42 protein-coding genes and 1 pseudogene (1 of these 43 cut by a window edge) are annotated in these 48,976 nt (G+C 60.6%); 13 read left to right on the plus strand and 30 right to left on the minus strand.

Going from position 1 to position 48,976, the window contains the following annotated elements; translation table 11 throughout:
* The 18 genes from RMO95_RS19750 to RMO95_RS19835 all read right to left on the minus strand — a co-directional run.
* On the minus strand, positions 1-42 hold the beginning of the coding sequence (locus tag RMO95_RS19750; protein WP_310452387.1) for an RNA polymerase sigma factor FliA. It extends 723 nt beyond the left edge of the window; the window shows 42 of its 765 coding nt (coding positions 1-42); it begins with the start codon at positions 40-42; its stop codon lies off the left edge, out of view.
* Positions 43-62: 20 nt separating this feature from the next.
* A complete protein-coding gene (locus tag RMO95_RS19755; protein ID WP_310452388.1) occupies positions 63-428 on the minus strand; it encodes a response regulator in 366 nt (121 codons plus the stop codon).
* Positions 429-674: 246 nt separating this feature from the next.
* Complete coding sequence (locus RMO95_RS19760) at positions 675-1,550, minus strand: hypothetical protein (RefSeq protein WP_310452389.1); 876 nt, start codon at positions 1,548-1,550, stop codon at positions 675-677.
* On the minus strand, positions 1,543-3,015 hold the full coding sequence (gene flhF, locus RMO95_RS19765; RefSeq protein ID WP_310452390.1) for a flagellar biosynthesis protein FlhF: 1,473 nt from the start codon (positions 3,013-3,015) through the stop codon (positions 1,543-1,545). The genes RMO95_RS19760 and flhF overlap by 8 nt, the downstream gene beginning before the upstream one ends.
* Positions 3,012-5,102: a flagellar biosynthesis protein FlhA gene (gene flhA, locus RMO95_RS19770; protein WP_310452391.1), complete on the minus strand. Its 2,091-nt coding sequence runs from the start codon at positions 5,100-5,102 to the stop codon at positions 3,012-3,014. The genes flhF and flhA overlap by 4 nt, the downstream gene beginning before the upstream one ends.
* Positions 5,099-6,244 (minus strand): flagellar biosynthesis protein FlhB, encoded by a 1,146-nt coding sequence (gene flhB / locus RMO95_RS19775; protein WP_310452392.1) that lies wholly within the window; start codon positions 6,242-6,244, stop codon positions 5,099-5,101. The genes flhA and flhB overlap by 4 nt, the downstream gene beginning before the upstream one ends.
* Before the next feature lie 163 nt (positions 6,245-6,407).
* Complete coding sequence (locus tag RMO95_RS19780; protein ID WP_310452393.1) at positions 6,408-7,211, minus strand: flagellar brake protein; 804 nt, start codon at positions 7,209-7,211, stop codon at positions 6,408-6,410.
* 36 nt (positions 7,212-7,247) lie between these two features.
* Positions 7,248-7,562: an EscU/YscU/HrcU family type III secretion system export apparatus switch protein gene (locus tag RMO95_RS19785; protein WP_310452428.1), complete on the minus strand. Its 315-nt coding sequence runs from the start codon at positions 7,560-7,562 to the stop codon at positions 7,248-7,250.
* Positions 7,552-8,712: a flagellar hook-length control protein FliK gene (locus RMO95_RS19790; protein ID WP_310452394.1), complete on the minus strand. Its 1,161-nt coding sequence runs from the start codon at positions 8,710-8,712 to the stop codon at positions 7,552-7,554. The genes RMO95_RS19785 and RMO95_RS19790 overlap by 11 nt, the downstream gene beginning before the upstream one ends.
* A gap of 132 nt (positions 8,713-8,844) precedes the next feature.
* Positions 8,845-9,168 carry a flagellar protein FliT gene (locus RMO95_RS19795; RefSeq protein WP_310452395.1) on the minus strand — a complete coding sequence of 108 codons (324 nt, stop codon included), beginning with the start codon at positions 9,166-9,168 and terminating at the stop codon, positions 8,845-8,847.
* 3 nt (positions 9,169-9,171) lie between these two features.
* Positions 9,172-9,621, minus strand: a complete 450-nt coding sequence (gene fliS, locus RMO95_RS19800; RefSeq protein ID WP_310452396.1) for a flagellar export chaperone FliS — start codon at positions 9,619-9,621, stop codon at positions 9,172-9,174.
* Positions 9,622-9,637: 16 nt separating this feature from the next.
* Complete coding sequence (fliD, locus tag RMO95_RS19805) at positions 9,638-11,017, minus strand: flagellar filament capping protein FliD (protein WP_310452397.1); 1,380 nt, start codon at positions 11,015-11,017, stop codon at positions 9,638-9,640.
* 16 nt (positions 11,018-11,033) lie between these two features.
* Positions 11,034-11,378: a flagellar protein FlaG gene (locus tag RMO95_RS19810; RefSeq protein ID WP_310452398.1), complete on the minus strand. Its 345-nt coding sequence runs from the start codon at positions 11,376-11,378 to the stop codon at positions 11,034-11,036.
* Between the two features lie 61 nt (positions 11,379-11,439).
* Positions 11,440-12,093, minus strand: a complete 654-nt coding sequence (locus RMO95_RS19815; protein ID WP_310452399.1) for a flagellin — start codon at positions 12,091-12,093, stop codon at positions 11,440-11,442.
* 28 nt (positions 12,094-12,121) lie between these two features.
* Entirely contained in the window at positions 12,122-12,775 is a 654-nt protein-coding gene (locus tag RMO95_RS19820; RefSeq protein WP_310452400.1) for a flagellin, read from the minus strand.
* 264 nt (positions 12,776-13,039) lie between these two features.
* The gene (locus tag RMO95_RS19825) at positions 13,040-16,606 is read right to left on the minus strand and encodes a tetratricopeptide repeat protein (RefSeq protein WP_310452401.1); all 3,567 of its coding nucleotides are present in this window, start codon (positions 16,604-16,606) and stop codon (positions 13,040-13,042) included.
* Between the two features lie 158 nt (positions 16,607-16,764).
* Complete coding sequence (locus RMO95_RS19830; RefSeq protein ID WP_310452402.1) at positions 16,765-17,901, minus strand: class I SAM-dependent methyltransferase; 1,137 nt, start codon at positions 17,899-17,901, stop codon at positions 16,765-16,767.
* Between the two features lie 89 nt (positions 17,902-17,990).
* The gene (locus RMO95_RS19835; protein ID WP_310452403.1) at positions 17,991-19,154 is read right to left on the minus strand and encodes a class I SAM-dependent methyltransferase; all 1,164 of its coding nucleotides are present in this window, start codon (positions 19,152-19,154) and stop codon (positions 17,991-17,993) included.
* On the opposite strand from RMO95_RS19835, the gene RMO95_RS19840 reads away from it, so the two are divergent.
* Positions 19,153-19,860, plus strand: a complete 708-nt coding sequence (locus RMO95_RS19840; protein ID WP_310452404.1) for a DapH/DapD/GlmU-related protein — start codon at positions 19,153-19,155, stop codon at positions 19,858-19,860. The genes RMO95_RS19835 and RMO95_RS19840 overlap by 2 nt on opposite strands.
* A 102-nt stretch (positions 19,861-19,962) precedes the next feature.
* Positions 19,963-20,922: a hypothetical protein gene (locus RMO95_RS19845; protein WP_310452405.1), complete on the plus strand. Its 960-nt coding sequence runs from the start codon at positions 19,963-19,965 to the stop codon at positions 20,920-20,922.
* Here RMO95_RS19845 and RMO95_RS19850 read toward each other — a convergent pair.
* The 6 genes from RMO95_RS19850 to RMO95_RS19875 form a co-directional block, all read right to left on the minus strand.
* Positions 20,919-21,611 carry a WbqC family protein gene (locus tag RMO95_RS19850; protein ID WP_310452406.1) on the minus strand — a complete coding sequence of 231 codons (693 nt, stop codon included), beginning with the start codon at positions 21,609-21,611 and terminating at the stop codon, positions 20,919-20,921. The two genes, RMO95_RS19845 and RMO95_RS19850, sit on opposite strands and share 4 nt — an antisense overlap.
* A gap of 52 nt (positions 21,612-21,663) precedes the next feature.
* On the minus strand, positions 21,664-22,626 hold the full coding sequence (locus tag RMO95_RS19855; RefSeq protein ID WP_310452407.1) for a hypothetical protein: 963 nt from the start codon (positions 22,624-22,626) through the stop codon (positions 21,664-21,666).
* A 90-nt stretch (positions 22,627-22,716) separates the two neighbouring features.
* The gene (locus RMO95_RS19860; protein WP_310452408.1) at positions 22,717-23,463 is read right to left on the minus strand and encodes an SDR family oxidoreductase; all 747 of its coding nucleotides are present in this window, start codon (positions 23,461-23,463) and stop codon (positions 22,717-22,719) included.
* Positions 23,460-23,705, minus strand: a complete 246-nt coding sequence (locus tag RMO95_RS19865; protein ID WP_310452409.1) for an acyl carrier protein — start codon at positions 23,703-23,705, stop codon at positions 23,460-23,462. Before RMO95_RS19865 ends, RMO95_RS19860 begins: the two co-directional genes overlap by 4 nt.
* The gene (locus RMO95_RS19870) at positions 23,695-25,254 is read right to left on the minus strand and encodes an amino acid adenylation domain-containing protein (protein WP_310452410.1); all 1,560 of its coding nucleotides are present in this window, start codon (positions 25,252-25,254) and stop codon (positions 23,695-23,697) included. The genes RMO95_RS19865 and RMO95_RS19870 overlap by 11 nt, the downstream gene beginning before the upstream one ends.
* A gap of 1 nt (position 25,255) precedes the next feature.
* The gene (locus tag RMO95_RS19875; protein ID WP_310452411.1) at positions 25,256-26,383 is read right to left on the minus strand and encodes a DegT/DnrJ/EryC1/StrS family aminotransferase; all 1,128 of its coding nucleotides are present in this window, start codon (positions 26,381-26,383) and stop codon (positions 25,256-25,258) included.
* 398 nt (positions 26,384-26,781) lie between these two features.
* Between RMO95_RS19875 and RMO95_RS19880 the strand changes: the two genes are divergently transcribed.
* Positions 26,782-27,666, plus strand: coding sequence for an HDOD domain-containing protein (locus RMO95_RS19880; RefSeq protein WP_310452412.1), 885 nt, complete (start codon positions 26,782-26,784; stop codon positions 27,664-27,666).
* Between the two features lie 87 nt (positions 27,667-27,753).
* Here RMO95_RS19880 and RMO95_RS19885 read toward each other — a convergent pair whose 3' ends face one another.
* The 5 genes from RMO95_RS19885 to motA all read right to left on the minus strand — a co-directional run bounded on the left by RMO95_RS19885 (position 27,754) and on the right by motA (position 31,813).
* Complete coding sequence (locus RMO95_RS19885) at positions 27,754-28,440, minus strand: SPOR domain-containing protein (protein ID WP_310452413.1); 687 nt, start codon at positions 28,438-28,440, stop codon at positions 27,754-27,756.
* A 16-nt stretch (positions 28,441-28,456) separates the two neighbouring features.
* On the minus strand, positions 28,457-29,050 hold the full coding sequence (locus RMO95_RS19890; protein ID WP_310452414.1) for a DUF2802 domain-containing protein: 594 nt from the start codon (positions 29,048-29,050) through the stop codon (positions 28,457-28,459).
* Positions 29,051-29,342: 292 nt separating this feature from the next.
* A complete protein-coding gene (locus RMO95_RS19895) occupies positions 29,343-29,591 on the minus strand; it encodes a hypothetical protein (RefSeq protein ID WP_310452415.1) in 249 nt (82 codons plus the stop codon).
* A 197-nt stretch (positions 29,592-29,788) separates the two neighbouring features.
* Positions 29,789-30,733: a flagellar motor protein MotB gene (gene motB, locus RMO95_RS19900; protein ID WP_310452416.1), complete on the minus strand. Its 945-nt coding sequence runs from the start codon at positions 30,731-30,733 to the stop codon at positions 29,789-29,791.
* Between the two features lie 222 nt (positions 30,734-30,955).
* A complete protein-coding gene (gene motA, locus RMO95_RS19905; protein WP_310452417.1) occupies positions 30,956-31,813 on the minus strand; it encodes a flagellar motor stator protein MotA in 858 nt (285 codons plus the stop codon).
* 322 nt (positions 31,814-32,135) lie between these two features.
* On the opposite strand from motA, the gene RMO95_RS19910 reads away from it, so the two are divergent.
* The 10 genes and pseudogenes from RMO95_RS19910 (at position 32,136) to RMO95_RS19955 (ending at position 47,952) form a co-directional block, all read left to right on the plus strand.
* Complete coding sequence (locus tag RMO95_RS19910; protein WP_310452388.1) at positions 32,136-32,501, plus strand: response regulator; 366 nt, start codon at positions 32,136-32,138, stop codon at positions 32,499-32,501.
* A 623-nt stretch (positions 32,502-33,124) separates the two neighbouring features.
* Positions 33,125-33,769, plus strand: a pseudogene (locus RMO95_RS23140) (methyl-accepting chemotaxis protein); the annotation flags it as partial.
* A 13-nt stretch (positions 33,770-33,782) separates the two neighbouring features.
* Positions 33,783-34,112, plus strand: a complete 330-nt coding sequence (locus tag RMO95_RS19920; protein WP_310452419.1) for an STAS domain-containing protein — start codon at positions 33,783-33,785, stop codon at positions 34,110-34,112.
* Between the two features lie 12 nt (positions 34,113-34,124).
* Positions 34,125-36,329 (plus strand): chemotaxis protein CheA, encoded by a 2,205-nt coding sequence (locus tag RMO95_RS19925; protein WP_310452420.1) that lies wholly within the window; start codon positions 34,125-34,127, stop codon positions 36,327-36,329.
* A 67-nt stretch (positions 36,330-36,396) separates the two neighbouring features.
* The gene (locus RMO95_RS19930) at positions 36,397-38,061 is read left to right on the plus strand and encodes a methyl-accepting chemotaxis protein (RefSeq protein ID WP_310452421.1); all 1,665 of its coding nucleotides are present in this window, start codon (positions 36,397-36,399) and stop codon (positions 38,059-38,061) included.
* A 14-nt stretch (positions 38,062-38,075) separates the two neighbouring features.
* Positions 38,076-38,639 carry a chemotaxis protein CheW gene (locus RMO95_RS19935; protein WP_310452422.1) on the plus strand — a complete coding sequence of 188 codons (564 nt, stop codon included), beginning with the start codon at positions 38,076-38,078 and terminating at the stop codon, positions 38,637-38,639.
* Positions 38,640-38,682: 43 nt separating this feature from the next.
* Positions 38,683-40,548, plus strand: a complete 1,866-nt coding sequence (locus RMO95_RS19940; protein WP_310452423.1) for a methyl-accepting chemotaxis protein — start codon at positions 38,683-38,685, stop codon at positions 40,546-40,548.
* Positions 40,549-40,583: 35 nt separating this feature from the next.
* Entirely contained in the window at positions 40,584-42,152 is a 1,569-nt protein-coding gene (locus RMO95_RS19945) for a methyl-accepting chemotaxis protein (RefSeq protein ID WP_310452424.1), read from the plus strand.
* Positions 42,153-42,166: 14 nt separating this feature from the next.
* A complete protein-coding gene (locus RMO95_RS19950) occupies positions 42,167-43,312 on the plus strand; it encodes a two-component system response regulator (RefSeq protein WP_310452425.1) in 1,146 nt (381 codons plus the stop codon).
* Positions 43,309-47,952 carry a PAS domain S-box protein gene (locus RMO95_RS19955; protein WP_310452426.1) on the plus strand — a complete coding sequence of 1,548 codons (4,644 nt, stop codon included), beginning with the start codon at positions 43,309-43,311 and terminating at the stop codon, positions 47,950-47,952. Before RMO95_RS19950 ends, RMO95_RS19955 begins: the two co-directional genes overlap by 4 nt.
* A gap of 247 nt (positions 47,953-48,199) precedes the next feature.
* On the opposite strand, the gene RMO95_RS19960 is transcribed toward RMO95_RS19955, so the two are convergent.
* Positions 48,200-48,835: a response regulator transcription factor gene (locus RMO95_RS19960; protein ID WP_310452427.1), complete on the minus strand. Its 636-nt coding sequence runs from the start codon at positions 48,833-48,835 to the stop codon at positions 48,200-48,202.
* Positions 48,836-48,976: the final 141 nt, after the last annotated feature.

Here is a 48,976-nt window from a genome sequence, read left to right on the forward strand (position 1 = left end):
GACCGGCTGTTGTTTGGCGATTACGCCCTGGGCGGTATACATGATCCCTTGGTTTGAACCGGCTAGCGGATCACCAGTTTGATGGTGCCGAGCAGTTCGTCGGCGGTAGCCGGCTTGACCAGCCAGCCCGAGGCGCCGGCGGCCTTCGCCTCGAGCCGCTTCGACTGCTGCGATTCGGTGGTGAGGAACAGGATCGGCATGAACTTGTAGCGCGGCAGGGTGCGCACCTGCTTGATGAACTCGATGCCGTTCATGCCCGGCATGTTGAGGTCGGTGATCAGCAGATCGATCTTCAGCCCGCTCTGGAACTTGCTCAGCCCTTCGGCCGCGTTGCTGGCCTTCTCCACCGCATAGCCGGCCTTGGTGAGGATGTTCGAGATCGACAACAGGATCGTCGCCGAGTCGTCCACCAGCATGATTGTGCTCATAATGCCCGTCCCCGTATTAAGCCCGCAAACTCCAGCATGCCACCGGGAAAGGCAGCCGGAGGTTCGCGCCTTAGCGGAGGGAATAATCTCAAACGACCCGTATTTTGTTTATCCGTGAATTACGCGGCAAACTGCGGTATCTACGTAGCGTGAAGGCCCGCGCTTCAAGGCGCTCGCCGGACCCGCCGGAACCGAAGCCGCGGCTGGGTCACCGCGTGGAGAAAACCACGACGAACACAATACCATTCAAAAAGCCCCTGCGTGCCGACCAAGGCGCAATCCCGTGGACGCCACAGCTTCCGCCCGCTTGGACGCCGCCGCCGGCACTCCGCCAGCCAGGGGATGCGGCGCAAAACCGAACCATTCCTCCGCCTCGACGGTTTGCGACAAGTGGGTTTGCAGCGCATCGGCCAGGTGGTCGGCGGACGGCACGCGCGCGCTGCCGAGGTAGTCGAGCCGCACCCCAAGGTGCTCGTGCGCGGTGTGGCGCATGTTGTGGAAGATGTCTTGCGCCTCCTGGTCGCTGCGTGCCCGCGTGATCGCGACCTGGAATCCATCGCGCCCGCGTTCCTGCACCAGGCGCTTGATCAGGGCGTAGGCGCGGGTGATCGCCGAGCTTTGTGCCGCAACCACCACCGCCATGCGCGGGGCCGCCAGGGCCAGCGGCGAGAGTTGCTGGCCGTTGCGCGCGGCACAATCGATCAGCACATAGGAGCTGCCCTCCTGCAGGCGCCGGAAAGCCGTGTTGAGCCGCCCTGCCTCGACGGCTGCGAGCTGGTGTATCTCGTCCGCAAAGCGGGCGGCGCTCATCAGACTGAGCCGCGGCGCCACCGGCTGCACCAGGCGCTCGATGGCACAGTCGCCCCGCACCAGGTCGATCAGGTCGCGCCGCGCCTTGGCGCCAAAGGCCGCATGAACGTTGTCCGGGCCTGCGTTCTCGTCGATCATCACGACGGCCTCGCCCGCCTCGGCGAGTGCGACGGCGGTGCGTACCAGCAAGGTCGTGCGCCCGCAGGCCTCGCGGCCCGAGACGAAGGCTACCGCACGTGCCGGGCGCGCCCGGAACAAACGGCGCAGCCCGGCGGCCTGATCCGCCATGGCGCCGGAATGCTTGTCAAGCAACGACGGCTCCCGCATTGAGGGGCTGCCTGTGAGGAAAAGCCAGAGGAATTTCTTCCTTGCGCAGGGTGTGCGCCGTCTCGCCAGCACCAACTTTGAAGGCCCGATGCAAAAGGTATTTTCGGTTCGGCAAATGCAGATCCTCGGGCACGCGCTGGCCGTTGCCGACATAGCTCAGGGTCAGCCCATGTCTCACGATGCAGTCGAGCGCCGGCGCCAGTGCCGTGGCTTCATCGACCTTGGTCAGGATGCAGCCGGCCAGGTCTTCGCCGCCATAGGCGCGCACCACGTCGTCCAGGGTATCGCCCCGGCTTCCCGCATTCAGCAGCAGCAGGCGATTGACTTCGCCGGAACGGGTCAGCATGGCGGCCTGCTCCGCCACCATGCGGTCGCGCTGGCTCATGCCGACCGTGTCGATCAGCACCATGTGTTTGTCGCGCAGGTCGGCCAGGGTGCGCCGCAAGTCTTCGCCGTCGCGCACCACGTACACCGGCACACCGAGAATGCGGCCATAGATGCGCAACTGCTCGTGCGCGCCGATGCGATAGCCGTCGGTGGTGAGCAAGGCCAGGCGCTCCGCCCCATAGCGCACCACGCAGCGCGCGGCGAGTTTGGCAGTGGTGGTGGTCTTGCCGACCCCGGTCGGACCGACCAGGGCATAGACGCCGCCCCGATCGATGAAATCGGCCTCGGACGAAAGCGTGCGCAAGCGCCGATTGACAGCCGCCGTCAGCCACTTGCGGCCCTCGTCCTGCCCCAGGTCGGCGGCCATTTCCTGTACCAGCCGCCGCGTCAGGCTGCCGGAAAACCCGGCGGCCAGCATCTCGCCCAGCAGCATCGCGCGGGTCGGTGCCTCGCGCGCCATTTCGCCCCAGGCAAATCCCGCAAGCTGGCGCTCGAGCAAGTCCTTGATGATGCGCATCTCGTCCATGAGTTGCACCGTCTGCGACGAAACCTCGGCTGCCGCCTTTGGCGCCGCTTCACCGGGGGCGCGCGGCGCTACAGCATCTTGCGGCTGGGCTCGACCGGCGGCGGGGCGCTGCGCGGCATCCAGCGGGATGCCGCTCGCCGGTGCGCCCGGCGACGGTGGGCGCTGTTGCGCCATCGCCGCCGGCACCGGCACTTTCGCCGCGGTAAAATCGACACTGTCATAGGGCGACCAGGCGCGGACCACCGGCGGGTCGCGCGGCGCGGAGCGCTGGACGGCATTTCGTGCCGCCGACAGCGTCACGGTGTAGTCGTCGTCGGCAGACCCGCGCGGCGCCGCGGCAGCCGGCGCTTGCGCCGCAGAAAGCGCGGGCCGCAGGTTGTGAGAAATGGCGTCGAGACTTTCGGGCGACATCGCGACGATTTCCACGCCGTTTTGCACGGCCTTGTTGGAAATCACCACGGCGTCCGGTCCGAGCTCTTCCTTCGCCCGTCGCAGGCAGTCGCGCGCGGTAGCGCCGACGAAGCGTCTTGCTGTCATTTTCTTGCTCCGATGATAGACGTCACCTTGATGATCTTCGAGTCAGGTACTTCGCCATTGGCAATGACCTTGAGTTGTTGCACCGCACGGCGCAGGAAGCGCGACAGGAGCCAACGCAAATGGCCTGGCACCAGCAATACCGGCGGCAGGCCGAGGTCTTCCTGGTGCCGCGCGGCCGCAGCCGTCTCGCGCAGCAGGGTGTCCGCCAGGCCGGGCTCGATGCCTCCGGCATCGGCGCCGCCCTGCATTGCCTGCGCCAGGATTCTTTCCAGCGACGGGTCGAGCGCCATGACCTGCATTTCGTTGCCGACCGGGAAGAGCTGCTGGACGATCGCACGCCCGAGCGCAATCCGCACCTGCGCGGTCAGCTCGGTCGGGTCCTGCACACGCGGCGCAATTTCCGCAAGGGTTTCGATGATCGTGCGCATGTCGCGGATATTGACCGCCTCGTCGAGCAGGTTCTGCAGCACGCGCTGCAATGTCCCGAGCGCAAGCTGTTTCGGCACAAGATCCTCCACCAGCTTGGGGTATTCACCGGCAAGGTGGTCGAGCAAAGCCTGCGTTTCCTGCCGCCCCAGCAGTTCCGTGGCATGGGACATGATCACATGATTGAGATGGGTGGCAATCACGGTACTGGCATCCACGACCGTATAGCCGAAGGCATGTGCCTGATTGCGCAAACTTGCGTCGATCCATACCGCAGGAAGACCGAAGGCAGGATCCTGGGTCTGGGTTCCGGCCAGCGGCCCGGTAACCCGTCCGGGATTGATCGCCAGGTACTGTCCCGGAAATGCTTCGCCCTCCCCTATGGGCACGCCCTTGAGGGTCAGGCGATAGACGTTGGGCCGCAATTCGAGATTGTCCCGAATGTGCACCTGGGAGGGCAGGAAACCAATTTCCTGGGCGAACTTCTTGCGCAGTCCGCGGATCCGCTTCAGCAACTCGCCCGCCTGCCCACGGTCCACTAGGGGAATCAGGCGATAGCCGACTTCGAGTCCGAGCATGTCCACCGGGACCACGTCGGACCAACTGGCCTCGACGCTTTCCCCGGCTGGCAGGCCGGCAGGCTGCGCCATGGGCGGCGCCTCCTTGCCCGCCGCCGGCAGATGGCGCAGCTGTCTCCAGGCGAGATAGCCGAGGATGGACGCCAGCATCAGGAAGACCAGATTGGGCATGCCCGGAATCAGGCCAAGCACGCCGAGGATCATGGCCGTCAGACCCAATACCATCGGATTGCCGAACAATTGCGTCACCAGCTGCTGCCCGATGTCATGTTCGGTAGCGACGCGTGTCACCACCAGACCGGCCGCCGTGGAAATGATCAGGGCGGGGATCTGCGCCACGAGGCCATCGCCGATGGTCAGCAGGGTGTAGGCCTTGGCCGCGTCGCCAGCGCTCATGTCATGCTGCAGGACGCCGACGATCAGGCCGCCGATGATGTTGATGAACAGGATCAGGATGCCGGCGACGGCATCGCCGCGCACGAATTTGGAGGCGCCGTCCATCGACCCGAAAAAATCCGCTTCCTGGCCGACGTTGGCACGGCGTGCGCGCGCCTCATCTTCGCCGATCAGGCCGGCGTTCAGGTCGGCGTCGATGGCCATCTGCTTGCCGGGCATCGCGTCCAGGGTGAAGCGGGCCGACACCTCGGCAATGCGCCCGGCGCCCTTGGTGATGACTATGAAATTGATCAGGGTGAGGATGATGAAGACGACGATGCCGACTGCGTAGTTGCCGCCGACCAGGAAGTGGCCGAAGGCCTCGATCACCTTGCCCGCCGCATCGGGACCGGTGTGCCCGTGCAGCAGCACCACGCGCGTCGAAGCCACGTTCAGAGACAGGCGCAGCAGCGTCGTGATCAGCAGGACGGTCGGGAAGATCGCGAAATCGAGCGGCTTCATGGTGTACATCGCCACCAGCAGCACCATGATGGATATCGCGATATTGAAGGTGAAGAAAATGTCGAGCAGGAATGGCGGCAGGGGCAGCACCATCATCGACAGGATCAGCACGATGAGCAGCGGCGCCAGCATCTGGCGTATGTTCAAGCGACTGAGGAAGCCCTGCAGGGTCAGGCCGTCATTCATGCCACGGCACCCGGATCAAGCCCCTCGGGCACGGCAATCCGCGTCGGAACCGGCGGCAACAGCGAAGCCCCCGCGTTCGCCACATATTCGTCCATCTGATAGACCCAGGCCATGACTTCGGCTACCGCCGCATACAGGGCAGCCGGAATCGGGTCGCCGACTTCCGCATGACGATACAGCGCGCGCGCCAGCGGTGCCGCTTCGAGCTGCGGTACCTGGTTTTCGCCGGCGATGTCGCGAATGCGCTGGGCGATCAGGTTCATCCCCTTGGCCACCACCACCGGAGCCCGCATCGACGTCCCGTCGTACTTGAGCGCCACGGCGTAGTGCGTCGGGTTGGTCACCACCACGTCGGCCTTGGGTACTTCGGACATCATGCGGCCGCGCGCCATTTCGCGCTGCTGGCTGCGGATGCGCGCCTTGAGCTGGGGATCGCCCTCGCTTTCCCGGTTCTCCCGGCGCAACTCCTCGCGCGTCATCTTCAGGCGGTCATGGTATTGCCAGAGCTGGAACGGCACGTCGATTGCGGCAATCACCGCCAGCCCGGCAATCAGGGCAACAAAACTGAAAAACAGGAGCTGCGAAAACGTTGCCAGACCGATTTCGATCGGCTGAACGATCAGACCGAAAAGGCGATCCTGCTCATTGCGGACGACCCAGAACAGCACGCCTCCGATCAGTATGGCCTTGAGAACGGCCTTGACCAGTTCGCCCAGGCTTTGCCAGGAAAACATGCGTCCCAGACCCTTGATCGGATCCATGCGGGTCAGGTCGAACTGAAATGCCTTCGACGACAAATTCCAGCCCCCCATGATGAAGGGCGTCGTGATGATGGCGATAAAAATAGCGAGGAAGATCGGCCCGACCAGGACGAACGCCTCCACGGTGAGTTCCAGGGCGCTTTCGTTCATGCGCGCAGGCTCGAACGCCGCGTTCCGGCTGAAGCTCAATCCGTGCTGCAGCAGGCTGGCGACGCGATGCGTCATCCAACTGCCGAGAATCCAGAATACCCCGGTGCCGGCGGCCAGCACCATGAAAGCCATGAGTTCGCGCGAATGCGGAATGTTGCCGTCTTCCCGCGCCTGCTCCAGGCGCCGGGCCGATGCCGGTTCGGTGCGTTCGAGGTCGCTTTCTTCAGCCACGGAGTATCTCTCTCATGCCCGGGATTATTGCCGCCGGACAGATTCGAGAGGACGCGAACAGGCGCCAAAACCACTTCTTATTTGGCCCATGTTTGTCCTGCCGGCGTAAGCCGTCAAGGAATTGTCGCTTGTGGCCCGGCCGGTACAGCCGCCGGCGTTCGGCTCAGACTCTCCCTGATTCGCGGGCCTTGCGGTCGCGTTCCGTCTTGATGATGTAGCGCTGAATCAGCGTCGTCTTGGCCTGCGGCAGATTCGCGAATTCGAAACCGGCACGCTTGGCGCGAATGCCGCTGCGGGTAACGGTCTCAACCTGCCAGCGCAGACGCAGGGCGGCGACGATGGTCCCCGCATCAGGCAGCACGATGCTGCAGCCCGGGAGCTCGGAATCTGTGTCGAGTTCCATATCCATGGGCAAGCCGGCCAGACAAACGCCGCCAAGACTAATGTCGACCACGGGCGCTTCGATCGCGGTGCTCGATCCATTCTCGGTGATCAGGGGAATCCTGCATTTCAGCGGCATGGCGATCGGAGTGATCAGCCGAAAATACTCACGCCGCTGCAGCCGCAGTATGCTGTCCGGCAAAGGCGCATGGAAAGCCGGACGTCCGTCGGCTTCGATGGCGTTCAGGCTGCGCAGGATGAACTGGATTTCCACCCTGTCGAGCTGCGCGGTGCAAAACACCTTTTCCGCCTTCAGTGCCTTACGGTTCATTTCGGAACTTGCCCCGAAATCGAACACCAAGCCGCTGTCACCCCAACTGATCAGGCTGGTGAGCACCATGTCGCGGCCTTCGTTGAAGATCATGCTGATTTGCGACACGTGGTCCGCAAGACCGCGACAGACCGCAAACATCTCGGTTTTCGAACCCAGCAGGTACTGACTGTATTGGTCGCTCGGCAGGAACTCCGCAACATTTCGTTGCGCAGGCGTCGGGCTTGCAGGAGATTCCTTGATGGGACTGGTCATCGCTAAAGGCAGGGCAAACTGGGTGCGTGCCGAATTTTAGCCCGGATTGCCGACGCTGGCGGAGGGCGTGAAGACCTGAGTCTCGCCGCGTTCGACCTGGTACAGCCAGGCCAGCAATTCCGCCACGGCGACGTACAACTGCGGCGGGATATGTTGATCGAGATCGACTTTGGCAAGCAGCGCAACCAGCGTCGGCGACTCATGTACGTAGATCCCGTGCTCCTTGGCGCGTGCGATGATCTCCTCGGCAATCAGGCCGCGCCCTTTCGCCACGACTGTCGGTGCGTCGTCACCGGCGGCGTATTTCAGCGCCACCGCCAAAGTCCGCTGGCTAGCGTCGTCAGCCTTCATCATGCCGCGCCTGCGCCGCCGTGAGTGTCAGACCCGCTGCCGCCAGCGCCTGCTGCAAGCCGGGTACTGCAGATTGCAGGTCAGTCGCGCTGGCCGGATCCGCCGCCTGCAGGACAAGCTCCAGGTTTTGCCCGCTGAGCCGTATACGCGCCTCGATCTCGCCGAGACGCGGCAACTGCAGCCGCAGCGTGGTGTGCCAGACTGCTGTCTCCGCCGCTACGCTTTCCGCGTACACGGCGTCGCGCTCGATTTCCCACTCCAGGAACAGCTTCGGCCAAATCTCGCCGTGCCATGCCAATCGTTGCGTCGCTGCGGCCTCCAGTTGCTGCTGCACCAAGGGGCGCAACTCTTCCGGGACCATGCTCGCGGCTGCCTGGTTGGGCGCCGGACTCGCTTCCTCGGCCGACGCGGCAGGAGCAGCGATCTCGCCGCCGAATAGCGCCCGCAGCAGCGATACCGGAGGACGGGACGCCTGCGTTTCCTCGCCGCTCGCCAACTGCGCCAGGATGGCGGTGCGAAGCGCCCCGTTGTCCTGGCCCCAGGTGGCAAGAACCTCGGCTCGCGAATGTTGCCCCTGAGGCTCCGCCAGCAGACTCATCATGGTTCGCTGACCCAGCGCCCACTCCACCTGATGCGCCTCATAGAACAAGCCGCTCGTGGTCACCGCCTGCGCCAGTTGCGAAGGCAGGCGCTGAGCCAATTCCGCCGAACTGGCAGGCGCCAGGGGCAACAATGGTCGGCCACGCGTAAGTGATGTCCTGAAGGCGGTTTCGCCCTCGCGTGCAAGCAGCGAAGCGATCAGCTGTCCGGTACGCGAAAGCGTTGCTTGCTGATAGGGTTCGCCGGCAGCCTCAGCCCCCTGCCCGGCAAGCCGCGCCACGATGGCCCGTGGCGTGCGGTCAACCACGACCAGTTCCAGTGTGTCGCCTGCCTTCGCTCCTTCCTGCAGGGAAAGGGTCAGCGACTTTCCAGCAACCAGAGCCTTATAGGTGTTCTCGGGCAGGACGTCCTGAATGCGGGCGCGAAACACCTGCCCCGGTCCGAGTTCGGGGAAATCAGCCGAAATATCAACAACGGGCTTGATCGGCCCCAGCCCCGGTTCACTCTGGTTGCGAACCTGGATGCCGACATCGGTGGGGATCATCACCATGATGCGCCCTCCACTTCAGATGCCGCCGTGCCGGCCATCGACCCCGGGTCGCCCAATCGGCTTGCCGATCGGCTCATGATCTGCCCCCTTGGCGCCTGCTTGAATTCCGTGTTTGCTCGTCGCAGGGTACGGTCAAGCCCCATAGGCCTTGAGCACGAGTTGTTCCTGGCGATTGCTTTGCATGTTGTGCTGCAGCTGTCCCATCCAGACCTGGACGTGCTTGCGAATCTCGGCGTCATCCGCCAGGATGTCAGCAATCAGCTGATCCTTGCGATGACGCGCAGCTTCATCAAGCGTTGCGGCGGCATCAACCGCCTTCATGGTGACGACCAGCTCGCTGCATTGATGCTCGATACTGATCAACTTGTCCCATTCACCCTGCTCCGCAGCCTCGCGCATCTGCCGAGTCAGGGCAGATAATTGTTCGTAGTTCGCGATAGCCTGGAATGAACCCATTGCCTATGCTGATCTATAGGCCCGTTGTGCCTGTGCCGAGGCATTCGTCTGTAGCGAAGTCTGCACGACTTGGGGACGTATGTCGTTCCAGGCACCTGCCAATTCGGTCAGCAGTCGCGTCACTTCGTCCAGGACGGCAATGTCGTTGTTCAGGTTGGCAGCCACCAGGCGGCTCACCATGTAGCTATATAAGGCCGACAGATTCTGCGCCAGGTCGCCCCCGACACGAAGATCCAGGCTGGCATTCAGCCCTTCGCCGATGATGGCAATGGCTTTGGAAATGGACTTGCCCTTGGCGGCCGTCTCTTTGCGCGCAATTTCATCTTTCGCATCGGCAATCGCGAGCAGCGCGCCCTGAAACAGCATTGCGATAAGCTCGTGCGGATCGGCGCCATTCACTGCGGATTCCTTGCCCACCTTGTTGTATGAATCGATAGCGGCAGTTGCGTTCATGATGATCCATCCTTAATTAAGACGATTTGGAAGAGAACTGCTGCGTCAGGTAAGCACCGGTACTGTTCATGCTGCTTAGCAAGGCATTGAGAGTGCTATAGGTGGTGGTGTACTGTTTCTGCAGAAACACCATCCGGTTTTCCAGTTTTTCAATCTGGTCGTTGTAGTCTTCGACGGAGGTGTTCAGGCTATCGGTGCGGGCATCGATCAGACCACCGGCTTGAACCACGGAAGTTGACCATGCGTCCAGCCTGGTGACATAGCCCGTTGCCGACGAGAACAAATTGACGACATCGTTGAAATCGTTCGTCATGGCAGTGTTCAGTTTGCTGCTGTCGAGTTTCAGCGTGCCGTCCGCCTGGAAGGCAATACCGACCTGGGCAAGCGACGTCAGGGTGCCGCCACTGGCGGCGGTCATGAAAATGCCGCGCAATTGATCCAGCATCAGGCGTACCGTGCCGTCACCCGACAAGACAGGGGCCGCCGTACTGGCGTTGCCGTAGGCCGAGCGCGACTTGAGCTGGCTGTTCAAAGCGTTGAACGCATCGACAAATCCCGAAGCCGCCGTGCTCACTGCACTGGCGTCGCGCTTGACAGTCAAGGTGGCGGAGCCATTTTCCTTGCTCAAAGTGAGCGAGACGCCCTCGATGACATCGGTGATCGCATTGGACGATCTTAAAATCCGGATGCCGTTTACCTTGAAATCGGCATCGGCGGCCGCGACGGTCTGCGTCATCGGGACGACGGGAGTCGGAACATTCTCGGTGGGGTTGTAGGCCAGCAAATCATTGATGGCCGCATCCCCACCCGTCTGAACCGTGATGCTGGTGATGGTATTGCTCAGGCCCGAATTGTCTGCGGACAAGGCGAGGCGATAAGGTGTGGCGCTGCCGTCGTTGATGATGGTCGCCGTGACACCGATATTGGCGGCGTTGATCGCGGTGCGGATGTCCTGCAGCGTGGCACCCGCGGTGATCGCGATGTTCGTGCTGGTGGTGCCGACGGTGAAAATTGCCGTCGAATCGACCGTGGCTATAGCGGCCGTGTCGGAAAGTTGTCCGGCGGCAGCCAGCTTGTGCGCCTGCGCCAGCGTGGTCACGTCAAGTGAGTAAACCCCTGCGGCCGCCGTGCTGCTGGCAGATGCAGAAAAAACGCTGGTGTCGGACGGGGTCGCGCTGAATCCCTGCAAACTGGTGCTCAAACCCTGCGCCGCGGTCTGGAAGCCCGAAACCAATCCCTTGAGCGTACCGAAGGAGGAAATCTTGGTCTGATAACTGGCGACCTTGGCGGTCAGCTTGTCGAGAGGGCGACGCTCGAGCGTCATCAACTGCGAAACGAGGGCGGGCACGTCCAGGGTGCCGGCGCTTGACGATGCCAGGGATGAGGTGCTTGCCACGATGTCGACTCCTGAACTAGGCTTTCTGCCTCAGCAATGCTCCCCGCTGCAGGAATTGGTCTATCGAGACTGAAATCGCCAGCGCCTCCTTTGAGGGAATTTGACGAATCAAGTCACCTGTTTCCGTGTCCACCACCTGGACTACGGGCTCCTTGGTTTCGGAATCCACCCTGAATTCCAGGCTGTGATTCGACAGTTGCATTGCCCGGTTGATGGCACCCAGCGCGCTCTGCAATTGTTGGGAAGAAGGTTCCGGGGTCGAAACAGGCTTGGCGGTTTCAGCAACGACTTTAGGCGCGTCATCGCTGACGCGCCTGGCAGGCACTGCTCCCTGATTCAAACTTGCATTTTGGATGATCATCACCGATCTCCTTCACGCTAATAGCCTGACCGGTTGCCCGGTCAGGCACCTAGCTAGCGGCTTAACGCAACAGGGATAGTACTGTGTTCGGCGTTTGGTTCGCTTGCGCCAGCACCGCCGTTCCAGCTTGTTGCAGAATGTTGTTGCGGGTCATCGCGGTCGTTTCCGCCGCGTAGTCGGTATCCATGATACGACTGTACGCAGCAGACAAGTTCACCGCAGCGATCTGCAGGGTGGCCACTTCGGACGATTTTGCCGCCATCGTGGCGCCGAAAGCCGCACGTGCCGTCCCCACCGCAGTGAGGTCCGCAGCGACCGTCGCAATCGTGGTCCCGATAGTCGGCGCACCGGCAAGCACCAGCGCGTTAATGCGGGTATTTTCCGCAGCCAGTGCGGTGGTCTCTGCATTGCCGGCGGGAACTCCGGCAAGAATTTCCGACATGCGCTGCAGGTTCTCGGTGATTTGCCCGAGGTATCCGTCATAGGTCTGCGCCGTCGAAATGGCGTCGCTGGCGTTGCGGATTTGTACGTTCGTGGTGCGAATCTGCGTATCGTAACTGGTGGCAGCTGCCAGGCCGGAAGCGTCGTCTTTGGCGGAGTTGATGCGCAGGCCGGAGGCCAGGCGCGACTGGGCAGTCTGCAGAGCATTGGCCGACTTGTTCAGCGCGGCTCCAGCGAACAGCGCTGATACGTTGGTGTTGATGACTTGTGCCATGATTTTTCTCCGTTATTGGATCAGTGGCTTAACGCAGCAAGGAAAGCACGGTGTTCGGCGTTTGGTTCGCTTGCGCCAGCACTGCCGTTCCTGCCTGTTGCAGAATGTTGTTGCGGGTCATCGCGGTGGTTTCGGCAGCGTAGTCGGTATCCATGATGCGGCTGTAAGCGGCGGACAGGTTCACCGCAGCGATCTGCAGGGTGGCAACTTCGGACGACTTCGAAGCCATCGTGGCGCCGAAGGCAGCGCGTGCCGTTCCTACCGCAGTGAGGTCGGTGGCAACGGATCCGATGGTGCCGGTCAGGGTCGGGGCGCCAGCGGTCACAAGCAGATTGATACGGGTGTTTTCAGCAATAAGTGCAGTAGTTTCGGCGTTGCCGGCGGGAACTCCGGCAAGAATTTCCGACATGCGCTGCAGATTCTCGGTGATCTGACCGAGGTATCCGTCGAAGGTCTGTGCCGTCGAAATGGCGTCGCTGGCGTTGCGGATTTGTACGTTCGTGGTGCGAATCTGCGTATCGTAAGCGGTGGCAGCCGCCAGGCCGGACGCGTCGTCTTTGGCGGAGTTGATGCGCAGGCCCGAGGCCAGGCGCGACTGGGCGGTTTGCAGGGCATTGGCCGACTTGTTCAGCGCGGCTCCAGCGAACAGGGCTGCAACGTTGGTGTTGATGACTTGTGCCATGATGATTCTCCTTTATTACAGATTAAGTTAATGATGCCGTCTGTGACACTTCGGTTCGCCTTGGGTTTTCAGCGAAGCCTGCAAACCGCTGTTGCTATCTTTAACGGTTGATCGGCTGAAAACTTTAGGGTGAAAATCAAGCTTCTGATCTTGCATCCGGCCTACAGATGTTTTATCGGTTGCGATCGCCAAAGCTTGAGGCAACAATTAGCTTATTAAATGATGTTGTTATTTATCAATATATTAGCCAATTTCACTGAAGCATCACTTGCCTGATTCCGGCGACAGGTCGGCAGTTGCCGACCCGGACGCTTCGAAGGATTCCGGCGGCGCCCCCCTGCACCAGCGTTCCCACATGATGCGAAACGCCTGATTCAGTCCGGCGGCAATCAGTGCCGGCTGACCGATTGCGGATTTCGCAAGGCGCTCCCGCAAGCCGGTCCTGATATCGTGCAATGCAACAAGATCACCCGTCAGCGACAAGCCTTTCTGCACGAAGTCCTCTGCATCATGGGCAACAAACGCCTCCAGACCGACATGGCCGAGAACCGATGCGCCTGACCTGCTGGCCGGTGTGTCGCCAGCCAAGGTGAGTGTCGGCACCCCCATCCACAACGCGTGACGAGTCGTCGTTCCGCCGTTATATGGAAATGTGTCCAGACATATATCGACCTGATGATGCAGCCCCATGTAATAGTCCATGTTGCTGCGCACATGGAAGTTCAGGCGACCGCGCTCAATGCCCTCCTGCGCAAACCACTCGGCCAGCGTGTCGTCGCCGCCAACCGCGGGCATGCCTGCCAGCAACATGCGCGAGCCAGGCAACGACCGCAAGAGTCCCGCCCATAGCGCGACGACGGATCGGGTGATTTTGCTCGGACGGTTGAAACTGCCGAACGTGACGTAGCCGCAACTCATGGCAGGCAGTTCATTTACCGCAGGCGCGGCCTCATAAGGCAAGAATGGGGCACTGGCCGGCAAATAAGCGAATGCCTCGGTAAACTGATCATCAAACTGGGCCTGAGGTACAAAAAATCGATCCGTCAAGAAGTAATCCATCGCCTGCAGGCCCGTGGTTCCTGGATAGCCCATCCAGCTAGCTTGTACAGGTGCCGGTTTGCGGGCAAAGGTCAGCAGGCGATTGCCGGCGGTGTGTCCGGAGAGATCAATCAGGATGTCGATCTCAGCGTCACGGATTTTCTCGGCCACCACGTCGTCCGACAGACCGACAATCGGATGCCAGTGCTTCAGACAAGTTCGCAGGCGTTGCGTGACGCCGTCTCCGATTCCATGGTTGTAGAACGCGTGCAGTATCAATTGTGGAAAAGTTGCAAGGTGGGCCAATACCGGCTCGATGAAGTAGGCAACAGCATGGTCGCGCAGGTCGGCGGAGACGAACCCGACCCGCAGACATCGAGCCGGCTTCCGCGTATTGCTGTGTTGCGGCCATTTGGCGCGCAGATTCGTCTCGAACTGTTCGCCAAAGCGGCAATGTTCGGCGAACAGTGTCGCTACGTCCACCGATTCGTCCTGACTAAAGGAAAACAACAGGTTGCTGTGTGCAGCCGCGAATTCGGGCTTTATCGCAAGTGCCCGACGATAGCTCGTCATCGCCGCATCGAACTGCCAGAGTTCCAACTGGATATTGCCGAGGTTAACGTGAGCCCCGGCGCATTCAGGATCGATCGCCAGCGCCCTACGACAGCTTGCCATCGACTCATCGAGTTGCCCGAGGTACTTTTGAACGGCGCCTAGATTGCTGAAGGCCTCGCTGTACTCCGGGTTGGCTTGGATTGCTCGGCGGTAGCTGGCTTCGGCCAGATCTAGCTGGCCCATATTCATGAGCAAGGTCCCCAAGTTGTTATGGGCCTGACTGAAATCCGGATCGCCTTGAATGGCTCGGTGGTAGCAGGTTTCGGCCATATCCAGCCGGCCTTGATTCATGAAAATGGTCCCCAGATTATTGTGTGCGTCAGCACAATCCGGTTTGATTTCCAACGCCCTCCGGTAGCTGGTTTCTGCCTCGCCCTCTCGCCCCTGGTCCATGAGACTGATTCCGAGGTTGTTATGAACCTCGGCGTAATCCGGATTGATCTCCAGTGCTCGCCGGTAGCTGGCTTCAGCCTCCTCAGGCAGGCCTCTCTCTTTAAGGGCAATGCCCAGGTTGTAATGCGCCTCCGCAGAATCCGGGCTGATCCGTATTGCCTGACGATAGATGGCTTCTGCCTCGTCGGGCCGTCCAAGTTGTTTCAGGGTATTTCCCAGATTGATATGAGTCTCGACGAAATCCGGCGCGAGTTCCAGCGCCTTCTGGAAACTGGCGACAGCCTCATCCAGTCGCCCCATAGCTTGCAGGGCAACGCCCAGGTTGCTGTGGCCATGAACAAAGTCCGGACTGGCCTCAAGTGCTCGCCGGTAGCTGGCTTCAGCCTCCTCCGGTCGCGTCAGTGCCATCAAGGTGGCGCCGAGGTTGCAGTGCGCATCGGCATAATCCGGACTGATCGCCAGCGCACTGCGCAATAAGGCTTCGGCTTCGAACAATCGCCCGGCGTCCTTAAGTGCATGTCCCAGATTGTTATATGCCGCGGCGAAATCCGGCTTGACCTTGAACGCCATTCGATAGCTGGCTTCAGCTTCGACAAATCGGCCCAAATCCTCAAGGACGATGCCCAGATTGTTATACGCGTCGGCGAAATCCGGGTTGATGTTTAGCGCCCGTCGATAGCAGGCTTCGGCCTCGTCCGGCCGACCCAGCTCCTTGAGGGTGTTGCCCAGATTGTTGTGCGCGTCTGCTAGGTCCGGCGAAATCTGCAACGCACGACGCAAGCTCGCTACGGCTTCGTCCAGTCGCCCAAGGTGCTGCAGCGTCACGCCCAGATTGCCATGCCCAGAAGCTGAATCGGGCTTGATCTCCAAGGCCCTACGAAGGCTCACCTCGGCATCGTCCAATCGCCCAAGTCCATGGAGGATCACTCCCAGATTGCCGTGTGCATCTCCATATTCCGGATTGAGCCCAAGCACACGCCGGTAGCTGGCTTCAGCAGCGTCCATTTGCCCCAAGCCCTGGAGAATGACCCCCAAGTTGTAGTGCGCCTCGATATCCCCTGGCGACAACCAGACCGCTTTCTGCATAGGTGCCACGGCATCGGCAGTTCGTCCCATTTGCTGAAATATTGCACCCAGCGCCTTCCAGCCAAACTCGTGCCGGGGGTATTTCCGGGTCATCGCTTGCGCGAGCGTTGCCGCTTCTTTGAAGCGCCCCTGCCCAAACGCGCTCAAGACGCCTTCAATTGCCTTGCGCTCGGGGGTTCTTGCACCGGGTGATGCGGCAATTCCGAGTTCCCCTTGCGGTTTGCCCTTCTTTCGAGGCTCAGGAGCGGACTGGGGTGACTGAGGCGCTACGGCCGCTGATGGCTCTGGAGCCTGGGGCCGCAGATGCTGCCAATCATCCGACAAGTGCTGCGCCAAAGTTTCGACCTCCTCCCCCTCGAGGCCCTGTCGCCGGGCCAGGGCCAACACCTCCCGGGCTTCACCTCCCTGGCCGGCGCGGGACAAGGCGTCGATATAGCTCAGCCAATATCGTGCGCAATGCGGATCGGCGTCCAGCGCCGTCACGAAATACGACAACCCTGCGGCCGGCTGGTCAACCTGCACCGCCATCACCCCCATCCCGTGATTGGCTTCGGCATGATTCGGATCTGCCCGAAGAATGGACTGGTAGAGTTCCACTGCCGTGTCCAGTCTGCCAGCCACATGATCCTCAAGTGCCTGCCGCAGACTTTGTTCTATGTCGGAAGTCGCAGAGTGCAGTGTCGACTCGATGTTTGTCATGAAGAACTCCTCCAGCAGTGTCCGGACAGGTGGTGAAAGTCTCGTCGGCAAGCTATCAAGACCATTCGGTCAACGGAACCGCGGTTCGGACGATAGAATCCCATTTCAGTTGAGCGCACCTGAGATACAAAACCAACCACTTGAATATATTATTGTTTTTAATTCGACCGAAGCGTCAATTGGTCTGAAGCAAAAATCGACTCATCGCTCCAGCGAATAAAGAGTGCCTTGCCACATACAAATGCCCGCTCGATGTGCTCGGCTTCGCGCTCAAGCAACTCGTTTCCCGCACGATAGGGGCCATCGCCGTGCGCCCAGACGTAGTCGTCAAGTACCAGCCAGCCACTGGGCACAATACGAGGAACCCACCGACGGCAATCATCCGCAACGGCATCGTAGTCATGATTGCCATCGATATGGATCATTCCAATACGACCTGACCAGGGCGGCGATACGATCGGGAGATTCAGCGATTCATATTTCGCAATCGCCGCACTGGAAGGCAGTCGCAAATGACAATGTCGCCCCTGGTCCATCAGGGCAGTGCTCGCAAGGAACCCCTCGCTCAATACCTCATAATCCCACTCGTCGACAACGGCCTGCAGTTCAGACGGAGAGTCATCCTGCGTACATTCTGCGGACGCCCAGGGATCTATCGTCAAAACCGGGCCCAGCCGGTAGCGCGCCGCCAAAAACAGCATGACAAAAGCCGATCGCCCCATCAGACAACCGATTTCGACGACATCCTGCCGAGGTGCAAGACACGCCATCGCCATCATCGCGCCCAGTTTGTCATCATTCGACTCTCCGTAGATCGTCGCCGAGTATTTCAGGATCGAAGCAATTTCATGCAGTGACAACGTATTTCCATCGGCGCCTATAGCGCACACAAGTGCATGCACTCGACGAGCGCGGGCCATCAATTCCTTGTGCCGCAAAATCTGCTGCGCGACGGGAGATTCGCCGACCATCTTCAGGGGCAATCGGTTCGTAGCGATGAATTTCGTCAAAAACGCATACACCGTCGCAACCGGGCAATAGACTCGCGCAATCGAGTGATCGCGAATCAACGCGAGAAAGCGGGCAGGGAAGGCGTCCTCGTAGATCATCGGTAGCCAAAATTGTTCCTCAGTTGTATCGATAAGGTCGTGCGCTCCCACTGAAGACGCGCAGATCGTCCGTTCACCACGCTGCGACGCAGCAGCCCGATACTCGGCCGCCGCCTGATCTACTGCAGGAAAAATCAGGGTCACGTTCCCTTGGGTGTCAGCTTGACGCACGACAGATTCACTCATTGGACTCTTTTCCTCGGATCCTGAGCTGAAAGAACACGTAGATCACCGCTGCGTCAAGTGCTGCTGGGCCAATCCGATGCCGGATCGAGCTACTCGGTCGATCCAATATCCTTGCGTGCCGCCTGGAGAACGACCTCATCGAGCCAGTGATGCATGCTCTTGCCTGTCTTCGCTCGGGCTGCGAGCGCCAGTTCCTTGGTTTCGAGCGAGACTCCCTCCAGTTGCCCATACAGCCGCGTACGGTGCGTACCGCCACGTACCCCGGGAATCGGAAAGTCAAAATCCGCGCTTGGCTGACCCTCACCAACCACGAAGTCGATCAGGTAGAACACGCCGCCGATGATCCACTCGACCGAAACCTTTCGCGCCTCGACCGGAAGCATCTCCAAGGGTAGAGGATAGGAAAACTCAGGATTCGAGTTGATCAGGATCCTGGCGAACTCTGTTTCACGAAGCCAGATCGGCATATTTTCATCACCGACCACGACCTTTCCACCTGGCTTGGTAACTCGCGCCATCTCGGCAAAAGCACGCCTGATATCGGCAAATCCATTGATTCCCCCGAAGCTAAAACAGGCATCGAACGAGTTGTCGGGAAACGGCAAATAGTATCCGTTGGCAAGTGCCGGTTCCGCGGAAGCGCCAATCTCACGCATGCGTATGACATTGCGGGCGAGAAACGACGGCGAAATGTCCTGAATGTAGAGTCGGCCATTCTTACCAAGGCGTCGGGCTATGACTTCGGAGTCTCGCCCGGTACCTGCGCCCACCTCGAGAACAATGGAATCATGAGCCAGCCCCAGTTTGTCGGCCATCGCGTTACGAACTTGGCTTTCGTCCTCGCCGTAGGTCTGAAACGTCAGCGGCAAGTAACGATCATAGGCATCGACACGGTCTTCAGACAACTTCAAAGATCTACGATCAATTTCAGGGAGTTCAAACGGGTACACGAAATTGGGTATTCCTTCACGAATCTCGAACAGGTTCCCGGCCTCGCTCACCAGTACACCTTCAACAATTTCCCCTTCGACCTCGAGCCCATCCCGAAGTGCCAATCGGCCCCGTGTTACCGGATCAACATAGAAGTTCTCTTGTCCTGATTGCATCGCGCCGATTCCCGTCCGTGTAAGAATGCTGAAGGTGGGATATTGTAGAACGGATGTTCCTGAAGATTTGTCGAAGTCGCCGGCAGAACACCAAGCCACTGACTGGTGCCGGTGTACCACGGCGACAAAACAGAAAGCGTCAATCATGAAAAAGATAGTTGTCTTCGGGCTCGGCATGATCGCCGATGTCGCATATCACCACATCGTTCGCGATTCGGCGTATGAGATCGCCGCCTTTACCTGTGACCGGGAATGGTTCGCTCATGCCTTGAATTCGAATGTCTCCCGATTGGGGCTGCCGGTAATCTCATTCGATGAAATCGAGCACGCCTACCCGCCTGATAGATACGCCATGTTCGTTGCAATTGGCTACCACGCCCTCAATGGCGCGCGCGCTGACAAGTGCCGCCAGGCCCGAGAAAAAGGCTACGAACTCGTCAGCTATATAAGTACGCGTGTGGATTGCGGATCATGGGTTCATGTTGGCGAAAACTGCATGATTCTCGACGGTGTGGGAATTCAACCTGGAGTGACCATTGGCGACAATGTTTCACTTTGGAATAATTCACTGATCGGACATCATTCGGTAGTCGAAAGCCACTGCTGGATTGCGGCAGGAACAATCATTGGTGGCAAAGCCACCCTTCGAGAGCGCTGCTTCGTCGGACTTGGGGCAACCATCGGCGGGGACTTAACGATCGGCGCAGAATCGCTTATCGGTGCGGGAGCGCTGGTTACCAAGGATGCCGCAGCAAAAAGCGTGTTCGTACAACGCGACACCGACTTGTTTCGGCTAGATAGTCAGACTTTTCTGCGGATAACCAAGCTGGCAACGATCGGCGACAGCATCTGATGACCAGGCCGCCTTACATGTTGCATTTACAAATCGCGTAGATCGCCGGAACAGAGACGGGCAATCTGCTTGGGCACTCAAGGACGCGAGAAGCAAAAAAATATGTTCCATTGGACTCACATAGGAAAGATATTCGATCCTCAGGCGCTTCAGCCTTATTCCTGGATGATGGAATATGCGCAGTGCCCAACACCCTTCCTGCTCGATGCAAATACGGTGCGTGTAATCATTTCAACGCGACCACAGCGCGGCACCGACGGTTTGTATGTATCACGGCCAGGTTATGTCGACCTTTTGCGACGAGACTTCAGAAGGATTTTGGCGATCTCTCCCGAACCATTGCTTGACCTCGGCGATCCTGGATCGTTTGACGAGTTCGGCATAATGCCGAGCACACTCGTCCAGAATGGAGATGTTGCCTATCTATACTATACGGGGTGGACACGAATGGCATCTGTACCCTATACGACCGCAATAGGTGTCGCCATCAGCAACGACGGCGGAAGGTCGTTTGTCAAGCTTGGTCCAGGACCTCTGCTAGGCATCAGCCTCGACGAGCCCTACATGGTCAATAGCCCGATAGTAAAAGTCATTAACGGAGAATGGCACATGTGGTACGTCGCCGGAAAGCGCTGGATCGATACCGAGCAGAGTCCGGAAATAGTTTTGCGCCTATCGCATGCCACATCTTCCGACGGACTGTCGTGGAAACGGAGCAATCGACCGGTGATCACACCGGAATTTGACGACGAATGTCAGGATCTTTTCTGCCCCGTTGAGATCGATGGAAGTTGGCACGCATTCTTTGCCTATCGTCGTGCGGCCGGATTCAGAACAGATCGCGACTGCGGCTACCGGATTGGCCATGCGACTTCAGGCGACCTCCAGATGTGGAAGCGCGACGACCGTACCGCCGGAATATCGCTCCCGGAGTCTGGATGGAATTCACAAATGATGTGCTCGACCCAGTTCCTGGAACTTGACGGTCGACGCCTGATGTTCTACTGCGGCAATGAATTTGGTCGCGGTGGATTCGGAATCGCCGAGCTTACTGTGACCTAACGGAGCCAAGTCTGAAGCGTTTCTACATCATTCCACATCATCCAATCGACGATCGACAGATCCGGAACAAACTGAAACGAGCCGGTAAAGTAAGTAATTTGGCGGTGTTCGTGAAATGTGAGCTTGATACCGTGGCGGGCATACTGACTTTCATCGAACAATGACTTGCCACCTGATGGGTTTCGATATTCAGTCGCACCGAGCCTCTTCGATATGTGAAGTGCCCACTCCCCGGGATCGCTATCCGATGGCAAATCGAGTGGAAGTTCCGAGCAAAAGCTGATTGGTGTCTTTATCGCCAAATGTTCGCATGCCATTTTTAGAAGCGCTATGTTCAGTTGCGAAATGGTCTGAAAGTCCTCTGCCAGAGTGGCAGTCAGCATCGCATTGACCTGCGCAAAATGCGGCGCGTCGCTGCGGTATACCAGTAGCCGATCGAGCAGGCTTCGTCGCCAGTTCTGTCCGTAATCCAGGGCGGCATCCCCGATGCGCGTCGACAAGCCCGTGTGTCGTACCGGAACAGAAATGTACGCAGTACCCTTGTCTCGATTGAGGATCCGGTTGCGGGTGATCCACGATTTCCGGGTGAACTGAGCAACGTCGAATACGACCCAACGATCGCATGCTGCAAGCAACCGGAAATGCTCGAAGTACGGCAAGAAATACGGCTGCATCACACCAAGAATCACTTCGGGTTCCTCGCCTGTCGTGCATCGATTGTCGGCTGCAATGCACTCATCCTCATTGGACCAGCACAGCGGCCCCAAACCCATAGCGCCCAAACTGATTGCCGTTGTAGAGCATGTATATCTGTTCGTCCGATTCGAAAACGTGGGGGTAACAGATCATGTCCGAATCCCATGCACCGGGCGTCGGTTGAATCAACATTGACTCGTCATCCCGGCTCCAGGTGACGAGGTCAGTCGAACTGGCATGACCAATGCGGTAGGACCGATTCCGGTTGGTGCGAAAGTCGGACGAATAGCGAAAACAGAAGAACATGTGGTAGTGGTCCTTCATGCGAATGACCGTCGGCATCGCCTGACACTCCGTTGCACCAAGGCGATCTGCAATGATTGGCCTCCCCTCGGCAGGCTTGGTCCAGACGATTCCATCAATTGAAACTGCGTAGCCGATCTTGTATAGGCGATCAGGCCCCATGGCCGAGTCAGAAGGATTCCAACCAAGACCGAAAACGTACCACATGTGAAATTGATTCTCAAAAACCTGAACGAAGGGATCGACAGCTATGCAGGGTTCCTTCAGCGACGGCGCCAAAACCGGACCATCCCCCAATCGCTGAAAAGTTCGCCCCTCATCGCGGCTGACGGCAAGACCGATCGCGCCATCCACAGGCACTGATATACGACGATTCACGCCGGATGTATATCCGCGGATCTCACCTTCATGGCGAAGAACATTCATCGGAAAAATGCCATGTTCGTCAAAAGTGCCACGTTTTCCGAGCGGAATTACCTCATGCCGGGAAACATCCAGAATGGTTTCGAAACCCCGGCTAAAGTCTGCGTATGCGACGTGGCTCAGGTATTTTCCGTTCGAATGGTCAAGCCAACGTGTCGTGAAATAGACCCGGATTCGATCACTGAGCAGCAAAGCCTGCGGCGCCTGCGCAAATTCGTTGCATCCCGAGGGCAATGAACGCTCGGACACGTCAAAAGTCTGCCCCAGTTTTTTCCAATGCACGTTACGTCACCTCAGATATGGCTATCCGGCACAGATGGCCATTTTCGTCTGGGCATTGTCACCGACACCACATTCCGCGAAACAGTTCCATCACATTACCAGACCGCCATCGACCGATAGCGTCGTGCCTGTAATCATGTCATTCTGCAGGGCGAAGATGACCGTCGCAGCAATGCTCTCAGGCTTGCAAAGGCGGCGTAGTGCCGTTTCGCGGCGCAGATTTTCCAGAATATCTTCCGGCACAGCTGCTCTGGTGGATGGAGTGTCGACATAGCCTGGAGCTACGGCCACGAAGCGTAGACCGAGCGGTCCGAGTTCTTTAGCCCAGACCCGGGTCATCGCCTCGACTCCCGCCTTGGCTGCCGAATATGCCGTCTGTCCGGCATTTCCCTTCGCGCTGACTGAACTCATACTGACAATGACACCGCGAACCCGCCGGCGCGCCATTCTGTCAGCCACGGCCCTCGTAACCAAAAAGACCGATGTCAGATTGGCCGCCAGTACCTCGTTCCAGAGTTCGAGCGAATGCCGCGGATTTTCGGCGTTGCCCAAACTCAAAAGGGGAGCACTGCGCAGGATTCCTGCATTGTTAACCAGCCCCAGCGGAGTTCCGTGCTTTTCGCAAACAGCGGCAACTACAGCATCAACGGCAACGGAATCGGTCAGATCGACCGCGAATCCAGGGCAGCCTAGCCGCGTAGTAACCGTGTCGAGCATTTCGCGATCCCTGTCCAGGATGATCGGAATTGCCTCGGCTTGCTGCAGCGACTCTGCCATTGCCAGCCCCAAACCGGAGGCACCTCCGGTAACCAAAACCAGCGCACCTGCGAGATTCATGCGACTGTCTTTCGATGGTCTGCCAGCACTGCTACCAAGCCATGAAGACTGGTCATGCGCACAATGTCATCCATCGTAAGCGTCACGGCGAGGCCCTCTTCAGTAAGGGCAATCAGCTCCATATGCGCCAATGAATCCCATTGCCTGAGGGTCTTCATGGCTGCATCATCGGGAATTCGTCCAGGGTCCAGACGCAGTGCGTCGGCCAGCAGGGATTTTGCGTATTGGATTTCAGACATCATCTGCGAGCCTCTGACGGTCGATTTTCCCGTTGGGATTCTTAGGAAGCTCGGTCCGGATTTCAAGGTAGGTGGGAATCATATATGGAGGAAGTTGCGTACGTAAACTTTCCAGCAGGCTATCAGCATCAAGGGTGGATGACGAACTTGCGACGTAGGCAAAGAGATTGCCAAACTGGGATCGTACGCGTTTGTAGATGACTGCACATTGAGAAACGCCGGGAATCAGAGCCAGTGCCGCCTCAATTTCCTCGAGCTCGATGCGGTAGCCCAAGTGCTTTATCTGATTGTCGACCCGACCCACAAAATATAAAAGCATATCCTCCGGATCGAAACGCATGAGATCCCCGGTTCGATACATAGATTCGCGGTGGGTGACGCAGCAGGGATTGGGCACAAATGATTGTACGGTGCGCTGCGGATCATTGAAATAGCCGAGACCAACATTCGGGCCCAGCAGACAGAGCTCACCAACTTCCCCCAAGGCGACCGGGGTGTTTCCGGCGAGAAGAAGCCCGCGAAAATTCGCTGCCAGCCTGCCAATCGGCGGATAGCCCTTCAGGTCGCTGAAGTCCCGGTCGCAGATGTCGTACGCTGAACATATGCAGGTACATTCGGTGGGGCCATAGACATTGACCAGTCGCGCACGATCACCGAATATGTCAAACAGTTTTCTGAGTTCAGGCTTTGGATAACCTTCTCCACCAAAAACAAGGGCTCGCACCGCTGGCCATGCATCCTTCGCTAGACTACGCGTAGTAATAAGATAGATCAGCAAGGAAGGGACCGAGAACCAAATCGTGCAACCCATCTGACGCACCTGTTGCACAAGGAAACGGGCATCGCGCAGGGAAGAACGTGGAATGGCTGCAAGCGTGGCTCCGTTGAACAGCGCCGCATAAAAGTCAAACACCGAGTTGTCAAAGTACATCGGATTGACATTGGAAATCACGTCATCACTGGTGATCGAGAACTCCGATCTGGCCCAGGCGACGAAGTTGATTACTTGCGCGTGACTGATGGCTACGCCCTTGGGGATCCCGGTTGATCCTGAGGTAAACATCAGGTAGCCAATGTCGGACCCAATGACTTGATCGGAAGGAATCGCAGCGGAACTATTGGTGTGGTTGCACCCCCATAGGGGTGAAAGCGTCCGAACTTCGATCCCATGGCATTTGCATGTCTGAAGAGCGGGAGATGAAACAGGACCATCGACTAGCACCAGGACCGGATTGCAAGATGCCAGGATTCTGCCAAGCCTCTCGGGCGGATTGTCTTCGTCGAAATTGACATACGGTGCCCCGATGCTTAGGCACGCCAACATGGCTGCATAGCCATCAGCCTGCTTGGAGTGAAAGATTCCAATCACATCCCCGCGACGGACTCCCATGGAAATAAGCCGGCGGGCGATGCCCTCACTAAGTTCTAGCAACCGGGCATAGGAACAGACAGTGCCGTCGGGCAATCGAAGCGCCGCCGCATCGCCGCGCTGCGCAGCCACGGCGCGAAATGCCTTTCCCAGATCCGTCTGATAGATGGCGTCGGAATCCATGTTATGTCGTACATCCCCGGATCAAGTCAACGATTCGGCGCACCTGCTCGTGCTCGAGGGCTGGATAAAGAGGCAGGCACAGCACCCGCCGCGAGACGTCGGTGGCAACTGGCAATGCGGAAGGATTTGCGCCGGGCAGTCCGCGATACATTGGAAATTCGCTGATCAGAGGAAAAAAGTAGCGGCGCGCATAGACACCCGCAGTTCTTAGGTTTTGGTAAAGGGCATCCCTGCTGACAGGGAAGTCATCTTCCACCAGGATCGGAAAGTACGGATAATTCCAGCTTACGCCCGGCGAAGGAAGTGGGCACAGGATGCCATGGACGGAAGCCATTTCCTGCCGATAAAGGCCATCCAATGCACCACGTCGCGCGATCGCATCGTCCACGTGCTTCAATTGCAGGAGTCCAAACGCCGCCTGCACTTCATTCATCTTGCCGTTGATGCCTGAGGCCACGACCGTAATTTCATCGGCAAAGCCGAAGTTCTTGAGGTCATCGATGCGTTTCTTGGTTTTTGCGTCGTGGCAAACGATCGCGCCGCCTTCGAATGTATTGAAGACCTTGGTGGCATGGAAACTCAGAACCGACAGGTCCCCATGCCGAAGTATGCTTTTGCCATCCAGTCTTACACCAAATGCATGCGCTGCATCGTAGATCACCTTCAATCCGTAGTTGTCTGCGATCGCTTCGATGCGGGCAACATCGCAGGGATGTCCATAGCAATGAACAGGCATGATCGCTGTCGTCTGCGACGTAATTGCCGCTTCGATCTTGCTTGGGTCGATGTTGAATGTCTTCGGATCGATGTCCACAAATACCGGCCTGATTCCGTTCCATAACAGGGAGTGACCGGTCGCGACAAATGAGTAAGGTGTTGTAATCACCTCACCAGTGATGCGTAAAGTCTGAAGAGCCGTAATCAGGGCCACGGTTCCGCTGGTGAGCAGGGCAACGTGCTCAACATTCAAATAGTCGCACAAAGTCTGTTCGAGCTGCTGATGAAAGGGACCGTTGTTGGTGAGACATTTGCTGTCCCATATCTGCTGAAGATAGGGGATGAATTCCTCCAAGGGAGGCAATAGCGGTTGCGTCACATATATCGGTGGAATCCGGGAAGATTCAGACATGTTCCGGTCCTTCGCAATGCTTGGCTGACGCCATGCCGTTAAACCTATCATCCATCCAGGGATTCCACTCGCCCAGCCCATCTGCACCGACCTGGATCGGCAAGAATTGCCGACAAACGGCAATTCTTGTACGCGGGTCGCGCTCTTGAATAATCAATTTCGACTCCTTCCGGCATATGAAGCAATGCTTGCATGAGGCGTGCCTGAAATCGCGCATGCATCGTTTTAGATCGATGGAACACGACACGGCACCCCATTTTGCTCGTCGAGTTCGGCCGACAACGATTTGTCGCTTTCTGTCACTGATAGCAGGTACTATTTCCTGCAAGATTCGAAATACCACGCGACACTGCTAAATTGGCCGACTAACATTGGTGAATGAACATACGAGCATCCAGATGAACCCACAGCGGCTATCCGAAGTGGATGACTGGCTGGCATTTTTCGCTCGGGCGGAACTGCCGGTACTAAGGCATTCGGTGAACGAAATCGAGCGGCTGCGCGAGCACGAGGACGACACCAACGGACGCGTGCTGGCGCGCGTGATTCTCCTCGATCCGCTGCTGACCTTGCGCGTACTCGAGTACATAGAGACGCATCGGCGGGAGAGGCAGACGACCGACATCACCACGATAGAGCGTGCGATCATGATGATCGGCATCACCCCGTTCTTTAGGCACTTCCAGAACCTTCCCATCGTCGAGGATCGCCTGAAAGACTACCCGCAGGCCTTGCTCGGTTTGCTCAATACCATCCGCCGCGCACGGCGGGCTGCCCACTGGGCACATGAGTGGGCGATCCTGCGCCGCGACATGGATGTCGACGAAATCACGCTCGCCACCTTGCTGCACGACGTCGCCGAACTGATGATGTGGCTCTTCGCGCCGAAAATGGCATTGGAAGTCCGCGCGGCGCAACGCGCGAACCCTCGCAAGCGCTCGGCGGCGATCCAGGAAGAAATCTACGGCGTGCCGCTCTATCGCATCAAACTCGCGCTGACCGAGTCGTGGCGCCTGCCCGCCCTGCTGGCGCAGTTGCTCGATGATCGACAGGCGCAACATCCGCGCGTGCGCAACGTCAAGCTGGCGGTCGATCTTGCCCGCCATTCCGATAACGGCTGGACCGACGCGGCGCTGCCCGACGACTTCAAGGCCATCCGCGAACTGCTGCACATCAACCACGAAACCCTGGTGCGCCGGCTCGACGTGGACGAAACGACGGCAGAAGCATTGATGAAGCTGGCGGCACCGCCCGCGGATCCCCATGCGGCAGACCCGGCCTGAGCGCTTTGCCTCCCTGCCATTGGCTGCGGCCAAAGCGCAACAGGCGCCGCGGAAAGCTGATGATCTCCGCGTGCGTACGAGCGTTGCTCAAGGCGCCTTGCGATCCTTCACGGCAATCAGCAGGCTGTCCTTGATTCCGAGTTCCTGCAGCTTGGCGCGGGCGGCATTGGCCTCGGCCCGCGTGGCGAATGGGCCGGCGCGCACCCGCGCCTCGATGGTCGCGGGAATGCCATGTTTTTCGAGTCTGGCGCGCAATTCTTCGGCATTGTCGAGATTGCTGAATACGCCGAGCTGCAAACCGAATGGGCGCACGGCCGACATGGAGTTCGCGTGCGTCGCCGGCTGCGGCCCGCGCATCGCCGCAGCCCCTGGCGATGACGATGGTATACGCACCGATTCGGCAGCAGCCTGCGGGCGATAGGGCGGGAGCGCGCCCGATGCGGACGGACGCAGCGTCGCCAACTGCCCTGTCGCCGGCTTGGTCAGGGGCTTTTCATCCGGTAAGGGGTCGAGCGGCAGCGACGCCGCTGCGGCGCTACGCTCCGGCACCGCGTCCTCCAGCTTCACCACCGGTGGCACCTCGGCAGGTGCAGGCGTGGCTGCTGCCGCCGGTGCCGACCGTGGCGGCAGTTTCTCCGGCGCCGGCGGCGGCGCATTGATGCTGTCGAATACCACGAGCGTCGCCGCCAAGCAGGCCAGAATGACGGCCGCCAGCGCGATCCGCTTGAGCAGGCGCTTCTTCAGTGCCTCGTCGTCTGTCGTCACATCTTCCATGGTGCCCTTTTCCAATTCAACGCCCGGTCTCTTTGCCGCGGTCGTCATCCATGTCGTCAAACCCGCCTTCGCGCTTGCTACGGGCCAGCGCCGCCACCAGTTCCGCCTCGCCGAGCGAGATTCCGCACTGTGCGGCAATCCCCTCGGCAGGCTCGCCGTGCTGCGCCAGCGTCATGGCTTCGCGATAGAGCGGCGAAATATTTCGCGTGGATTTCAATTGCCTCAATTCCTCGGCCATTTCGTTCATCTCTGCGCGCAGCTGCTCCACCTCTCGCCGCAGGCGCTTGAGCTCGAGTTCGACATTCGACTGGGCAAGTTCCTGCGCAAATATTGCCGATGAGGCGCCGGGCAAACCCTCCCCAAAGACTTGCGCATGGGCTAGCGCTGGACCGAAGGCCGGCTCCAGCCGTGTCGCCAGCGGGTCCGCCGCGGGCCTGACCGGCTCGTCGGCAAGACCGAAGTATGCGGTATCGGTCCGCGTTTCAGCCGACCTGCGCTGCCTTCTGCCCAAGCGCAACAACGGCAGCATGGAATAGGCCAGATAGACCGCGACCAGAATGAGTGCAACAAGAATATAGGACCGCAAGTCCAGGGCAGCGAGATCAATCATGACCAAACACCCCCTGGCGTTTTCGCACGCCCCGTTTCAGCCAGGACCCGGTCGCAAGGGTTCGACTTGCGCCCGCAGGGCTTGGCCGCTCCGGCTCCGGCCCCGGTCCGGTATTCACCCTGCGGACACGAGGCAAGGCTGCGATCGGGGAAGGGATTCCAGTACGAGACGATAGGCGATAGGCCGACATGGCGCAATACTAACAAAAGGCTCTCGCCGGAGCTCTGAATTGCGCACGAATTCGTGCGGGATATCTGCCGGCGCCGCCGTACCACCATTGTGGCGGCACCGTCTAAGGTTTCGCCGGATGTTCGCCGGAATGAAAGACGCGCTTCGCCGCGCTCACCAGCACGAACGCATCATGGGGCGTCAGTGTGGGCAACTGTTCGTGCAGCGCACGATAGGCCAGGTGCTCATGGGTCTGTCCACCCCAGGTATTGGCTTGGTCAAAGAATGGCCGAAGCACTTCGTAGGCTTCGACGAATACTGTCCGCAAATGCGGATCTTTGCGGCGATCGTTGCCATGGAGGGGATCAATCATGCACATGTATCCAATTTACTGGTGGGACGCGGTCGATCCGCTTGACGGAAATGGGCATACCGGTCATGAATAGCAGGTCTTGCGCGACGACAGTCCGCGACCTGATGTTTCGCTGCGAACGTCATATACCGATAAGGAGTAGCACCTGCCCGGCCTGTACCGAGGCGAGAGGGGCGGATACATGCGCCGCGCGCCAATCAATGCGCCGCCGGCGCTGCCGCCCGGGAACCCAGCACACCGTCTTCGAGCCCCTCTGCGTTCTCGACTTCGACCACCTTGCCGTCGGCCAGAATCGCATCCTCGGTACGCTTGTTCATGATCACGATGCTGATGCGGCGATTGATCGGATTGTAGGAATCCTGCTTGTCGAACAGTACCGTCGACGCCAGACCGACGACGCGCATGACCTTCGTATCGAGCATTCCTCCCGCGATCAGTTCGCGGCGCGAAGCGTTGGCACGATTGGTCGACAGCTCCCAGTTGCTGAAATCGCGCGCGCCGCCGGCGAAAGGCGTGGCATCGGTGTGGCCGGAAAGGCTGATGTGGTTCTCGACCTTATTGAGGGTCTTGCCGATTTCGCGCAGGATCACCCGGGTATAGGGTTTCACTTCCGAACTGGCCAGATCGAACATCGGCCTGTTCTTCTCATCGACGATCTGGATGCGCAATCCTTCGCTGGTCAAGTCGAGCAGCAACTGATTCTTGAACTGTCTGAGGGTCGGATTGGCGTCGATCAGGGTTTCCAGGTCGCCCTTGAGCCCGGCAAGCTTGGCCTGTTCGGCCTTTTCGAACTCGGCCTTCAGTTTCTGCAGATTGATGATCTTCTTCGGCGCCTCGATATCCCCCGCCTTGACCTGACCGTGCGATGCCGTCAGGTCCTTGCCGCCCCCCTTGATCACCGACGACGAATCGCCCGAGCCCGATCCGCCGGCCATGGAGACCTTGAGCGGATTCTGGAAAAAATTGGCAATGCCCAGCAGGTCGCCCTGCGTGGTCGAACCCAGGAGCCACATGAGCATGAAGAAGGCCATCATCGCCGTGACGAAATCGGCGTAAGCGATCTTCCAGGCGCCACCGTGGCCCTCGGCGCCGCCTTTCTTGATTCTCTTGACTACTATCGGTTGCTGGGTATCGTCGCTCACTGGACTACCTTCCCCCCTGCCCCGATCCCACGGCCGGCTCTGCATAGCCGGCCGGCTGCGGCAGCGCGTAGCAGTGCTCCGCGAAACCCTGCCTTCGCCCCAGGGCAGGGGGTGACAGTGGTTCGCCGCTGCGCGGCTCCATGCGGTGACTGCGCCGTCCTTGGGGGGCGGCCGGGCGGGCGGCGCTCACTGCGGCAGCCTGGACAGGATAGGGCGCGTTATTCACCTTCCCTTGCGCGCTTTCAGGTCTTCCTCCAACTCTATGAACCGCGGACGATCGTCCGAATACAGTACCTTGCGGCCGAATTCGACGGCCACCTGCGGCGCATAGCCATTCATGCTGGCCAACAGCACGGTCTTGATGACCTGAAAGATCTTGCCTTCCTCTTCCACCTTCTGTCCCAGTTGTCCGGCGATCGGCGCCACGAAGCCGTAGGCCAGCAGGATACCGAGGAAGGTGCCGACCAACGCGCCGCCGATCATCTTGCCGAGCACCGCGGGCGGCGCGCCGACCGAACCCATCACATTCACCACGCCCATCACCGCGACGATGATGCCGAATGCCGGCGTGGCGTCGGCCAGCTTCGACATCGCATGCACCGGCACGTGAGCCTCCTGGTGATGGGTCTCGATCTCGATGTCCATCAGGTTCTCGATCTCGAACGCATTGAGATTGCCGCCCACCATCATGCGCAGGTAATCGCAGACGAACTCCACGACATGATGGTCATGCATGATCGTTGGGTATTTCGCAAAAATGGCGCTGTTCTCCGGGTACTCGATGTCGTTCTCGATCGACATCAGGCCTTCCTTGCGCACCTTGGACAGGATCTCGAACAGCATCGCCAGCAGGTCCATGTACAGCGCCTTGTTGAGGCGCGAACCGATGAACAGCTTCGGCAAGGCCGCCAGGGTTGCCTTGATGGCCTTGATGCCGTTGCCGGCAATGAACCCCCCCATGGCCAGGCCGAAAATCGCCAAATACTCCATCGGCATCCAGAGTGCCGCCAGGCTGCCATGCACGGCATAGGTGCCGACCGAAGCCGCCAGAATGATGACGTAGCCGATTATCAGTAGCATATTGGTTGATCCGGAATTGACAGGCCGAACTTCGAATTGTCCAGCCGCAGCGTTGATGCGCAATCATAACGGCAAACCGCCGTCCGGCGTTAGGCGCCCGTCCTAGACAGGCTCACCGCGACGCGGCAGGCACAAGACCCGAAACCAGGCTGATCAAGCGCTCCCGCGCGCCGCTACGTAGATACCGCAGTTTGCCGCGTAATTCACGGATAAACAAAACACGGGTCGTTTGAGATTATCCCCATCCGCCGGTGCGCGAACCTTCGGCCGCCTTTCCCGGTGGCATGCTGGAGTTTGCGGGCTTAATACGGGGACGGGCATTATGAGCACAATCATGCTGGTGGACGACTCGGCGACGATCCTGTTGTCGATCTCGAACATCCTCACCAAGGCCGGCTATGCGGTGGAGAAGGCCAGCAACGCGGCCGAAGGGCTGAGCAAGTTCCAGAGCGGGCTGAAGATCGATCTGCTGATCACCGACCTCAACATGCCGGGCATGAACGGCATCGAGTTCATCAAGCAGGTGCGCACCCTGCCGCGCTACAAGTTCATGCCGATCCTGTTCCTCACCACCGAATCGCAGCAGTCGAAGCGGCTCGAGGCGAAGGCCGCCGGCGCCTCGGGCTGGCTGGTCAAGCCGGCTACCGCCGACGAACTGCTCGGCACCATCAAACTAGTGATCCGCTGATGGACTTCGAACTCCTGTTGCGCCGAATCCTGTACACCGCCATTGCCGTTGGGCTGGCTTCGATGGCGGCCGTCTATTTCTTCCATGGCATATTTCACAACGAATTTCTGCCCATGCTGGGCGTGTCGCCTCCTCTCGGCGATGCGATCGGAACATTGGTGGCAATCATGCTCGCCTTTGCCTGCCAGCGCATGGTCGCGCTCGCCGTCTACCGCGATTGGTGCTTCGGCATGGGCAAGGCGAATGAGACAGCGAGCGCCCGCAGCGGTACCCTGGTGACCGCTGCCGAACAGGTGGCCGGTGAGCTGCGCAGCGTCGAGGGCTTCAACAACGTGGTGCGTGGTCAGTTGCATGGCGTGGTCGACGAGACCGAAAAGGCGGCCTTCGATATCGCCGGACGTCTGCAGAACATCGACGAAGTCATCACCCGTCTGGCCGGCGTCGTCGAATCCAGCACCATGGAATCGAACAAGCTCCTGACCGCATCGGAACAGCGGATCGCCCGCAACCGGGAACTGATAGCCACCCTGGAGAACTATACCCGGCAACGCGTCGCGACGGCGATCGAGGATAGGGAACGCATCAATCACGTGGTAAAGGAAGCGCGTTCGCTGGGCACCCTGGTCGACCTGATCAAGCATATCTCGGGACAAACCAACCTGCTGGCCCTGAACGCCGCGATCGAAGCCGCCCGCGCCGGCGAGGCCGGCCGCGGCTTCGCCGTGGTCGCCGATGAGGTGCGCAAGCTTTCCGGCGAGACCGACAAGGCCGTCAGCAAGATCAGCAGCGGCATCCAGACCGTCGCCAACTCGATCGAGGCGCAGTTCGAAGGCAAGCTTTCCGAGGACAGCGCCGCCTCGGAACGCGAAGCCCTCGAGAGCTTCGCCCTCCAGCTCGACGATCTGGGCAAGAGCTACAAGGAAGTGACCGAACACGAAACCGCGGTCATGGCCAGCATTACCGACAGCAGCCGCCAACTGGCCGACATGTTCATGTCGGCGCTGGCCAGTGTGCAGTTTCAGGACGTCACGCGGCAGCAGATCGAGCAGGTGGTCGATGCCCTGAATCGCCTCGACATGCACACGAAACTCCTCGCCAGCCGGCTCGAGCAGTCTGAAGACCCCGGTTTTCAGATGCCGCCGCTGTCGGTACACCTCGACCAGATCTACAGCAGCTATGTCATGGATTCGCAGCGCAATACGCACCACAGCGCAACCCAAAGCGGTGCGGCGCATGTCGCTACCGGCCCGAAAATAGAACTGTTCTAACAGGAAACCCGGAATGGAATTCATCACCCAGACCACCGCGGACGGCGCCACGCGCCTCACCATCGAGGGCGAACTGAGCATCTACGATGCCGCCGAAATCAAGCGCCACCTGATCGAAGGCATACGTGGCGCCACCGTATTCGAGCTCGATCTCTCGCACGTCGGGGTCATGGATAGCGCCGGCTTTCAGTTGCTGACGCTGGCCAAGCGCGAAAGCCAGGAGCTGGGCCATGTCTTGCGCATCGTCGGCCACAGCCCGGCGGTACGCGAAGTCATCGAGTTTTTCAACATGGTGGCCTATTTTGGCGACCCGCTGGTCATCCCGGCCGGCGAACAATCCTGATCGGAAGCGGCAATGGACGAAATACTCAGCGTTTTTTCGATCGAGGCGCGCGAACAGCTCGACGCCATGGAGGCCGGACTGCTGCAGCTGGAACGCGGCGACCGCGATGCCGAAACCATCAATGCCGTATTTCGCGCCGCCCACACCATCAAGGGCGGCGCCGGCGTGGTGGAGATAGCGTCCATCGAGCAATTCACCCACGTCCTCGAAAACGTGCTCGACCGCCTGCGCAACGGCGAGATCGCGGTCAGCAGCGAGATGATTTCCGCCCTGCTGCTGGGCTGCGACCACATCAGCGCCCTGCTCGACGCAGTCCAGTCGGGGCAACTCGGACCCGATGCCGACCTCGACACGGCTGGCGCGGCCATTACCGATCAATTGCGGCCTTTCATGGGCGGCAATGCCCCTGCGGCGCGCGGCGGCGCACTGACGGCGGACGACGGCGATGAGGCGGAACTGCAGCGCAGCGACCGCGACAGCGCCACCAACGACTGCTGGCACATCTCGATCCGCTTCGGCCGGGGCGTGCTGCGCAACGGCATGGACCCGCTGGCCTTCCTGCGCTACCTGCTGAACCTCGGCGAGATCGCCCACATCACCACACTCTGCGACGCCATGCCCGACGCCGACAGCATGGACCCGGAGGCCTGCTATCTGGGCTTCGAAATCAGCTTTCGCAGCCATGCCAGCAAGGAGGCCATCGAGCGCGTATTCGAATTCTGCCGCGACGACTGCGAACTCTTCATCCTGCCGCCCAACAGCAAGCTCGACGAATTCATTGCGCTGATCGAGGCCCTGCCCGAGGAAACCATGCGGCTGGGCGAAATCCTGGTCAAGAGCGGTGCGCTGACCCGCGAAGAACTCGACAGCGGCCTGCACCAGCAACAGGCGGCAGGAGTTGACGCTGGCGCCACGGCGGCACCGCCGCCGCTGGGCAATATCCTGGTCGAGCGCAACAGCGTTCAGCCCGAACTGGTCGAAGCCGCCGCCGCCAAGCAGAAGGTCGTCTCCGAAAAGAAGGCCGCCGAATCCAGCCTGATCCGCGTGCATGCCGACAAGCTCGATCAACTGATCGACCTGGTCGGGGAACTGGTAATCGCCGGCGCGTCAGCCAATCTGCTGGCCAAGAAGAGCGGCGAAGGCACGCTGGTCGAGGCGACTTCGGTGCTCAGCCGTCTGGTCGAGAGCATCCGCGATTCCGCCCTGCAATTGCGCATGGTGCAGATCGGCGAGACCTTCAACCGCTTCCACCGCGTCGCCCGCGACGTTTCGAAGGAACTGGGCAAGGACATCGACCTGGTGATCAACGGTGCTGAAACCGAGCTGGACAAGTCGGTGGTCGAGAAGATCGGCGATCCGCTGATGCATCTGGTCAGGAATGCCATGGACCACGGCATCGAGTCCGCCGCCGCGCGTGCCGCCGCCGGCAAGCCTGTCCGGGGTCGCGTCGAGCTGAACGCCTTCCATGACTCCGGCAGCATCGTGATCGAGGTGGGCGACGACGGCGGCGGTCTCGACAAGCAGCGGATCCAGGCCAAGGCTGTCGAACGCGGCCTGCTCCAAGCCAACGAGACCCTGTCCGACCAGGAAGTGATCAACCTGATCTTCGAACCGGGCTTCTCCACCGTAGACAAGGTCAGCAATCTGTCCGGACGCGGCGTCGGCATGGACGTGGTGCGCAAAAACATCACGGCACTGCGCGGCAGCGTCGACGTCCGGACCGAGCCCGGCGCCGGCTCGCGCTTCATCATCCGCCTGCCGTTGACGCTGGCCATCATCGACGGCTTCCTGGTCGGTGTCGGCCGCGCCTCCTACGTTATCCCGCTCGATATGGTGGTGGAATGCATCGAGCTGGGCGACGCCGGTGGCGACCGCAACTATCTGAACCTGCGCGGCGAAGTCCTGCCCTTCGTGCGGCTGCGCGAACTTTTCGAAGTGCCCGGCCAGCCGCCGTCGCGCGAGAACGTGGTGGTGGTGCAGTACGCCGGACAAAAGGCCGGCATCGTGGTCGACCAGTTGCTCGGCGAGTTCCAGACCGTGATCAAGCCGCTGGGCACCCTGTTCCGCAACATGCGCGGCATCGGCGGCTCCACCATCCTCGGCAGCGGCGAGGTCGCCCTGATCCTCGACGTGCAGGCGCTGGTCAGCCGCAGCGCGCGTAGCGAGGAACAGTTGGCGCGCGGCAGCACCGGTACTCGCCGGCTTGAGGCGCATTAAGCATGACCCATTCCTTCCACTCTTCTTTCCGCATTTCCCTTTCCATTTTCACCACGGAGACAACAGCATGTTCAAAAATATGAAAATTGGTATGCGCTTGGGGTTGGGCTTCGGTCTCGTCCTGATTCTGCTGTCCGTGATCGCCTTCCTCGGCATCACCCGCATGGCATCGATCAACGATTCCGTCGAGGACATAACCAAAGATAAGGTGCCCAAGACCCAGATGAGCAATGAAATTGTCGCAAACTCGAGCGAAATCGCAATTGGCTTGCGCAACATGATGCTCACCAGCAGCAAGGAAGACCGGGAAAAGCAGAAGGAAAGAGTGTACGAAGCGAGGAAGCGCATCGCCGGAAATATCGAAAAGCTGGAGAAAGTGCTGACCCTGCCCAAGGGGAAAGAGTTGTTCAAGGCCATTCTCGAAGCCCGCGCCAAATATATCGCCGGGCAGGATCAGTTGATCAAGCTCATAGAAGAAAACGGCAAAGACGCTGAATCAAAGGCTTTCCTGCAGAACGAACTGCGTCCGATATTGGGTAAATACCAGGAGAGCTTGCGCAACCTGGTGACGTTTCAGGTCGAACTGATGGATGCCGCGAACAAAGCGGCGGCGGAACAATACCAGCAGGCGCGCAACCTGATGCTCATCCTGGCCATCGCCTCCATCCTGATGGGTATCGCTATCGCCTTTTTGATCACGCGCAACATTCTCAAGCAGCTCGGCGGCGAGCCAGCCTATGCCGCACACATCGTCCAGCAAGTGGCGGAAGGCAATCTGGCCGTGCAGATCGCCGCCAAGACGGGCGACACCACCAGCATGTTGGCCGCCATCAGTGGCATGGTCGCCAAGCTCTCGAGCATCATCCGCGACGTGAACACCGCCTCCGATGCCCTCAACAACGCCGCCGGCCAGGTCTCGGCCACGGCGCAGTCGCTGTCGCAGTCCTCTTCCGAACAGGCGGCTTCGGTCGAAGAAACCACGGCCTCAATCGAACAGATGACCGCCTCCATCACCCAGAACACCGAGAACGCCAGGGTCACCGACAACATGGCCACCAAGTCCTCGGCCGAAGCTGTCCAGGGCGGCACCGCGGTCAAGGACACGGTCGAAGCCATGAAGTCGATCGCCGGCAAGATCGGCATCATCGACGACATCGCCTACCAGACCAACCTCCTCGCACTGAACGCCGCCATTGAAGCCGCAAGGGCGGGCGAACACGGCAAGGGCTTCGCGGTGGTCGCCGCCGAAGTCAGGAAGCTGGCCGAACGCAGCCAGGTCGCGGCGCAGGAAATCGGGCAACTGGCCGGGTCCTCCGTCAAGATGGCCGAACAGGCCGGCAAGCTGCTCGACGAAATGGTGCCCAGCATCAAGAAGACGTCCGACCTGGTACAGGAGATCGCCGCAGCGAGCCAGGAACAGAGCCAGGGCGTGAGCCAGATCAACGGCGCCATGGGGCAATTGAACCAGGCCACGCAGCAGAACGCTTCGGCCTCCGAAGAACTCGCCGCCACCGCCGAGGAGATGGGCGGCCAGGCCGCGCAACTGCAGGCGCTGATGGAGTTCTTCAAAATCGAGCCGCTGGGTGGCGGCCGCAATTTCGACACGAAAGTTGGCGCTGGCGACACGGCGCAGCGCGCGCAGCCGACCCCGGCGCTGCGCAGCCGGGCGCCCAAGTTGAGTGGCGCGCGTCCTCTGGCCGCCGCGGTCGACGGCGACTTCGAACGCTTCTGAGCCGGGAGAACAACATGGCAAATCCGGTTTCCACGCAGCACACCAGCCAACAGGCCCTGGTCGCCGCCCAGCATCTGGCCGCGGCCGGCGAGGCCAATCAATATCTGACCTTCCTGCTCTCGGGCGAGATGTACGCGGTGGGCATACTCAACGTCAAGGAGATCATCGAGTACGGCAATCTCACCGAAATCCCGATGATGCCGGCCTTCATCCGCGGCGTGATCAATCTGCGCGGCGCCGTGGTGCCGGTCATCGACCTGGCTGCGCGCTTCGGCGGCAGGCAGACCGAGACTTCGCGCCGCACCTGCATCGTGATCGTCGAACTGAGTCACGACGAGGAACGCCACGATATCGGCGTGGTGGTCGATGCGGTGTCCGAGGTGCTGGAAATCCCCGGCAGCGAAATCGAGCCGCCGCCTTCCTTCGGCGCCAGGATTCGCGCCGACTTCATCGCCGGCATGGGCAAGGTCGCCGGCAAGTTCGTGATCATCCTCGACATCCAGAAAGTGCTTTCCGTCGATGAAATCGCCGCGCTGGCAGGCACGCACGAAAGCCCCGCGGCGAACGAAGTTCCCTGAGCATGCGGACGAGCGCCACAACGGGAACCGAGCCGACAAGGCCATGCCAAAATCATTGACCACGCTTCGCGTCCGGCTGATTGCGCTGTTCTGCCTGCTGCTTGCCGCAACTCTCTTCCAAACCGGCGCCAACTTTTTCGCTGACTGGCGCAGAATCGCCCAGGCCAGCGATATCGACGCCGTCGGCCACAGCGTGGTCGCCGTCAGCAATCTGGTGCATGAACTGCAGAAAGAGCGCGGACTGTCGGCGGGATTCATCGGCAGCAAGGGCGCGAAGTTTGCCGACGAACTGAAGCAGCAGCGCGGCCTGACGGATGTCCGGCAGGACGAACTGGTCAAGTGGCTGGCAGCGGGCAGCGGTGCCGCTCTACCGGCCATGCTGCGCAGCAGCGTGGATGGCGGAGTCGCCGCTCTGGGCAAGCTGCCGGACGCCCGCAGCCGGGTCAGCGGCCTGCAATTCGGTGGCCCCGAGTCATTCAATTTCTATACGCAGACGATAGATCGGCTGCTCGGCGTCCTCAGCCAGGCGACCAAGGCCACCGACGATGCCGAGATCAGTCAGCAGTTGTTCGCCTACGCCATGTTCATCAACGCCAAAGAGCAGGCCGGACGGGAGCGCGCCACGGTGAATGGCGTGCTGACCGCCAACCAGCCGATGAGCGTGGCCCTGTTCCAGCGCCTGCAGACCCTCGTCACGGCCCAGGACCTCTTCCTCGCCACTTTCCGCAGCCTCGCCGGCACGGACGACAGCCAGGCGCTCGACGCATTGTTGGCGGCAAAGCCCTCCCAGGAGACCTTGCGCATGCGCGGCACCGTGATCGAGCAAGCCTTCTTGGGCAATTTCGAGATCGATCCGCCGCTCTGGTTCAACACCATCACGGCCAAGATCGATGCCATGAAACTGCTGGAGGACAAGCTCGCCGCCGCCTTGCAGGCACGGGTCCGGCACTTTGGCAGCATCGCCCTGCGCGGCATTGTCGTTTCGTCCGTCCTTGCCCTGGTCCTGGTCGTCCTCGCCGCATTGTTCTTGCGCCTGCTGACGGGAATGCTGCGGCGCCTGCGGGAAGGCGTGGCGATATCGCAGCGTCTGGCGCAAGGCGACCTGACCGCCGTGGTGACGGACAGCGCGAAAGATGAAATTGGCGAACTGCTGAGTTCGCTGGGCAAGACGTCGCGCCAACTTTCCGCGACCATCGGCGAAGTGGCGAATACGGCCAGCTCGCTGTCCAGCGCCGTGGGCCAGGTCTCGGCCACGGCGCAGTCGCTGTCGCAGTCATCCTCCGAGCAGGCCGCATCGGTCGAGGAAACCACGGCCAGCATCGAACAGATGACCGTCTCCATCACCCACAACACCGAGAACGCCATGGCGACCGACAACATCGCCGCCAAGGCCTCGGCGCAAGCCGTCGAGGGCGGCAAGGCGGTCAGGGACACGGTCGCGGCGATGAAGTCGATCGCCGGCAAGATCGGCATCATCGACGACATCGCCTATCAGACCAACTTGCTGGCCTTGAACGCGGCGATCGAGGCGGCCCGCGCCGGCGAACACGGCAGGGGCTTTGCCGTGGTCGCCGCCGAAGTCAGGAAGCTGGCCGAGCGCAGCCAGATCGCGGCGCAGGAGATCGGCCAACTGGCCGGCTCCAGCGTCACGCTGGCCGAGCAGGCGGGCCGGCTGCTCGACGAAATGGTGCCCAGCATCAAGAAGACCTCCGACCTGGTGCAGGAGATCGCCGCGGCGAGCCAGGAACAGAGCCAGGGCGTGGGCCAGATCAACGGCGCCATGGGGCAATTGAACCAGGCCACGCAGCAGAACGCCGCGGCCTCCGAGGAACTCGCCGCCACCGCCGAGGAAATGGGCGGCCAGGCCGCGCAGCTGCAAGACCTGATGAAGATTTTCAGAGTGGCATGAAGCTATGCACGGACTGACTTTACGATGATGAAACCATGATCGATATCCTCCGCAAAATACCGCTCTGGCTGCGCCTGACGGCAACGGTGTTCCTCATGCTGGCGCTGCTGCTGGGCGGCACCATCACCTGGGGCAGCCGACAGAACCGGGCTTCTGCCATCGAACAGGCAGAAGATTTGTCGCTCAGCCTTTACGACGCGACCCTGGCCGGACTCACCGCCATGATGATTACCGAAACCATGGACAAGCGGCACCTGCTGCTCGACCAGATCAAGCAAATGGCATCGGTGCGCGAACTACGGGTGGTGCCGGGCGAACTTGCCCTGGAAGGCGTCGAAAGCTCCAAGAATATCGGCAAACCGCGCAATGACCTGACGCCGACCGAACAGGAAAGCCAGGTCATCAAATCCGGCCAGGAACTGGTCGAAGTGCGCGCAGATGGAAACGGCTCCTATCTGCATGTGATACGCCCCACCAAGAACGTCAAGAAATATCTGGGCAAGAATTGCCTCGAATGCCACGACGCTCCGGAAAATGCCACGCTCGGCGTGATCAGCATGAAAATCTCGCTGGCCAAGGCCGATGCAGCGAGGGCAAGCTTCCTGTGGCAAAACATCCTGGTTGCCGGAACGCTGGGCTTGTTCCTGCTGGCGATTCTCGGCCTCGTCATACGCCGCTTCCAGCAGCGCATCATCGGCAGCGAACCCGACTATGCGGTAGCCGTAACGCATCGCATCGCCAATGGCGATCTTTCCGAAGAAATCCGCTGCGATCGCCAAAACACCGGCAGCCTGTTATATGCGATTACCGCAATGCAGACCCGGCTCGCCGACACCATCGCCGAGATCGAAATCGCCGCCGATGCGCTGTCGAGCGCTTCCGGCCAGGTCTCGGCCACGGCGCAGTCGCTGTCGCAGTCATCCTCCGAGCAGGCGGCATCGGTCGAGGAAACCAGTGCCAGCATCGAAGTGATGGCGGCCTCGATCAACCGGAATAGCGAAGGTGCCGGAAAGACCGACAAGATGGCCGCCAAATCGTCGGCCGAGGCCGTCCAGGGCGGCACGGCGGTGAGGGACACGGTCGCGGCGATGAAGTCGATCGCCGCCAAGATCGGCATCATCGACGACATCGCCTATCAGACCAACCTGCTGGCCTTGAACGCAGCGATCGAGGCGGCCCGCGCCGGCGAGCACGGCAGGGGCTTTGCCGTGGTCGCCGCCGAAGTCAGGAAGCTGGCCGAGCGCAGCCAGATCGCGGCGCAGGAGATCGGCCAACTGGCCGGCTCCAGCGTCACGCTGGCCGAGCAGGCGGGCCGGCTGCTCGACGAAATGGTGCCCAGCATCAAGAAGACCTCCGACCTGGTGCAGGAGATCGCCGCGGCGAGCCAGGAACAGAGCCAGGGCGTGGGCCAGATCAACGGCGCCATGGGGCAATTGAACCAGGCCACGCAGCAGAACGCCGCGGCCTCCGAGGAACTTGCCGCCACCGCCGAGGAAATGGGCGGCCAGGCCGCGCAACTGCAGGCGCTGATGGAGTTCTTCAAGATCGACGGCCAGAGAGTTGACGCTGGCGACACGGCACGACGCCCGGTGCCACAGGCATGAAACGGGGTGCGGAGATGAACGATAGATTTGAGAGTCCGTTGGTCCAACCGAGCCCCTCGGCCGATGCCGTCAAGGGCTCGCTGCTGCTGATTGTGGATGACGTTCCGGCCAACCTGAGCGTTCTCGGCGACCTGCTGCACGATGCCGGTTACCAGGTCAAGGCCGCAACTTCCGGCCGGGCCGCGCTGCGCTATGCCGCCCAGAACCCGCAACCGGCGCTGATCCTGCTTGATGTGATGATGCCGGAGATGGATGGCTACCAGGTGCTCGCCGCGCTGCGCAAGGATCCTGTCACCTGCGACATTCCAATCATCTTCCTCACCGCGCTCGACAACGCGCGCGACGAAGAGCGCGGTTTCCAGCACGGCGCCGCCGACTACATCACCAAGCCGATCAAGCCCGATGTCGTCCTCGCCCGGGTGCGCAGCCAGCTTCTGGCCCGCATCGCCGGCAACTGGCTGCGCGACCAGAATGCGGCGCTCGAAGCCGAAGTCACCCGGCGCATGGAAGAGAACGAACTGATCCAGGCCGTCAGCATCCGCGCCCTGGCCCACCTCGCCGAGACCCGCGACCCCGAAACCGGCAACCACATCCTGCGCACCCAGGGCTACGTGCGCCTGCTGGCGACCCGGCTGCAGCATCATCCGCGCTTCGCCGAGACGCTCGACGACAGCTATATCAAGATGCTGGCCGCCTCCGCGCCGCTCCATGACATTGGCAAGGTCGGGATTCCCGACTCGATCCTGCAAAAGCCGGGTAAGCTCACCGCCGAGGAATGGGAGGTCATGAAGACCCACTCGCTGCTCGGCAGCGAGGCCATCGAACAGGCGGAGCACGACATCGCGAAGCCCGTGGAGTTCCTCGCCCTGGCCAAGGAAGTCGCCCGCTGGCACCACGAACGCTGGGATGGCAGCGGCTACCCCGATGGACTGTGCGGCGACGATATCCCGATTTCGGCACGCCTGATGACCATCGCCGACGTCTTCGATGCGCTGATCTCGAAGCGCGTCTACAAGGAACCCATGCCGATCGGCCAGGTTCGCGAAATCATCGTCGCCGAACTCGGCCGCCAGTTCGACCCCGACGTGGCCGAGGTGTTCCTGACCCACTTCGTCGAATTCACCGCCATCGCCGCCCAGCACAGCGACGCTGCGACATGAAACCCACGTACGTCCCGGGCAGCCTGAGCCACACCGCCATCCTGACGGCGGTGCTCGGCTATGCGACATTCGGCGCCCTGTGGATACTGGTTTCCGACCAGTTCGTCGACACGCTGCTGCAGGACCCGGGGCTCAAGCTGGTCGCCGGTACCCTCAAGGGCTGGACCTTCGTCGCCGTCACGGCCCTGCTGCTCTATCTGCTGATGCGGCGCCAGTTCGCCCGGCCTCGCTCGCTGCCGACGGTATGGCGTTCCTCTCGCCTGTACCTGGCGCTGGCCGCCGGGACAATCCTGGCTATCACCGGCACGGCCATCCACTTCCGCTTCGAGCATCACCGGGTCGCCAATGCCGAAAGCATGGAGACCATCGCGCGCGTCAAGACGCAACAGATCGCCGACTGGCTCGCGGAACGACAGGGTGACGCCGAGTTCCTGGCCGCCAACCACAGCATTGCCGAGGACTACCGCCGCTGGCGCGAACGCGGCGACATGGCAAGCCAAAGGGAATTGATCGCACAGCTCGATCAGTTCCGCGCGCGCAAGGGTTATCTCGGCGCGATCCTGCTCGACGAGCATGGCCGGCCGCTCTGGAATTCATCGGCAGCGGCGGACGCGATCGACGAGCGCCTGCTTGCTGCCACACGGCAGCAAGCATCCCTGGGGCAGACCGGCCCGCTGGCACCCTACCGCGACGCCGGCGGGCTGTTGCGACTGGACTTTGTCGCCACGATCCCGACACAGGCAGAACCCAAAGGCCCGATCATCATCCTGCGCACCGACCCGGCCAAATACGTCTTTCCCATCCTGCAGTCCTGGCCGGTACCCAGCACCAGCGCCGAAATGTTGTTGTTCCGGCGCGTCGGCGACACCGTGCTTTACCTCAACGACATCCGGCAGCAGTCGGCCTCCGCGACAAGCTTCAACGCCCCGTTTGCCACGCCACGACTGCTGGCTGCGCAAACGCTGCGCGGCGATGCGGTACCGGGTCGCGTGTTCGGCGGCGAGGATTATCGCGGCGTGCCGGTCATGGGCGTGGCGCGCGCAGTGGCCGGTACCGACTGGTTCCTGATTGCCAAGATCGATCGCGCCGAATTCTTCGGCGAAGCCTGGCACGACAGTCTGTGGATATCCCTGGCAGGCCTGCTCGGGCTGTTCATGCTGTTCATCGGGGCGGTCCTGCTGCTACAGCGCCAGAACTTGGCGCGGGCGATGCATGAGCGCGAAGCGCAGGCCGAGAAACTGCGCGCACTGGAACTCCTCGACGCCATCGTCGACGGGTCCAACGACTGCATTTACGTCAAGGACGCGGAAGGCCGCTATCTGATGTACAACCGCGCCGCCTGCCGCCGCATCGGCAAGACTGCGCAGGAAGTGCTGGGGCGCAACAGCAGTGAATTGTTCCCGCCCGCGGAAGCAGCCATGCTGAATACCATCGGACAACAGGTGATGGACGAAAACCGCATCATCACCACCGAGGAAACTCGCACCCTGACGAACGGAGTCAGGGTGCTGCATGCCACGCGCGGGCCGCTGCACGATGCGGAAGGCAAGGTCATCGGCATTTTCGGCATTTCGCGCGACATCACCGAGCGCAAACAGATGGAACTGGATTTGCGCGCTTCGGAAGCATCCCTCAAGGCCTCGCTCGCTCGCGCGCAACTGTTGCTCGATTCGGCCCTGGACGCAGTGATCTGCATCAATCAGGAAGGTCAGGTGGTGGTCTGGAACCCGAACGCCGAGGCCTTGTTCGGCTACCCCGCAGAGTACGCTGTCGGCCGCTTCTTCGCCGAACTCATCGTGCCGCCCGAAAGTCGCCAGCGACACCGCGAAAGCCTCGCCCGTTTCATCGAAACCGGCAACGCCAAGGCCATCGGCAAGCGCCTGGAACTGACCGCCCTGCACGCCGATGGCAAGGCGATTCCCGTCGAGATGACGGTCGGGGCGATGCAGCACGAGGGCAGTTACCTGTTCACCGCCTATATCCGCGACATCACCGGTCGCAAAGAAGCTGAGCTGTCGTTGAAGGCCTCGGAACAGCGCTTTCGCGACCTGGTCGACACCACCGACGGCATCGTCTGGGAAGCCGACGCCACCACCTTCCTGTTCGGCTTCGTCAGCAAGAAGGCCGAGCGCCTGCTGGGCTACCCTGCCGAAGACTGGTCGCGTCCCGGCTTCTGGGTCGAACACATGCATCCCGAAGACCGCGCCTGGGCGCCGGAGTATTGCGCGGCCAGCACCGCCCGGCTCGAACCGCATGACTTCGAATACCGCTTCATCGCTCACGACGGGCGCATCGTCTGGCTCCACGACATCGTCACGGTGGTCGCCGAGAACGGCGCGCCGCGCTGGTTGCGCGGCATCATGATGGACGTCACCGAACGCAAGCAGCGCGACGAACTGCTGGTCAAGCTGTCGCTAGCCGTCGAGCAAAGTCCGGAAAGCATCGTCATTACCAATGTCAAGGCCCAGATCGAGTATGTCAACGACGCCTTCGTCCGCACCACTGGCTACAGCCTGGACGAGGTCATCGGCAAGAACCCGCGGATGCTCCAGTCGGGGCGGACCCGGCCCGAAACCCATGCCGCAATGTGGCAGCAACTGAGCCAGGGCAAGCCGTGGAAAGGCGACTTCTTCAACCGCCGCAAGGATGGCAGCGAGTACGTCGAATTCGCCATCGTCACGCCGATCCATCAACCCGACGGCGCCATCACCCACTATGTTGCGGTCAAGGAAGACATCACCGAAAAGCGCCGTGTCGGCCGCGAACTGGACCAGCACCGCCACCACCTCGAAGAACTGGTGGCGAGTCGAACAGTGCAACTCGAGGAACAGCGCGAACGCGCCGAAGCGGCCAATGTGGCGAAAAGCGCCTTCCTCGCCAACATGAGCCACGAAATACGCACGCCGATGAATGCGATCGTCGGCCTGACCTATATTCTGCGCCGCACCCAGCCCACGCCGGAGCAGGCGGACAAGCTGTCCAAGATCGCCGATGCGGCCGAACATCTTCTGTCGATCACCAACGACATCCTCGACCTGTCGAAGATCGAGGCCGGCAAGCTGGCGCTGGAGCAGACAGATTTTTCGCTTTCGGCGATTCTCGATCACACGCGCTCCCTGATCGCCGAGCAGGCCCGCGTCAAGAACATTCAGATCAGCCTGGAATGCGCGGGCGTGCCGCACTGGTTGCGCGGCGACCCGACCCGGCTGCGCCAGGCGCTGCTCAATTACGCCGGGAATGCGGTCAAGTTCACCAAGCGCGGCACCATCACCCTGCGCGCGATTCTGCTGGAGGACAACGGCGACGATGTCGGAATCCGCTTCGAAGTCGAAGATACCGGCATCGGCATCCCCGCCGAAAATCTGCCCAGTCTGTTCCAGCCTTTCGTTCAGGCCGACACCTCGACCACGCGCAACTATGGCGGCACCGGGCTGGGGCTGGCAATCAGCCGCCGACTGGCCTGCATGATGGACGGCGATGCGGGGGTGGAAAGCGAAGTCGGACGCGGCAGCACCTTCTGGTTCAGGGTTCGCCTCAAGCATGGCCATGGCATCGTGCCGACCGCGCCGATCGGTGAAGTGTCGAATATCGGCGTCGAAGCCGAACTGCAGCGGTACCACGGCGGTGCGAGACTGCTGCTGGTGGAAGACAACGAAATCAACCGCAATGTGGCACTCGAACTGATCCATGCCGCCGGACTGGTCGCCGATACCGCGAAAACCGGCATTGAGGCGGTGGTCAAGGCCGCCAACATCGCCTATGACCTGATCCTGATGGACATCCAGATGCCGCAAATGAATGGCCTCGACGCCTGCCGCGAGATTCGCTGCAGGCCGGGCGGCGCGCAGATATCCATCGTGGCCATGACCGCAAATGCCTTTGACGAAGACCGAATCGCCTGTAAGGAGGCTGGAATGAATGACTTTATTGCCAAGCCGGTAGATCCGCAGCAGTTCTACAGCACGCTGCTCAAGTGGCTCCCAGCCCCGGTGAGCGACGTGAAGCCGCCGCCGACTGAGGCCGCGACCTCGCCTGGTGGCGACAATCCGCAACGGCGGCGCCTTGCCGCAATTCCAGGACTCGATATCGATCGCGGACTGGCAACGATGCGTGGCAATGTGAACAAATACGCAAGACTGCTGAGCCTGTTCGCCGACGGCTACAACCAACATGCCGACCAGATCCGCAACCTGCTCGCCGCCAGGGACCTCTCGCCCATAGAACCGATCGCCTACGCCTTGCGCGGATCGACAGGCATGCTCGGTGCCGTATCGGTGTCCGATGCAGCCACGGCGGCCCTCACCGCCCTGGACCGCGATCCCACGGCCGAGGAAACGCGGCAAGCATGCGCAGCCCTCGCCGAGCACCTGACCCAGTTCATCGACGGTATCCGCCGCGAGCAGAGCGCTTTCTTCACCCACTCGGATGCCGTCGCGGCACCGAATCGCTCGGTCGAAGTACTCGATCGTCTGGAAGCGCTTCTCGAACAAGGCGACCTGGCGGCCAGCTATCTGGCCAAGGAAGAAGCCGAACTCCTTACCGTTGCCCTGGGCGAAACGGCGCAAATGCTTCAAGCCCGGATCGAGACTTTCGATTACGAGTCCGCCGCCGCGACGCTGCGCGAGTTCCGCAGGCAATAGCCTGTCGCAGCGAGCCGCAGGCCCTCTGACGGGACCGCCACCTCCGGCGTCGATTTGCAGTGGCGGGCCGCCGGCTGGGTGAGCTGCGGCGGGCTGCCAAGCTGCGCTGCCGGATCCGGCAGCAGCGGACCTAGTAGTCAGTTAACAGGGAAAAGGCGCATTCCCTGTAGGAGCGAGCTTGCTCGCGATAAGCCGCTATCGCGAGCAAGCTCGCTCCTGCATCCATCGGTTTCAACATGTCGGCGTACTAGCTCTTGCCGGGCATGAACTCCATGGTCAGGCGCACCAGTTCCGCGATCGACCCGGCCTGCAGCTTCTGCATGATCAGGTGTCGATAGGTTTCGGCGGTACGCTGGCTGATGCCCAGCTCATGGGCGATGGTCTTGGTCAGTTTGCCCTCGAAGACGCCTTCCAGAACCTCGCGTTCACGCGGCGTCAAGAGCGCCATGCGCTCGCCGATTTCCCGGCTGCGAGCCTGGATTTCGGCACGCGCCTTGTCGATGCGCAAGCCGTCCTGAATGCGATCCAGAACTCGCTGGGTGGAAAACGGCTTCTGAAAGAAGTCCAGAGCGCCGCCGCGCATGGCGCGTACCACCGAGGGCACCTCGGCATAACTCGATATGAAAATGATCGGCAGGTCGATCCTCTGGTGCCGCAGTTCGTCCTGCAACTCAAGCCCGCTCATGCCAGGCATGCGCACGTCGGTCACGATGCAGCCGGCCAGGTTGGACAGATCCTGCTCCAGAAAGCTCGGCGCGTCGTTGAACACCGCGTACGGCAAGCTCACTGACTCGACCAGATCAACCAGAAGAAAGGTGATTACCGGGTCGTCGTCGATCAGATAGACACTCGGCACCGGCCGATCAGATTTCTTGGATTGCATCAAAAAGCCAGACCTCTTTTGCGTTTCGGCAGACAGGAATCCCCGCACATGACGCGCTATCGGCTAGACCTACGTAGATACCGCAGTTCACTGCTGTCCGGTTAAATTGAAGGTGGAATCGCTGTAAGCCATGACTGACAA

The sequence above is a fragment of the Sulfuritalea sp. genome, assembly GCF_031426875.1.
In the GTDB taxonomy this organism is placed as follows: domain Bacteria; phylum Pseudomonadota; class Gammaproteobacteria; order Burkholderiales; family Rhodocyclaceae; genus Sulfuritalea.

Excerpts from the sequence above, each read along its gene's own strand:
- RMO95_RS19755 (WP_310452388.1), bottom strand. The coding sequence starts at position 428 with ATGAGCACAATCATGCTGGTGGACGACTCGGCGACGATCCTGTTGTCG.
- flhF (WP_310452390.1), bottom strand. The coding sequence starts at position 3,015 with ATGACAGCAAGACGCTTCGTCGGCGCTACCGCGCGCGACTGCCTGCGA.
- flhA (WP_310452391.1), bottom strand. The coding sequence starts at position 5,102 with ATGAATGACGGCCTGACCCTGCAGGGCTTCCTCAGTCGCTTGAACATA.
- RMO95_RS19780 (WP_310452393.1), bottom strand. The coding sequence starts at position 7,211 with ATGACCAGTCCCATCAAGGAATCTCCTGCAAGCCCGACGCCTGCGCAA.
- RMO95_RS19785 (WP_310452428.1), bottom strand. The coding sequence starts at position 7,562 with ATGAAGGCTGACGACGCTAGCCAGCGGACTTTGGCGGTGGCGCTGAAA.
- RMO95_RS19790 (WP_310452394.1), bottom strand. The coding sequence starts at position 8,712 with ATGGTGATGATCCCCACCGATGTCGGCATCCAGGTTCGCAACCAGAGT.
- RMO95_RS19795 (WP_310452395.1), bottom strand. The coding sequence starts at position 9,168 with ATGGGTTCATTCCAGGCTATCGCGAACTACGAACAATTATCTGCCCTG.
- fliS (WP_310452396.1), bottom strand. The coding sequence starts at position 9,621 with ATGAACGCAACTGCCGCTATCGATTCATACAACAAGGTGGGCAAGGAA.
- RMO95_RS19810 (WP_310452398.1), bottom strand. The coding sequence starts at position 11,378 with ATGATCATCCAAAATGCAAGTTTGAATCAGGGAGCAGTGCCTGCCAGG.
- RMO95_RS19815 (WP_310452399.1), bottom strand. The coding sequence starts at position 12,093 with ATGGCACAAGTCATCAACACCAACGTATCAGCGCTGTTCGCTGGAGCC.
- RMO95_RS19820 (WP_310452400.1), bottom strand. The coding sequence starts at position 12,775 with ATGGCACAAGTCATCAACACCAACGTTGCAGCCCTGTTCGCTGGAGCC.
- RMO95_RS19825 (WP_310452401.1), bottom strand. The coding sequence starts at position 16,606 with ATGACAAACATCGAGTCGACACTGCACTCTGCGACTTCCGACATAGAA.
- RMO95_RS19830 (WP_310452402.1), bottom strand. The coding sequence starts at position 17,901 with ATGAGTGAATCTGTCGTGCGTCAAGCTGACACCCAAGGGAACGTGACC.
- RMO95_RS19840 (WP_310452404.1), top strand. The coding sequence starts at position 19,153 with ATGAAAAAGATAGTTGTCTTCGGGCTCGGCATGATCGCCGATGTCGCA.
- RMO95_RS19835 (WP_310452403.1), bottom strand. The coding sequence starts at position 19,154 with ATGATTGACGCTTTCTGTTTTGTCGCCGTGGTACACCGGCACCAGTCA.
- RMO95_RS19845 (WP_310452405.1), top strand. The coding sequence starts at position 19,963 with ATGTTCCATTGGACTCACATAGGAAAGATATTCGATCCTCAGGCGCTT.
- RMO95_RS19860 (WP_310452408.1), bottom strand. The coding sequence starts at position 23,463 with ATGAATCTCGCAGGTGCGCTGGTTTTGGTTACCGGAGGTGCCTCCGGT.
- RMO95_RS19865 (WP_310452409.1), bottom strand. The coding sequence starts at position 23,705 with ATGATGTCTGAAATCCAATACGCAAAATCCCTGCTGGCCGACGCACTG.
- RMO95_RS19870 (WP_310452410.1), bottom strand. The coding sequence starts at position 25,254 with ATGGATTCCGACGCCATCTATCAGACGGATCTGGGAAAGGCATTTCGC.
- RMO95_RS19875 (WP_310452411.1), bottom strand. The coding sequence starts at position 26,383 with ATGTCTGAATCTTCCCGGATTCCACCGATATATGTGACGCAACCGCTA.
- RMO95_RS19880 (WP_310452412.1), top strand. The coding sequence starts at position 26,782 with ATGAACCCACAGCGGCTATCCGAAGTGGATGACTGGCTGGCATTTTTC.
- RMO95_RS19885 (WP_310452413.1), bottom strand. The coding sequence starts at position 28,440 with ATGGAAGATGTGACGACAGACGACGAGGCACTGAAGAAGCGCCTGCTC.
- RMO95_RS19890 (WP_310452414.1), bottom strand. The coding sequence starts at position 29,050 with ATGATTGATCTCGCTGCCCTGGACTTGCGGTCCTATATTCTTGTTGCA.
- RMO95_RS19895 (WP_310452415.1), bottom strand. The coding sequence starts at position 29,591 with ATGATTGATCCCCTCCATGGCAACGATCGCCGCAAAGATCCGCATTTG.
- motA (WP_310452417.1), bottom strand. The coding sequence starts at position 31,813 with ATGCTACTGATAATCGGCTACGTCATCATTCTGGCGGCTTCGGTCGGC.
- RMO95_RS19910 (WP_310452388.1), top strand. The coding sequence starts at position 32,136 with ATGAGCACAATCATGCTGGTGGACGACTCGGCGACGATCCTGTTGTCG.
- RMO95_RS19920 (WP_310452419.1), top strand. The coding sequence starts at position 33,783 with ATGGAATTCATCACCCAGACCACCGCGGACGGCGCCACGCGCCTCACC.
- RMO95_RS19925 (WP_310452420.1), top strand. The coding sequence starts at position 34,125 with ATGGACGAAATACTCAGCGTTTTTTCGATCGAGGCGCGCGAACAGCTC.
- RMO95_RS19930 (WP_310452421.1), top strand. The coding sequence starts at position 36,397 with ATGTTCAAAAATATGAAAATTGGTATGCGCTTGGGGTTGGGCTTCGGT.
- RMO95_RS19935 (WP_310452422.1), top strand. The coding sequence starts at position 38,076 with ATGGCAAATCCGGTTTCCACGCAGCACACCAGCCAACAGGCCCTGGTC.
- RMO95_RS19940 (WP_310452423.1), top strand. The coding sequence starts at position 38,683 with ATGCCAAAATCATTGACCACGCTTCGCGTCCGGCTGATTGCGCTGTTC.
- RMO95_RS19945 (WP_310452424.1), top strand. The coding sequence starts at position 40,584 with ATGATCGATATCCTCCGCAAAATACCGCTCTGGCTGCGCCTGACGGCA.
- RMO95_RS19950 (WP_310452425.1), top strand. The coding sequence starts at position 42,167 with ATGAACGATAGATTTGAGAGTCCGTTGGTCCAACCGAGCCCCTCGGCC.
- RMO95_RS19955 (WP_310452426.1), top strand. The coding sequence starts at position 43,309 with ATGAAACCCACGTACGTCCCGGGCAGCCTGAGCCACACCGCCATCCTG.
- RMO95_RS19960 (WP_310452427.1), bottom strand. The coding sequence starts at position 48,835 with ATGCAATCCAAGAAATCTGATCGGCCGGTGCCGAGTGTCTATCTGATC.